The sequence below is a fragment of the Collinsella aerofaciens genome (assembly GCF_005845035.1).
Taxonomy (GTDB): Bacteria; Actinomycetota; Coriobacteriia; order Coriobacteriales; family Coriobacteriaceae; genus Collinsella; species Collinsella aerofaciens_I.
The window spans coordinates 57,672-113,440 of record NZ_SPFO01000003.1 but is presented as its reverse complement, the minus strand read 5'-3'; the positions used below and the strand labels follow the sequence as shown (position 1 = coordinate 113,440).

General features: G+C 59.5%; 58 protein-coding genes and 1 riboswitch (2 of these 59 cut by a window edge). Of the genes, 35 read left to right on the top strand and 23 right to left on the bottom strand.

What is annotated here, in order from left to right; all coding sequences use genetic code 11:
* The 3 genes in view from folE to folB are tightly spaced (at most 42 nt apart) and all read left to right on the top strand, a layout consistent with a single transcriptional unit that may run on beyond the window.
* On the top strand, positions 1-386 hold the 3' portion of the coding sequence (gene folE / locus FGQ67_RS02470) for a GTP cyclohydrolase I FolE (RefSeq protein ID WP_117583879.1). 172 nt of this gene lie to the left of the window's left edge; only the last 386 of its 558 coding nucleotides appear in the window; its start codon lies beyond the left edge, outside the window; it ends in the stop codon at positions 384-386.
* A gap of 1 nt (position 387) precedes the next feature.
* Entirely contained in the window at positions 388-969 is a 582-nt protein-coding gene (locus FGQ67_RS02465) for an HD domain-containing protein (RefSeq protein ID WP_171025149.1), read from the top strand.
* A gap of 42 nt (positions 970-1,011) precedes the next feature.
* Complete coding sequence (folB, locus tag FGQ67_RS02460; RefSeq protein ID WP_138339828.1) at positions 1,012-1,497, top strand: dihydroneopterin aldolase; 486 nt, start codon at positions 1,012-1,014, stop codon at positions 1,495-1,497.
* A 6-nt stretch (positions 1,498-1,503) separates the two neighbouring features.
* On the opposite strand, the gene FGQ67_RS02455 is transcribed toward folB, so the two are convergent.
* Positions 1,504-2,280 (bottom strand): M48 family metallopeptidase, encoded by a 777-nt coding sequence (locus FGQ67_RS02455; protein ID WP_171025148.1) that lies wholly within the window; start codon positions 2,278-2,280, stop codon positions 1,504-1,506.
* Positions 2,281-2,354: 74 nt separating this feature from the next.
* Positions 2,355-3,368, bottom strand: coding sequence for a dipeptidase (locus FGQ67_RS02450; RefSeq protein ID WP_138339826.1), 1,014 nt, complete (start codon positions 3,366-3,368; stop codon positions 2,355-2,357).
* A gap of 120 nt (positions 3,369-3,488) precedes the next feature.
* Between FGQ67_RS02450 and FGQ67_RS02445 the strand changes: the two genes are divergently transcribed.
* The 3 genes from FGQ67_RS02445 (at position 3,489) to FGQ67_RS02435 (ending at position 5,380) form a co-directional block, all read left to right on the top strand.
* The gene (locus FGQ67_RS02445; RefSeq protein ID WP_055286916.1) at positions 3,489-3,917 is read left to right on the top strand and encodes an FKBP-type peptidyl-prolyl cis-trans isomerase; all 429 of its coding nucleotides are present in this window, start codon (positions 3,489-3,491) and stop codon (positions 3,915-3,917) included.
* A gap of 3 nt (positions 3,918-3,920) precedes the next feature.
* Positions 3,921-4,499: an urease accessory protein UreE gene (locus tag FGQ67_RS02440; RefSeq protein WP_138339825.1), complete on the top strand. Its 579-nt coding sequence runs from the start codon at positions 3,921-3,923 to the stop codon at positions 4,497-4,499.
* An 83-nt stretch (positions 4,500-4,582) separates the two neighbouring features.
* Complete coding sequence (locus FGQ67_RS02435; protein ID WP_171025147.1) at positions 4,583-5,380, top strand: HAD-IIB family hydrolase; 798 nt, start codon at positions 4,583-4,585, stop codon at positions 5,378-5,380.
* A 76-nt stretch (positions 5,381-5,456) separates the two neighbouring features.
* Here the strand turns inward: FGQ67_RS02435 and FGQ67_RS02430 are convergent, their stop codons facing one another.
* From FGQ67_RS02430 to FGQ67_RS02410, 5 genes are all read right to left on the bottom strand, one after another.
* The gene (locus FGQ67_RS02430; RefSeq protein ID WP_171025146.1) at positions 5,457-5,837 is read right to left on the bottom strand and encodes a Fur family transcriptional regulator; all 381 of its coding nucleotides are present in this window, start codon (positions 5,835-5,837) and stop codon (positions 5,457-5,459) included.
* 61 nt (positions 5,838-5,898) lie between these two features.
* Positions 5,899-6,309 (bottom strand): acylphosphatase, encoded by a 411-nt coding sequence (locus FGQ67_RS02425; RefSeq protein WP_138339823.1) that lies wholly within the window; start codon positions 6,307-6,309, stop codon positions 5,899-5,901.
* Between the two features lie 2 nt (positions 6,310-6,311).
* Entirely contained in the window at positions 6,312-7,418 is a 1,107-nt protein-coding gene (locus FGQ67_RS02420; RefSeq protein WP_138339822.1) for a Gfo/Idh/MocA family protein, read from the bottom strand.
* 75 nt (positions 7,419-7,493) lie between these two features.
* A complete protein-coding gene (rnhA, locus tag FGQ67_RS02415; RefSeq protein WP_117637459.1) occupies positions 7,494-8,030 on the bottom strand; it encodes a ribonuclease HI in 537 nt (178 codons plus the stop codon).
* A 48-nt stretch (positions 8,031-8,078) separates the two neighbouring features.
* Complete coding sequence (locus FGQ67_RS02410) at positions 8,079-8,981, bottom strand: LysR family transcriptional regulator (protein WP_138339821.1); 903 nt, start codon at positions 8,979-8,981, stop codon at positions 8,079-8,081.
* 273 nt (positions 8,982-9,254) lie between these two features.
* On the opposite strand from FGQ67_RS02410, the gene FGQ67_RS02405 reads away from it, so the two are divergent.
* The 3 genes from FGQ67_RS02405 to FGQ67_RS02395 all read left to right on the top strand — a co-directional run bounded on the left by FGQ67_RS02405 (position 9,255) and on the right by FGQ67_RS02395 (position 12,052).
* Positions 9,255-10,565 (top strand): O-acetylhomoserine aminocarboxypropyltransferase/cysteine synthase family protein, encoded by a 1,311-nt coding sequence (locus FGQ67_RS02405; RefSeq protein ID WP_138339820.1) that lies wholly within the window; start codon positions 9,255-9,257, stop codon positions 10,563-10,565.
* A 312-nt stretch (positions 10,566-10,877) separates the two neighbouring features.
* On the top strand, positions 10,878-11,654 hold the full coding sequence (locus FGQ67_RS02400) for a hypothetical protein (RefSeq protein ID WP_138339819.1): 777 nt from the start codon (positions 10,878-10,880) through the stop codon (positions 11,652-11,654).
* Positions 11,655-11,845: 191 nt separating this feature from the next.
* Positions 11,846-12,052, top strand: coding sequence for a hypothetical protein (locus FGQ67_RS02395; protein WP_138339818.1), 207 nt, complete (start codon positions 11,846-11,848; stop codon positions 12,050-12,052).
* A 109-nt stretch (positions 12,053-12,161) separates the two neighbouring features.
* Here the strand turns inward: FGQ67_RS02395 and FGQ67_RS02390 are convergent, their stop codons facing one another.
* Together FGQ67_RS02390 and FGQ67_RS02385 are read right to left on the bottom strand one after the other, a co-directional pair.
* Positions 12,162-13,076, bottom strand: a complete 915-nt coding sequence (locus tag FGQ67_RS02390; RefSeq protein WP_249934363.1) for a ketopantoate reductase family protein — start codon at positions 13,074-13,076, stop codon at positions 12,162-12,164.
* Between the two features lie 116 nt (positions 13,077-13,192).
* Positions 13,193-13,375, bottom strand: coding sequence for a cyclase family protein (locus FGQ67_RS02385; RefSeq protein WP_138339816.1), 183 nt, complete (start codon positions 13,373-13,375; stop codon positions 13,193-13,195).
* Between the two features lie 162 nt (positions 13,376-13,537).
* Between FGQ67_RS02385 and FGQ67_RS02380 the strand changes: the two genes are divergently transcribed.
* The 6 genes from FGQ67_RS02380 to FGQ67_RS02355 all read left to right on the top strand — a co-directional run bounded on the left by FGQ67_RS02380 (position 13,538) and on the right by FGQ67_RS02355 (position 20,112).
* Positions 13,538-14,728: an aldo/keto reductase gene (locus tag FGQ67_RS02380; protein ID WP_138339815.1), complete on the top strand. Its 1,191-nt coding sequence runs from the start codon at positions 13,538-13,540 to the stop codon at positions 14,726-14,728.
* Positions 14,729-14,819: 91 nt separating this feature from the next.
* A complete protein-coding gene (locus FGQ67_RS02375; RefSeq protein ID WP_138339814.1) occupies positions 14,820-15,839 on the top strand; it encodes a Gfo/Idh/MocA family protein in 1,020 nt (339 codons plus the stop codon).
* Between the two features lie 153 nt (positions 15,840-15,992).
* Positions 15,993-16,859, top strand: coding sequence for a deoxyribonuclease IV (locus tag FGQ67_RS02370; RefSeq protein WP_138339813.1), 867 nt, complete (start codon positions 15,993-15,995; stop codon positions 16,857-16,859).
* 147 nt (positions 16,860-17,006) lie between these two features.
* Entirely contained in the window at positions 17,007-17,867 is an 861-nt protein-coding gene (locus tag FGQ67_RS02365) for an ABC transporter substrate-binding protein (protein WP_138339812.1), read from the top strand.
* A 118-nt stretch (positions 17,868-17,985) separates the two neighbouring features.
* The gene (locus tag FGQ67_RS02360; RefSeq protein WP_249934362.1) at positions 17,986-19,347 is read left to right on the top strand and encodes an ABC transporter permease subunit; all 1,362 of its coding nucleotides are present in this window, start codon (positions 17,986-17,988) and stop codon (positions 19,345-19,347) included.
* 12 nt (positions 19,348-19,359) lie between these two features.
* Entirely contained in the window at positions 19,360-20,112 is a 753-nt protein-coding gene (locus tag FGQ67_RS02355; protein WP_055286888.1) for an amino acid ABC transporter ATP-binding protein, read from the top strand.
* Positions 20,113-20,229: 117 nt separating this feature from the next.
* Here FGQ67_RS02355 and FGQ67_RS02350 read toward each other — a convergent pair whose 3' ends face one another.
* Entirely contained in the window at positions 20,230-20,649 is a 420-nt protein-coding gene (locus tag FGQ67_RS02350; protein WP_055251430.1) for a flavodoxin, read from the bottom strand.
* Between the two features lie 46 nt (positions 20,650-20,695).
* Complete coding sequence (locus tag FGQ67_RS02345) at positions 20,696-21,400, bottom strand: DUF3793 family protein (protein WP_161144863.1); 705 nt, start codon at positions 21,398-21,400, stop codon at positions 20,696-20,698.
* A gap of 175 nt (positions 21,401-21,575) precedes the next feature.
* Between FGQ67_RS02345 and FGQ67_RS02340 the strand changes: the two genes are divergently transcribed.
* Positions 21,576-21,959, top strand: a complete 384-nt coding sequence (locus FGQ67_RS02340) for a heavy-metal-associated domain-containing protein (protein WP_138339809.1) — start codon at positions 21,576-21,578, stop codon at positions 21,957-21,959.
* A 26-nt stretch (positions 21,960-21,985) separates the two neighbouring features.
* Here the strand turns inward: FGQ67_RS02340 and FGQ67_RS02335 are convergent, their stop codons facing one another.
* A complete protein-coding gene (locus FGQ67_RS02335) occupies positions 21,986-22,411 on the bottom strand; it encodes a hypothetical protein (RefSeq protein WP_249934361.1) in 426 nt (141 codons plus the stop codon).
* Positions 22,404-23,930: a Y-family DNA polymerase gene (locus FGQ67_RS02330; RefSeq protein ID WP_371740567.1), complete on the bottom strand. Its 1,527-nt coding sequence runs from the start codon at positions 23,928-23,930 to the stop codon at positions 22,404-22,406. The genes FGQ67_RS02335 and FGQ67_RS02330 overlap by 8 nt, the downstream gene beginning before the upstream one ends.
* A gap of 200 nt (positions 23,931-24,130) precedes the next feature.
* Here FGQ67_RS02330 and FGQ67_RS02325 point away from each other — a divergent pair, with 200 nt between their 5' ends.
* Both FGQ67_RS02325 and pgi read left to right on the top strand, forming a co-directional pair.
* Complete coding sequence (locus FGQ67_RS02325; protein ID WP_171025145.1) at positions 24,131-24,655, top strand: iron-containing alcohol dehydrogenase; 525 nt, start codon at positions 24,131-24,133, stop codon at positions 24,653-24,655.
* Positions 24,656-24,854: 199 nt separating this feature from the next.
* Entirely contained in the window at positions 24,855-26,549 is a 1,695-nt protein-coding gene (gene pgi / locus FGQ67_RS02320) for a glucose-6-phosphate isomerase (RefSeq protein WP_138339807.1), read from the top strand.
* 141 nt (positions 26,550-26,690) lie between these two features.
* Here pgi and FGQ67_RS02315 read toward each other — a convergent pair whose 3' ends face one another.
* The 3 genes from FGQ67_RS02315 to FGQ67_RS02305 all read right to left on the bottom strand — a co-directional run bounded on the left by FGQ67_RS02315 (position 26,691) and on the right by FGQ67_RS02305 (position 29,715).
* On the bottom strand, positions 26,691-27,995 hold the full coding sequence (locus tag FGQ67_RS02315) for a VirD4-like conjugal transfer protein, CD1115 family (RefSeq protein WP_138339806.1): 1,305 nt from the start codon (positions 27,993-27,995) through the stop codon (positions 26,691-26,693).
* Entirely contained in the window at positions 27,988-28,605 is a 618-nt protein-coding gene (locus FGQ67_RS02310) for an ATP-dependent Clp protease proteolytic subunit (RefSeq protein ID WP_022094432.1), read from the bottom strand. The genes FGQ67_RS02315 and FGQ67_RS02310 overlap by 8 nt, the downstream gene beginning before the upstream one ends.
* 63 nt (positions 28,606-28,668) lie before the next feature.
* The gene (locus tag FGQ67_RS02305) at positions 28,669-29,715 is read right to left on the bottom strand and encodes a hypothetical protein (protein WP_138339805.1); all 1,047 of its coding nucleotides are present in this window, start codon (positions 29,713-29,715) and stop codon (positions 28,669-28,671) included.
* A 617-nt stretch (positions 29,716-30,332) separates the two neighbouring features.
* On the opposite strand from FGQ67_RS02305, the gene deoC reads away from it, so the two are divergent.
* The 4 genes from deoC to FGQ67_RS02285 all read left to right on the top strand — a co-directional run bounded on the left by deoC (position 30,333) and on the right by FGQ67_RS02285 (position 33,647).
* A complete protein-coding gene (gene deoC, locus FGQ67_RS02300) occupies positions 30,333-31,007 on the top strand; it encodes a deoxyribose-phosphate aldolase (protein ID WP_138339804.1) in 675 nt (224 codons plus the stop codon).
* A gap of 149 nt (positions 31,008-31,156) precedes the next feature.
* Complete coding sequence (locus FGQ67_RS02295) at positions 31,157-31,999, top strand: Cof-type HAD-IIB family hydrolase (protein ID WP_171025144.1); 843 nt, start codon at positions 31,157-31,159, stop codon at positions 31,997-31,999.
* 64 nt (positions 32,000-32,063) lie between these two features.
* Positions 32,064-32,723: an HAD family hydrolase gene (locus tag FGQ67_RS02290; protein WP_334202475.1), complete on the top strand. Its 660-nt coding sequence runs from the start codon at positions 32,064-32,066 to the stop codon at positions 32,721-32,723.
* A 60-nt stretch (positions 32,724-32,783) separates the two neighbouring features.
* Positions 32,784-33,647 (top strand): PfkB family carbohydrate kinase, encoded by an 864-nt coding sequence (locus FGQ67_RS02285; RefSeq protein ID WP_138339802.1) that lies wholly within the window; start codon positions 32,784-32,786, stop codon positions 33,645-33,647.
* Between the two features lie 279 nt (positions 33,648-33,926).
* On the opposite strand, the gene FGQ67_RS02280 is transcribed toward FGQ67_RS02285, so the two are convergent.
* Both FGQ67_RS02280 and FGQ67_RS02275 read right to left on the bottom strand, forming a co-directional pair.
* Positions 33,927-34,709 (bottom strand): TatD family hydrolase, encoded by a 783-nt coding sequence (locus FGQ67_RS02280; protein WP_138339801.1) that lies wholly within the window; start codon positions 34,707-34,709, stop codon positions 33,927-33,929.
* Positions 34,710-34,723: 14 nt separating this feature from the next.
* Positions 34,724-35,521 (bottom strand): tRNA threonylcarbamoyladenosine dehydratase, encoded by a 798-nt coding sequence (locus FGQ67_RS02275; RefSeq protein ID WP_138339800.1) that lies wholly within the window; start codon positions 35,519-35,521, stop codon positions 34,724-34,726.
* 179 nt (positions 35,522-35,700) lie between these two features.
* Here FGQ67_RS02275 and FGQ67_RS02270 point away from each other — a divergent pair, with 179 nt between their 5' ends.
* The 3 genes from FGQ67_RS02270 (at position 35,701) to ettA (ending at position 38,540) form a co-directional block, all read left to right on the top strand.
* A complete protein-coding gene (locus FGQ67_RS02270) occupies positions 35,701-35,979 on the top strand; it encodes an autorepressor SdpR family transcription factor (RefSeq protein ID WP_022094448.1) in 279 nt (92 codons plus the stop codon).
* A complete protein-coding gene (locus FGQ67_RS02265) occupies positions 35,972-36,676 on the top strand; it encodes an SdpI family protein (protein WP_138339799.1) in 705 nt (234 codons plus the stop codon). The genes FGQ67_RS02270 and FGQ67_RS02265 overlap by 8 nt, the downstream gene beginning before the upstream one ends.
* 184 nt (positions 36,677-36,860) lie before the next feature.
* Complete coding sequence (gene ettA, locus FGQ67_RS02260; RefSeq protein WP_055251458.1) at positions 36,861-38,540, top strand: energy-dependent translational throttle protein EttA; 1,680 nt, start codon at positions 36,861-36,863, stop codon at positions 38,538-38,540.
* Positions 38,541-38,754: 214 nt separating this feature from the next.
* On the opposite strand, the gene FGQ67_RS10325 is transcribed toward ettA, so the two are convergent.
* Both FGQ67_RS10325 and FGQ67_RS02250 read right to left on the bottom strand, forming a co-directional pair.
* Positions 38,755-40,056, bottom strand: a complete 1,302-nt coding sequence (locus tag FGQ67_RS10325) for a hypothetical protein (RefSeq protein ID WP_138339798.1) — start codon at positions 40,054-40,056, stop codon at positions 38,755-38,757.
* A 138-nt stretch (positions 40,057-40,194) separates the two neighbouring features.
* Complete coding sequence (locus FGQ67_RS02250; RefSeq protein WP_138339797.1) at positions 40,195-41,148, bottom strand: hypothetical protein; 954 nt, start codon at positions 41,146-41,148, stop codon at positions 40,195-40,197.
* A 203-nt stretch (positions 41,149-41,351) separates the two neighbouring features.
* On the opposite strand from FGQ67_RS02250, the gene FGQ67_RS02245 reads away from it, so the two are divergent.
* The 5 genes from FGQ67_RS02245 (at position 41,352) to FGQ67_RS02225 (ending at position 48,169) form a co-directional block, all read left to right on the top strand.
* Positions 41,352-43,331: an NAD(+) synthase gene (locus FGQ67_RS02245; protein ID WP_249934360.1), complete on the top strand. Its 1,980-nt coding sequence runs from the start codon at positions 41,352-41,354 to the stop codon at positions 43,329-43,331.
* 118 nt (positions 43,332-43,449) lie between these two features.
* Entirely contained in the window at positions 43,450-44,613 is a 1,164-nt protein-coding gene (locus FGQ67_RS02240; RefSeq protein WP_138339795.1) for a pyridoxal phosphate-dependent aminotransferase, read from the top strand.
* A 201-nt stretch (positions 44,614-44,814) separates the two neighbouring features.
* Positions 44,815-45,765, top strand: a complete 951-nt coding sequence (locus tag FGQ67_RS02235; RefSeq protein WP_022094138.1) for an L-lactate dehydrogenase — start codon at positions 44,815-44,817, stop codon at positions 45,763-45,765.
* Between the two features lie 127 nt (positions 45,766-45,892).
* The gene (locus FGQ67_RS02230) at positions 45,893-47,053 is read left to right on the top strand and encodes an Mbeg1-like protein (protein WP_138339794.1); all 1,161 of its coding nucleotides are present in this window, start codon (positions 45,893-45,895) and stop codon (positions 47,051-47,053) included.
* 111 nt (positions 47,054-47,164) lie between these two features.
* Positions 47,165-48,169, top strand: a complete 1,005-nt coding sequence (locus tag FGQ67_RS02225) for a nucleoid-associated protein (protein WP_022094136.1) — start codon at positions 47,165-47,167, stop codon at positions 48,167-48,169.
* A 142-nt stretch (positions 48,170-48,311) separates the two neighbouring features.
* On the opposite strand, the gene dapD is transcribed toward FGQ67_RS02225, so the two are convergent.
* From dapD to dapA, 3 genes are read right to left on the bottom strand one after another with little or no spacing between them, the layout of a single operon-like run.
* Positions 48,312-49,031 carry a 2,3,4,5-tetrahydropyridine-2,6-dicarboxylate N-acetyltransferase gene (dapD, locus tag FGQ67_RS02220; protein ID WP_138339793.1) on the bottom strand — a complete coding sequence of 240 codons (720 nt, stop codon included), beginning with the start codon at positions 49,029-49,031 and terminating at the stop codon, positions 48,312-48,314.
* Positions 49,032-49,070: 39 nt separating this feature from the next.
* Complete coding sequence (gene dapB / locus FGQ67_RS02215) at positions 49,071-49,811, bottom strand: 4-hydroxy-tetrahydrodipicolinate reductase (RefSeq protein WP_171025143.1); 741 nt, start codon at positions 49,809-49,811, stop codon at positions 49,071-49,073.
* Entirely contained in the window at positions 49,804-52,113 is a 2,310-nt protein-coding gene (dapA, locus tag FGQ67_RS10240; protein WP_138339792.1) for a 4-hydroxy-tetrahydrodipicolinate synthase, read from the bottom strand. Before dapA ends, dapB begins: the two co-directional genes overlap by 8 nt.
* 65 nt (positions 52,114-52,178) lie before the next feature.
* Positions 52,179-52,347: riboswitch (Lysine riboswitch) on the bottom strand.
* A gap of 144 nt (positions 52,348-52,491) precedes the next feature.
* On the opposite strand from dapA, the gene FGQ67_RS02205 reads away from it, so the two are divergent.
* The 5 genes from FGQ67_RS02205 to FGQ67_RS02185 all read left to right on the top strand — a co-directional run.
* Positions 52,492-53,679 (top strand): N-acetyldiaminopimelate deacetylase, encoded by a 1,188-nt coding sequence (locus tag FGQ67_RS02205; protein WP_249934359.1) that lies wholly within the window; start codon positions 52,492-52,494, stop codon positions 53,677-53,679.
* Positions 53,680-53,771: 92 nt separating this feature from the next.
* Positions 53,772-54,005: a hypothetical protein gene (locus FGQ67_RS02200; RefSeq protein WP_171025142.1), complete on the top strand. Its 234-nt coding sequence runs from the start codon at positions 53,772-53,774 to the stop codon at positions 54,003-54,005.
* A gap of 161 nt (positions 54,006-54,166) precedes the next feature.
* Positions 54,167-54,712 (top strand): DUF4352 domain-containing protein, encoded by a 546-nt coding sequence (locus FGQ67_RS02195; protein ID WP_138339789.1) that lies wholly within the window; start codon positions 54,167-54,169, stop codon positions 54,710-54,712.
* 39 nt (positions 54,713-54,751) lie between these two features.
* Positions 54,752-55,174, top strand: a complete 423-nt coding sequence (locus FGQ67_RS02190; protein WP_022094127.1) for a hypothetical protein — start codon at positions 54,752-54,754, stop codon at positions 55,172-55,174.
* A 98-nt stretch (positions 55,175-55,272) separates the two neighbouring features.
* Positions 55,273-55,769, top strand: the 5' portion of a protein-coding gene (locus FGQ67_RS02185) for a serine/threonine protein kinase (RefSeq protein WP_171025141.1). It continues 883 nt past the right edge of the window; 497 of the gene's 1,380 nt are visible here — the first part of the coding sequence; the start codon lies at positions 55,273-55,275; its stop codon lies off the right edge, out of view.

Below are 55,769 nucleotides of genomic sequence, written 5' to 3'. Positions count from 1 at the left end.
CCGTCGCTTCGAACGATTTGGTTATCGAGCGCGACATCACGTTTTACTCGCTGTGCGAGCATCATCTGCTGCCGTTTTATGGCAAGGCTGCGATCGGCTATATCCCTAACGGTCGCGTGGCGGGTCTGTCTAAGCTCGCTCGCACGGTTGAAGTCTATGCCCGTCGTCTGCAGCTGCAGGAGCAGCTGTGTGCGCAGGTTGCCGACGCCCTCATGGATTATCTCGCTCCCCAGGGAGCGATTGTGCTCATGGAGGCTGAGCATATGTGCATGACCATGCGCGGCGTGCAAAAGCCCGGCACCAAGACCGTGACGCTCGCTCGCCGCGGCGTCTTTGAGACCGATCCCGCGCTCGAGGAGCGGTTCTTTAGGATGCTGGGCCGTTAGCATGAGGGTCGTCAACGACTTTACATCGAAGACCGATGAGGGGACGTCGCGTCGCGGCTTTATGGCTTCGGGCCTGACTCCCTTTGGTGCCATGCCTCGCATTGATTACATTTGTGCCAACGGGCTGTTCCGTCGGCACCTGGGCAACATTGCACAGTTGGAATCGGGGCGCATCTTCTGCCGCCACGGTATTGACCATCTTCTCGATGTCGCTCGCATTATGTGGATCAAGAATCTCGAGGAACAGCTCGAATTTGACCGCGAGGTCATCTACGCCACGGCACTTCTTCACGATATCGGCAAAGATGAACAGTATGAATCGGGTATATCCCATGATGTTGCAAGCGAACGCGTCGCTGATGCGATCCTCGGCGGCATGTCCGATGATGTGGCGTTTGAGCCGGCCGATGCCGCAGCCATTAAGACGGCCATTCTGGGCCATCGAAAGCTGCGCGTGAACAGCCAACCGCTTGAGCGTCTGCTCTATGCAGCCGACAAAGCGTCGCGCGCCTGCTTTGCATGCCCCGCGCGCAATGCTTGCAACTGGAGCGATGATAAAAAGAACCTGTCGATTCGCGTGTAGTTAGTTGTGCGGTCGGGGTTCTAAACGAAGGAGACGATCGCGATGAGTAACAAGAAACTGCCCGAGAATGCAACCAAGACTGAAGGCGCCGAGCTCGCCCGCCGTGGAAGGGGCGAAATATCCACTGCAACGGCGGTGCCCCACGTGAGCTATGACGATCTTCGCCATGCCGATCGCATTACTATCGACGGTCTCGAGGTCTTTGCCAACCACGGCGTGTATCCCGAAGAGAACGCGCTGGGCCAGAAATTCATCGTGTCCTTGGTGCTCTATGCCGACTTGCGTGCAGCGGGAGAGCACGATGACTTGGACGCCTCGATTGACTATGGCTCGGTGTGCCACGATGTCGATGGCTATCTGCGCGAGCATACGTTTAAGCTCATCGAGGCTGCAGCCGAGGGTGTGGCCCAGATGCTGCTACGTCGTTACCCCCTGCTGCTTGGCGTGCGCGTTAAGCTCGATAAGCCTTGGGCGCCCGTCGGTCTTCCCCTGGCAAGCTGCGGTGTCGAGATCGAGCGCGTGCGCTAACCGGTTCTAATACATCTCTATGGGTGGCTGCTTGAGCCGTTGCGACAGCGCTCTATTGTTGGGGCAGTACGCGTCGAGCAGGGCGTGGAACCGATGATTGTGGCTTGGCTCGAGCAAGTGGACGAGCTCGTGGGCGACAACCATGTCGAGGCATTCGATGGGATAGGCGGCAAGTTCGCGTGCGATGCGAATGGCTCCGGTCTTGGGCGTGCATGATCCCCAGCGCGTTTTCATGCCGCGCACGGAAACGCGGGATACGGCGACACCCATTGCGATTTCGTATGCGTGCACCATATCACGCAGCGCCGATGTGACTTCGGACGTATAGAGCTGGTCGATATGGACTTGGAGTTCGTTAGGCGTTAGGCCGTCGAGGATTGCGCACCGCTTGGCCTGTGGGCCTTCGTCCGATTCGTCGGTACCCATAAAACTTGCGAAGGTAGCCTGCTTGGGCCGCGGCGCGGGGGGTTCAAAGTTGTGGTCGAGTGCATCCTGAACGGTGATGGGTTTGCCCCAAAGCGCAATGATGGACGAGGGACTGAGCGGCTCTCGCGTCGTCGCCTGACGTTGCTCGCGTTGGGCAAGTCGGCTGATAATCCAGGCGCTGTTGCGCTTTACAAACGCTTCGATACGCTCGCGGCTGGCGCCGAGCGGTGCGCTGGCGTGGACCTCGCCGCTCGATGTGACGCGTAGGTTGAAGTTCTTGACGCGCTTTTTGGTAACGACGACGGGGATGGGCGTCCCATCCGGTCGGGATACGGAAATCGTAAACTGCTGCGTCAAAAGCGGTCCTTCAGATTGGGGACGGGCCGGCATGTCGACCGTTCGGCATGCCGGCCCGCTCAAGGGATGTGAAATTAATAACGCTCGAAGAAGGCAAGCGCGTTGTCGCTGCAGAGCTTTTGCATCACGGTCTTGCCAAAATGCTTGGAAAGCATGTTCTGGAACTCGGGCATCTTGCTGGCATCGGAGAGGAAAGCGGGCACAGTGGCGCCGTCCCAGTCGCCGCCGAGCGCGATGACGTCCTCGCCGCCCAGGTCGAGCCAGTGCTCGATATGTGCCGCCAGCTGGTCGAAGGTGACGTCTGCGGCGGTCTTGTCGGTTGCGTCGTTGGAAAGGAACTCGCTGCAGTAGTTGAGGCCGACGATGCCACCCATGTCGCGAATGGTGCGGAACTGGTCGTCGGTAAGGTTGCGTTTGGCGCCGCAAACCGCACGGGAGTTGGAGTGGCTGGCGACGAAGGGACGCGTGGCGTGGGCGACAACCTCGTCAAAGCACTCATCGTTGAGGTGGGAGACGTCAAGTACCATGCCGGCGTGCTCCATCTGCGTAAGCGCCTCGATGCCGGCGGCGGTGAGGCCGGCGTGGGTGTCGTGGCCGCTCGCGAGCGGTCCCTGCGCGTTCCAGCTGAGTGACGACATAAGCACGCCCAAGCTCTTGAGCACCTCGATCAGTGCGGGGTCCTCGGCAAAGAACGTGGCGTTTTCGATGGTGTGGATGCAGGCGACCTTGCCGTCCTTGAGTGCGGGGCGAATGTCTGCGGCGCTGCGCACGTTGACCATACGGTCGTGGTTGAGCATTGCCTGGCCGCTCATGTGCGCCATGATCTGCGCCTGGAAGCGCGCGGCGTGGGCGGTGGGAATCTCATCGGGGACAAACGTGGCGAAGCACTGTGCCCACGGCGTGTTGCCGATCTTTGCGAGCGAGATGGCGCAGGCGTTGCCCTCGATGAGGTCGAAATCTTGCGGATGCGTTTCGTCGCCGGGGAAATAACCGTCGGTGCCGGCGGTAAAGCGCAGGTCGAGATCGAGCGTGGCCCAGCCGATGCGGTCGGCGGTGTCGCAGTGTAGGTCAAATACGGGATATGCCATGGTTCCTCCGGTTGCAGCGTTTCTTTGCAAACTGTCTTTGAATTGTATGACTAGGGTATAGTTAGCGCCATATGTTCACGGCGGCCCGCGTTGTGCGCCGCCCTTATCACGGAGGTTGCCATGTCCAACCAGGGCAAGAAGGTCAAGACTCATTATCGCGGCACGCTCGACGACGGCACGCAGTTCGATAGCTCCTACGATCGCGGCGAGCCGCTGGAGTTCACGTGCGGCGCCGGTCAGATGATCAAGGGCTTCGACGCCGCTGTTGTCGACATGCAGGTGGGCGAGAAGAAGACCGTGCACATTCCTGCTGCCGATGCCTACGGCGAGCACAACCCCGAGATGGTTATTACCTTCCCGGCCGAACAGGTTCCCAACATCGAGCAGATCGAGAAGGGCATGAAGCTTTTCCTGTCCACGCCGAGCGGCATGCCCGTCCCCGCCGTGGTCATCGACGTAACGCCTGAGGCCGTGACGCTCGACGCCAACCACGAGCTGGCCGGCAAGGACCTCAACTTTGATATCGAGCTCGTTGAGGTCGAGGGTTAGAGTATGCCTGAACGCTTGGTTTCGACGACATGCTTGGGAAATCTCAACGATCCGTCCTATGAACTCCTGCTCCGCCGGAATTTGGGCGGCGTCTTTGAAGTTGACGAGCTACTGCTCGATTGGGACCAGGCTGATACGCGCGCGTTTGTGGGCGTGACGGAGCTGGGGCGCACGATCGATGTTCGGCTGGATACTGCCGACGGCGGTCGTCTTGCCGACGGCGACGTGCTCGCCATCGACCGCTCGGGCATGGTGCCCGTGGCGGTTGTCGTGCGCCTGCGCAGCGCCGAGGTTTATTTGGTCGAAGTTGACCGAATGGATCCGATTGCGCTCGCGCATGCGTGCTGGGAAATCGGCAATATGCACGCGCCGCTTTTCCGAGGCGATTCGGACGAGCATACCGTGCGCATGTATACGCCGGTGCAGCCTGTTTTGGGCCGCATGCTCCGGGGCGTCGAGGGCGTACGGCTCTCGGTGGTTACCCGTGAACTCGATGCGGACCGGCGCTTTGCGTCGAGTGCGGCGGATGCCGTTGTGAGTATGGCTCCAGACTTTACGATCGTAAAGAAGGCGCGCGGTTAACGTGCGTATGAGTAAGACGGACTTTGAGAGGCAGCTATTCAAAGTCCGTCTTTCTGTTGATGAGATGCTGTGGGGGAAAGCATATGGGTCTTGAAGGAATCAAGCTGATTGCATGCGATTTGGACGGCACGTTGCTGCATCCGGGGGAGCACGAGCCGCGTTCCGAGGCCTTTGAGCTCATCGATGAGCTGCATCGTCGCGGTATCGTGTTTATGCCGGCGAGCGGTCGCCAATATGCGAGCTTGCGTTACCTCTTTGCGCCGGTGGCAGACGAGCTCGCCTATGTATGCGAAAACGGTGCCCTGGTCATGAGCGAGGGTCGCGCCGTCGTCAAGCGCTCCATGGAGCGTAGTCTTGCTATGGATATCGCGAATGCCGTGGTTGCGTATCCCCATGCCGACGTGACCCTTTCGTGTGAGGGACACCTCTACACCATGAGCGGCAACGATGCGTTCGTCGATCATTTGCGCTATGAGGTCCACTGCGATGTGGCGGTGGTCGACCGCCCCGAGGACATCGACGAGGACGTCATTAAGATCGCCTTCCAGACGCCCGAGGTGGATCAGCCGGCGGCCCTGGAGTATTTCGAGCGCCTCTTTAGCGACCGTGTTGACGTGATGACGTCGGGAACCGAATGGACGGACTTTATCGGTTTCGGTTCGGGCAAGGGCTCCGCGCTTGCCGATTATGGTCGTGCCCTGGGTATTTCGCCCGATGAGATGATGGCGTTTGGCGATAACGAAAACGACCGCGACATGCTCAACGTAGTGGGCCATCCTTATCTAATGGAGAGCTGCAATCCCTCTATGCGTGGCATCAACGACCACGTCCGTTACGTGCGCACGGTCGAAGAAGAACTGCGCCGTCTGCTCGCCGAGTAGGTTTTCGCGACATGCCTAGAAATGTACTGTTTGCTGTAGCGGATGGGCAAGTAGATTTGCGGGCACGCCTCAAAGACTACCGGCAGTCGGGGCAGAGACCCTCGAAGATGGTGTAGTGCGACGTGACGTGCCAGCCGATTTGCTCGGACGCTTTGGCGTCGAGCTGGGCATCGAAGGGGAGCGGTACGTCGATGACGCGGCTGCATGAGGTGCAGATGATATGCGCATGCGGCTCGATCGTGCGATCGAAGCGGCTGCCGCCCGGCGTCTTGATGGAGAGAATCTCGCCGGCGTCGGCCAAGAGATTGAGATTGCGGTAGACCGTGCCGCGGCTGATCTTGTCATCCTGTTCGCGCACGGCGTTGTAGATTTCGTCGGCGGTGGGATGGTTATAGCTTTGGCGCACGGCGTCAAGAACCAGCTTTCGCTGCCTGGTATTCCTTCTTTGCACCGCCATGCGCCTCGCCTCTTTTCTATCAACGGTCGTAGGTAAATGATACCGTATTTAGCACACAATACTAATAACGAGGCGTGAAACCGTCTTCATTGGTAAGTGGGGTTCGGGCCTGGGCGTCTACGAGGCGAAAACGCGTTCCCATGCGCTCGTAGGAGGCATGAAGCGCCTCGAGATGAGATAGGATATTTGCCGGAGCTCCCTGTATCTCCATCTCGACTGAGCCGTCTTCCATGTTGCGCACCCAGCCGGTGAGTGCACGTGCCTGCGCGAGGTTGGTGTTGGTAAAGCGAAAACCAACGCCTTGGACTTGCCCCGTCCAGTGCAGGAAATAGCGCAGGGGAGTGTCTTGAGTGGCCTCGTCGCTTGCGAGTACGGTAAGCCTGCGGCGCAGCTCGAGCTCGACGTTTGATGGTTTTTGAGGCTCTCGACTGCCGCCGGTGACGCTGGAGAAGAACGTATCGAAGAGGCCCATCGCTATGCCTGCTTGCCTGCGTCGGCCGGGAAGGTAATGCCGGCCTGCTGGCGCACGGCATCCATGATGCGCAGTGAGACGAGCGTGACATCGCGGTAGTGGCCAAGCTCGTGGCGTCCTGCCGGGGTCTCCCAAATCTCTTCCTTAATGTTATCGATGCCGCCGATGGCGGTGATAAAGTCTGTGAGTTCGTATTCCATAGTGTTGCTCGATTTGGGCAGGTCGAGCACGCGGCCGTTGTCTCCCTGTTCGCGCGGTGCCTCGGTCGCCGAGCCGCGTACGACGTCGCCGCGATAGTCGATGCGGACGTTGCGGGGCGTGGACAGATGGTCGATCTGGATAGTGCCACGCTCGCCTTCGATCTGCGAGGGCAGCAGGTCATTCGTAATTTTGGAGTGCGCGAGCTCGACGGAGATCCGGCCACCGCCGTAGCTGGCGAGGATGGAACCGCAGCCGTCGATGGGGCCGTGCGTGAGCTGTCGCGTGGTGGGGTCGAGCAGAGTAGTCATGCTCGTAAGGCCGGAGGGCATGCCGAAAATCTCGACCATGGGCTCGACGGCGTAGACGCCAATGTCCATGAGGGAACCCGATGCCATATTGCAGTCGAAGATATTGGTGGCGCGTCCCGCGAGAATCTCGTTGTAGCGCGAGGAATACTTGCCAAAGCGCAATGAGGCGCGGCGGATGGGGGCGATCTCGCCCAGGGCGTCCTCGATGGCGTGGAAGGCGGGGTCGTGGAGGGGACGCATGGCCTCGAGGGCCACGACACCTGCTGCCTCGGCAGCGCGGAAGACTTCCAGCGCCTGCGCTTCGGTGGCGCAGAAGGGTTTCTCGACGATGACGTGCTTGCCACCGGCGATGCAGGCAAGGGCCTGCTCGTAGTGGAGCGCATTGGGGCTGCCGATGTAGACGGCGTCGACGTCGTCGGCGGACGCAAGCTCGTCAAGTGCGGTGAAGTTACGCTCGCCGCCGTGTTCGGCGGTAAAGGCGGCGCCGCGCTCGGCATCGCGCGAGAGCGTGCCCACAAACGCGGCTTGGTCGTTGGCGTTGACGACCTGGATAAAGTCGTCGGTAATCATGGATGTGCCGATGGTCGCTATACGCAGCATGTATCCCCCTCGTGCCGTTCGGTTTACAGGATGAGTGTAGCGCGAGGGGGCAGGAAATAGCGTGCGAAAACGCCGTTACAGGTCGCTCTCGTTAAAGCCGGTGTCGATATCGAGGTTACTGCCGTCGGCCGCCGTGGTGGCGAGCTCATCGCAGCGCTCATTGAGCTCGTGACCGGCGTGACCCTTAACCCAGATGAACTCAACCTTGTGCTTGCTTTTGGCGGTGAGTAGGCGCTCCCACAGGTCGCGGTTCTTGACGGGCTGCTTGTTGGCGGTTTTCCATCCGCGCTTTTTCCAGCCGTCGATCCAGTGCTTGTTAAAGGCGTTGACGACGTACTGCGAATCGGAATGGACCTCGACCTCGCAGGGGCGGTTAAGTGCCTCGAGCGCCACGATGACCGCCATGAGCTCCATGCGGTTGTTGGTGGTCTTGGCGTAACCGCGCGAAAGCTCGGAGGTGAAGGTCTTGCCGGCGGGGTTGGTGTATTTGAGCACGGCGCCGTAGCCGCCGCGTCCCGGATTTGATCGGGCCGAGCCGTCGGTATAGATGATGACCTTCACGGGCTTCCTTTCGTTGGGTACGTTTCGTGTGAGTGACCATTGTAGCGCCATGCCCGCCGGGGGCTAGCATTCTACGATTTCTACCCCGTCTTCCGACAGTTAGTTGGCATGGATGATGCGGTTGAGCTCGTCGAGGTATTGCTGCAGGAGGGGAGAGGGCTTGCGCTCGTCGTGCATGATATAGCCTACGTGCATCGTTGGGGCGTCTGCTAACGGGATCGATGCCATACCCCATTGCATTTCATTGGAGAGGACACCGGTCGACAGGGTGTAGCCGTTCGACGTGATAAGTAAGTTAGTAAGTGTTCCGCGGTCCGAGATTCGTATGTTGCGGTCGCAAGGGATATAGCTAAAAGGTTCCTCGGCGTAATAGAAGGAGTTTGAGGTTCCCTGCTCAAAGCTATAACGCGTATAGGGTGTGAGGTCGGCAAGGGACAGCTGCGGGCGGCGGGCAAGCGGGTGGCGCTCGCTAACGAAGACGTGGACCGTCGCGTCGAATAGGGGATGGAAGCTCGCGCGCGCATCGGCAAAAGCCTTCTGCAGAACGCGGGCGTTAAAGTCGTCCAGATAGAGGATGCCGATGTCGCTGCGAAACGCGCGGACGTCATCGATGATCTGCGATGTGGTGGTCTCGCGCATGACGAACTCGAACTTGCTGTCGCGGCAGCGCTCGACCACGTTGACAAAGGCCTCGACCGAAAAGGCGTAGTGCTGGGCGGAAATGGCGAGGCGGGCTTGCGGGGTGCCGCCGTCCTCGTAGCGCGCCTCGAGCATGTCGGCCTGCTCTACGACCTGGCGCGCATAGCCCAAAAGCTCGGTGCCGTCGTTGGTGAGTGCAACACCACGGCTAGAGCGCGTAAAGATTTCGATATGAAGTTCCTGTTCCAGGCTTTTGACGGCGTTTGAGATGTTGGACTGAGCGGTATAGAGGCGCTGAGCTGCGGCGTTGATTGAGCCGGACTCTGCCACGGCGATCAGAAAACGAAGCTGCTGAAGGGTCATCGGTGCCCGTCCTTTCGATAGCTATCTAAAAAACCGATAACAGGTTAGCGCTTTTAAGTGATTGACCGAGCGAAACAATGCTCGTACTATTCAAAACACACAAAGGCGGTAGGTAATTAAGCCGACCACGGAACCGGGATGCGAAAGGAGGCCCGCATATGAATTGCTTACCAAGACGAATGCCGGGCTCCTGTTTGCGTCCGTCGGCGTGATCAGGAGACAGCGACTTACTTCTCTTACTCTTATTACTTTTATTCGATCAAGGAGATCATCATGAGCCAGTTCATCAACAACCCCGAGCACACCTTTGGTTTCGATACCCTGCAGCTTCACGTTGGCCAGGAGAGCGCCGATCCCGCATCCGACTCCCGCGCCGTGCCTATCTACCAGACCACGAGCTATGTGTTCCGCAATTCCCAGCACGCCGCCGACCGCTTTGGTCTTGCCGACGCCGGCAACATCTACGGCCGTCTGACCAACTCCACCCAGGGCGTCTTCGAGGACCGTATCGCCGCACTCGAGGGTGGCGTGGCAGGTCTTGCCGTCGCCTCCGGTGCCGCTGCCATCACCTATACCCTGCAGGCTCTCGCCCAGGCCGGTGACCACGTGGTCGCCCAGAAGACCATCTACGGCGGTTCCTACAACCTGCTGGAGCATACGCTCTCCCAGTTTGGCGTCGAGACCACGTTTGTCGATGCCCATAACCTGGAAGAGGTTGAGGGTGCCATCAGGGACAACACCACGGTCATCTATCTCGAGACGCTCGGCAACCCCAACTCCGACATCCCCAACATCGACGCCATCTCCGAGATCGCTAAGAAGCACGGTCTGCCGGTTGTCGTCGACAACACCTTCGGCACCCCGTATCTGTTCCGTCCGCTGGAGCATGGTGCCAACATCGTCGTTCACTCCGCAACCAAGTTCATCGGCGGCCACGGCACCTCGCTGGGCGGTGTGATCGTCGACGGCGGTAACTTTGATTGGAAGGCGAGCGGCAAGTATGCGCAGATCGCCGAGCCCAACCCCTCCTACCATGGCGTCTCGTTTGCCGAGGCTGCCGGTCCCGCCGCCTTCGCAACCTATGTCCGCGCTATCTTGCTGCGTGACGAGGGCGCCTGCATCAGCCCGTTCAACGCCTGGATCCTGCTCCAGGGCACCGAGACTCTGTCGCTGCGCGTTGACCGTCATGTCGAGAACACCAAGAAGGTCGTTGAGTTCCTGGTTGGTGACAGCCATGTCGCCAAGGTGAACCACCCGAGCCTGTCTGAGCACCCCGATCACGAGCTCTATCAGAAGTACTTCCCCCGTGGCGGTGCCTCGATCTTTACCTTTGAGATTAAGGGTGGCCAGGAGGCAGCTTGGAAGTTCATCGATCATCTGCAGGTCTTCTCGCTGCTCGCCAACGTGGCCGACGTCAAGTCGCTCGTCGTGCACCCGGCTACCACCACGCACTCCCAGCTCTCTGCCGAGGAGCTCGCCGAGCAGAACATCACGCCCTCCACGATCCGTCTTTCCATCGGTACCGAGAACGCCGAGGATATCATTTGGGATCTGAAGCAGGCCTTCGCCGCGCTGGACGAGTAAGGCGACTTGTGCAAGGACCCCATGCGACTCGATAGGTATAACTGCATAAAATGCCTGCTCAAGGCGCCTATGCGAACAATGGTTGCACAGGTGCCTTTTTTGCATAGAGCGGGTGCAAAAACAGGGTTTTTGACACGCTTTATGCATTCGAGTTGTGGAAAACTCCTGTTGAGAGGATGTGAGTTTTACGCAATTGACGTGCACCTTTTAAGTAAAACCGCAGGTCGCGATGTGCTCGGGGTACTATGCAGCGCGATCGAATCACACGCAGCTCAAACGCAGCAAAAACGCACTACGGAGGTTTCCAGCTACATGAGGATCGATTCACGAAAACCGAAAGCCGCCGCCCTTTCCGCCGCTCTGACCGTGGCACTTTTGGCGGGCGCCGGTGCAACTGATGCCCACGCCGCAACACTGTCCGATACGGTTGGATCTACGCCGTCCGAGACGACGCTGGTACAGCCCGTTGACTATCGCGGCGACGGTTATGGTTCCATGCAGGAGTGGAACGCCTCGATGGAGGCCAAGCGCGATTCCCTGGAGATGCGCGCTCAGATCATCATGAACATGTACGGTGACTATGCCACCGATGACGAGCGCGCTGTACTGCAGGGTTGTATCGACGGTGCGGGTAGCCTGTTGACGATGGGGGAGGTCGACGCGAAGTCGACCGAGCTCGATGAGCTGCGCACTGCGCTTGAGGATGCCAAGCGCGAAGCGCTCGAGGCTGCTGCCGCCGAGGCGGAGGCTGCCGAGGCCGCCCAGGCTTCGTACTACAACGCCGGTTACACTCCGTCCTACGCGTCTGCCGCGTCCTACGCGAACGGATCGGGCCTGACGCGCTCTGCGGGTGTCAATAACTACAACGGGCGCCGCGAGACCTATTACAGCAGCAATGTGCTTTATCACTATCGCACGGGCGAATGGACTCAGGATTCTGAGGGCTTCTGGCGCGATTCCGACGGCTATTACGTTGTTGCCGCGGGCGATATGGCCCAGGGCTCGACCTTTACGGGCTCCAAGGGTGATTGCAAGGTCTATGACTCCGGCTGCGCTGCCGGAACCACCGACTACTACACCGGTTGGTAATCTTCCATAAGCAAAATGGGCACATGATGGGCGGGCGTCTTTACTGAGCCTTTGGGCACAACGTAGAGGCGTCCGTTTTTTGTGCGTGCTTGAGTTAACAGAGCGCTTACCGTGGCAGTACGCCGCGCATATGGGCGCGGGGCACACTAGTTCATGAGAAATAAGGTCTTTCTCGTGGAGGAAGTGGTCTTGTGAACGCTCGAGATATCGCCGTTGCCGCCGTTGCATTGACGCTTGGTTGCCTTGGTCCTACGGCCGCGCTCGTCGCGGGTATGCAAGGGTCTTGTGGGGCTGCCTCTATCGTGGTCGGCGCGCTGATCGCGGCCGCACTGCTGGGAAGTGCGGGTGTAGTCCTTTGTCGCGACGATGAGGGCCAGGCGTCGGAGTCGCAGCTCTAACCGTTGTGAAGCTGATTTTTGGCCAAAGATGAAAAAGGAAGCCGCCGCGAGGGGAGTGCCCCTTGCGGCGGCTTTGCCATTGGATCTGTTGGCTGCAGTATGCCGAGCACTACCAGCTGCTTTCTATTTCGCGAATCCTCTGGTAGAGCCAATCGTTTTGCGGCACTTGGATATCGTGTTTGGCGGCCAGGCGGCAAATGGTGCCCGCGAACTCCTCGACTTCGGTTTTTCGTTGTGCGATGCGGTCCTGCGCCATCGAGGGCATACCGGTGGGGTCGATTCCCTCGATGAGGTGCACCATTTGCGTCAGGTCTGCCTCGGTCAGCTCAACGCCCTCGGCGTTGGCAACCGCAAGCGTCTCGCGCATGGCGGAGACAAAACAGCGGCGCTGCTCGGAGCCCGGCTCCGTGGCGCTTCCGTAGGTCCCGCCGTAGGCCATGCAGGTCTGGTTGATGCCGTCGTTGAGCATGAGTTTGGCCCACATGCGGTGCGCAATGTCGCTCTCGACGGTATGGGCGATGCCGCAGCGCGTATAGAGCTCGTCGATGGCGGTAACGGTTGCGGGCTTGGTGCCCGCTGCCGCGCCAAAGCGAATCTCGCCCGCATTGGTAAAGGTGAGCTCTCCGTTGAGGAACACGGCGTCCATGCCTTGGCAGATACCAAGAACGGTATGCTCCCAGCCAAAGCGTTCGGCAATCTTTTGCTCGCTCGTAATGCCGTTGCACAGCGAGGCGATGAGCGTGTTGGGTCCTACGGCGCGCTCCATAGTCTTGAGTGCTTGGTCGAGACCGGTGGTCTTGACCGTCAGGATGACCAGATCGGCGGGTGTCGCCTCGCTGGCACGGACGGACGTGAGATCGCAGGGTTCGCCGTTGACGGTGAGCGCGTCGTTCGCATGACGCTCAAAACGAGCGTCATCCATGACGTATTCGACGGCGTCATTGCCGAGGGCCTTGGCAATCATGCTGCCGTAGAGCAGGCCGACGCCGCCCTTGCCGACAAAGGTGACCTTGTTGATCTGCATGTGAATCATCTCCTCACAGAAAGGCGCCCGCGTGCGGGGCGCCTGATGGATTGTATGCCGCCGGAGCATGTAGCGTGCACCGGAGGCTGAATTTAGAAGAACAAACGCATGGGAACTTATGCCGCGGGGCAGATGGCAAAAACGCGTGCGGGATATCCAACGCCATCGCGCACCTTGGGGAAGGTGCAGAAGATGACGGCACCCGTGGCGGGAAGCTCGTCCAGATGGTCCATGACCTCGATCTGATAGCGGTCGACCGAGAGGATGTATTGCTCGCCGGGGTAGGGGTAGGCGGTCATGCCCGGCTCCTTTCATCGGGCTTTTTGCTGATGTTAAAGCGGTGCCGTGACGGCCTGATTTCTGCTGCGTTACGATACGTTCTCAATTGCGATTCCGATGTGTTTCGATGACGTGACGGGTTTGTTTCGCCTTGTCAGGGCTTCGATGGGAGGGGAGGGGCCGTGCAATATCGCGTTGACCCCAAAAGCGGCAACCGTATCTCGGCGTTGGGGCTGGGCTGCATGAGGTTTCCCGGTGCGCCGGGACGCCCGGATGCGAAGGCAGCCGACGCCATCATCTCCCGTGCGGTGGAGCAGGGGATTAACTACCTGGACACGGCCTATCTCTATCCCGGCAACGAGGCTTGTGTGGGCGCTTCGCTTGAGCGCCTAGGCCTACGCGACCAGGTTTTGCTCGCGACCAAGCTGCCACATGCTTCGTGCAAATGCGCGGAGGATTTCGACCGGTTCTTCGACGAGCAACTGCGCCGCCTGCAGACCGACCATATCGACTATTACCTCATGCACAACATTACCTCGCCCGCCCAGTGGGAACGTGTGGTGGCGTTGGGCATCGAGGACTGGATCGCGCATCAAAAGGCGGCGGGGCGCATTCGCCAGATTGGTTTTTCGTACCACGGCAGCGCGGCGGACTTCCTTACGATGCTTGACGCATATGACTGGGATTTTTGCCAGATCCAGTACAACTATGCCGGCGAGCATTACCAAGCGGGAACGGCGGGACTCATGGCCGCCGCCGAGCGAGGCCTCGCGGTGTTTGTGATGGAGCCGCTGCTGGGCGGGCGTTTAGCGGGCAAGCTGCCGCCACGGGCCCGCGCTGTGCTCGATAGTGCCCGTGACCCGCATTTGAGCACTCCTGCCGCCTGGGGTCTTTCGTGGGTGTGGAATCATCCTCAGGTGACGATGCTGCTTTCGGGTATGACCGATACCGCGCAGGTGGACGAGAATTCGTCACTGGCAGACCTCGTGTTGCCGAATTCGATGACTGCCAACCAGCTCGACACGATTGCGCGCGTGTTGATGGAGTTTGAGAAATCGAACCGTGTGCCCTGCACGGGATGCGGCTACTGCATGCCATGTCCCAAGGGTATCAACATTCCCGGCTGCTTTGCCGCCTACAACGCGAGTTATGCGCACAGCTGGTTTACGGGTCTATCGCAGTACTTTACGGCGAGCGCGGTGCGTACAAGCGAGGCCAAGCTGGTGAGCAATTGCGTCAAGTGCGGCAAATGCGCGCGCCACTGCCCACAGCATATCGATATCCCCGAGCGTCTCGATGACGTGCGCCGACGCTTCCAGCCGGGCCCCGTAACGGCCATGCTTAAAGTCTTCAGCAAAACTCGCTCCTCATGACCCTTTTATATCTTGTGATGGAATAGTTCCTGTTTGCGGCAGAATAGGGCGATAGCAGGAACTATTTTGCCGCAACTGATGGGAGGCTATCGTGGGTGACCGAGGTTTACGTAATGATTCGCGTGAGGTTCGTTGGGGCATTTTGGGCGCTGGGCACATTTCTCATCGATTTGCATCGTCGCTCAAGAAGGTCGACGGGGCACGGCTGGTGGCTGCGGCCGGTCGCACTCCTGCACATGTCGAGGAATTTTGCCGAGCGTTTTCGATCGATGCTGCGCATGGCCATGCCTCGGCCGACGATAGCGGCGATGCGGCTTATGACGCGCTGATTGCCGACCCCGATGTCGACGCAATCTACTTGGCTCTTCCGCATGGCATGCATACGCGTTGGGCCTGTCGCGCGCTGCGCGTCGGAAAGGCCGTGCTGTGCGAAAAGCCGGCCGTTTTGAGTGAGGAAGAGGCTCTCTCGATCGCCTCCACCTCTCGCGAGCGCGGCGTGCTGTTTATGGAGGCGATGAAGAATCGGTTTTGCCCGATGCGCACTCGCGTGAAAGACTTGCTTGCGTCGGGTGAGCTTGGCCGTATTGTCTCGATTGAAAGCGTGCAAAAGCTCGATTACGGCGAGTCTCCTTCGGGCTATCTGCTTGATCCGTTGCAGGGCGGCTGTCTATATGACATGGGCTGTTATGCGGTCGGTTGGTTTGAGGATTTGCTCGCGGGCGCGTGCGAGGTTTCGTCCCGTGAAGTTCGCTGGCGTGACGTATCGGGCGGTCGCGTCGATTGGGCCGACGAGATCCATATGAGCGTCGGCGGTACACCCATTCATATGGTGTGCGACGGCGAAGCAACATATGAAAGCCGCTTAACGATTGCCTGTGAGCGGGGCTCGTTGGAAATCGAGCGGCTCCATCGCCCCGAGCTCGCTCATGTGAAGTATTCCGACGGTCGAACGCTAGAAATAAATGCTCCGTTTGAGATCGATGATTTCTATGGCGAAATCCAGCATGCGACTCAGCTCATCCGGGCGGGGAAACTCGAGAGTCCCGTCATGCCCCTTGCCGCCACGCAGCGCTGCGCACGCATCATCGATGCGATTCGTTTGAAACTTTAGGGCGTGGGGGGCATGGCACCAGCGCTTGGAATGCCTGGAGGCCTTTGTCCCTGATGCCCCTTTTATAACTTGCGGTGGAATACGGTCTGTTTGCGCCAAAATAGGGCACCAATAGACCGTATTTCACCGCAACTGATGAGGAGGGAGCTGGAGATGCTGACGATCGGGTGTCATCTTTCGACGACGAAGGGCTATCGGGCAATGGGGGAGACGGCGTTGTCCATTGGCGCCAATACCTTTGCGTTCTTTACGCGCAACCCGCGCGGTGGCAAGGCAAAAGACCTTGACATGGATGACGTGGCGGCCCTGCGCGAGCTTATGGCGCAAAACGACTTTGGACCGCTCGTGGCTCATGCCCCGTATACCTATAACCCCTGCTCAACCAAAGAGCGGGCGCGCGAGTTTGCCCTGGAGGCCATGGCAGAGGACCTGCGGCGCATGGAGGCGCTGCCCGGCAACTACTACAACTTCCATCCCGGTGCGCATGTGGGGCAGGGCTCCGACGCCGGCATTCAGATGATTGTCGACACCCTGTGCCAGGTGATGTTTGAGGGCCAGCAGACGACGGTGTTGCTCGAGACCATGGCCGGCAAGGGTACCGAGGTGGGCCGCAGCTTTGAGGAACTGGCGTGCATTATCGAGGGCGTTGCCGCCAAGTGCCCAGAGCTGTCCGATAAGCTGGGCGTTTGTTTGGACACCTGCCATGTGAGCGATGCCGGCTACGACATCATCCATGATCTGGACGGCGTACTCGACGAGTTCGACCGCGTGGTGGGTATCGATCGCTTGCACGCCGTACACATCAACGATTCGAAGAACCCTTGTGGCGCCCATAAAGATCGTCACGAGTGCATCGGCAAGGGATACCTTGGCAGCGAGGAATTTGGTGGCGGTATGCAGGTTATGCAGAATATTGTATCGAATGGCCACTTGCGTTCGCTTCCGTTTATTTTGGAGACTCCGAACGAACTTGCAGGTTATGCAGCTGAAATTAGACTATTAAGGTCATTGCAGCAGTAATGACTGTCACAAAGTGGAGTATTCCATTCACGTTATGGGTTTGTTTCAATCAGTTTTCTCATTGCAGATTCGTAATTCCGGGTGCATAATAGCCAACAGTTTTTGCAGACCTCTGAATCAAACGAGGTCACCGGAAGGAGACTGATTATGAAGCTGAAGAAGCTTGGCGCATTTGCCGCCACGGGTGCTATGGCGCTCGCCCTTGCTCTGACGGGCTGCGGTTCGTCCAACGCCACCTCTGGTTCTGATGCCGGTTCCAGCAGCTCTGACGACGCTAAGGTCGAGAAGGTCGACGGCTCCAAGGAGTACGCGCTCGTCAAGGACGGCACGCTGACCGTCGGCACCTCTGCCGAGTACGCGCCGTTTGAGTATAAGGATGACAACGGCGACTACCAGGGCTTTGACCTTGAGCTCATCAAGGCTATCGGTGACAAGCTGGGTCTGGATGTCGAGTACGTCAACAACGACTTCGACACGCTGGTTCCGGGCGTCGCTTCGGGCGCCAAGTATGACGTCGCCATCGCGGCTATCACCGACACGCCCGAGCGTGAGAAGGAAGTCACTTTCTCTGATTCCTACTACATGGACGATCAGGCTATCGTGACCAAGGTCGATAACACCGACATCACGGCCGACAACTACAGCGAGAAGCTCAACAACGCCGACGCTACCATCATCGTCCAGTCTGGCTCAACCGCCGAGGCTTTTGCCCAGGAGAACTTCCCCAAGGCCAAGATCGTCCCCTACAAGGACGCCACCGAGTGCTTCAGCGCCCTGCAGTCCGATAAGGGCGACGCCGTAGTCACCAACCGCTCCGTTGCCAGCCAGCTGACCGCCGAGCAGTTCAACACCTGCCAGACCATCAAGCAGATCAGCACCGGCGAGGAGTACGCCATCGCCATCAACCAGGGCAACACCAAGCTCAAGGACGACGTCAACCATGCCATCAAGGACCTGACCGACGACGGTACCGTCGACGCCCTCATGGCTAAGTACAACATCAAGTAAAATAGCTACTTGATTGCGCGCGGGCCCTTTCCGTTTTGGCGGGAAGGGCCTTTGCGCTTCTCTTGACGGAGAGCGTTTCCGTCTCGTTTTGCCGGCAACTTCTACGATAGGAACCACCTTGTCTCGACTGAACAAAGGGGCCGCGGAGCAGCGTTTTCCACTGCCCTCGATGCTCCAAAAGCTGGCCTGTGCCCTGGCTGTGGCGCTCGCCCTGGTATGCGCGGGGGCCTGCGTGCCCACGACCGCCCAGGCGCTTGAGACCGCAAAGATTACCGCCCGACCCAATACCGGTTCGGGTAGCGATGTGGTCGGCGGCACCGAGACGCGCATCACTTGGGAAGTTCAGGCCGATGCCGACGAGGAGCTGAGCGGTCTTTCGCTGACATTTGCCGATGGCACGACCTTTGGCGCGGACGACACGCGCCTGACGATGCTTTCGGGCGATGACCTCATGGACCGTACGCCCATGAAGCCTACGTGTAAGGTCGACGGCCAGACGCTCAAGATCGACTTTGGCGAGACGGCGCCCGCTGGCGGCTATTTCCGCGTCGAGGTCTACGGCGTGACCTTCCCCGTCGAGGGCGGCGACGAGGCCTTTAGCGGTACCTATACGCTCGCTGACGGGTCGACCAAGAAGATCTCCAAGATTCCGCCGGTGGAGATCAAGGGCGTGACGGCCTTCGATAACTTCCTGGCCGACCTTAAAGAGCAGCCGTGGGTCGAGGCGTGGAACTCCAATATGTTCCTGCGCCTGTTCCTGAACCCGGTCATTTTGGTCCAGAGCCTGCCGATCGTCTTCAAGGGCTTCCTCATGTCGCTTTCGATCGTGCTTGTGGCGTTTCCGCTGGCAATTCCCTTCGGTTTCGCCCTGTCGCTCATGCGCATCTCCAAGTCGCGCATCCTGCGCTGCCTCGCCGGCATCTACGTGAATATCATTCGCGGTACGCCGGCGTTCCTGCAGATCTATATCGCGTTCTTCGGTCTGCCGCTCGCCGGCGTCAAGGTAGACGATTATGTCCTGGGCGTCATCGTCATGGCCATGAACTCGTCTGCCTACCTGTGTGAGATCTTCCGCGCCGGTATTCAGTCGATCCCCAAGGGCCAAAACGAGGCCGCTCGTTCTCTGGGCATGAACGCGTTCCAGACGCTGCTCTACGTTATGATTCCGCAGACGTTCCGTAATGTCCTGCCTACGTTGACCAGTGAGTTCATCCTGCTTTACAAGGATACGTCGCTGCTTGCGGCCGTGGGCGTGGTCGAGATCGTCATGAACGCCCGTACCATCGTGGCCACGACGGGCTCCATTACACCGTACGTGGTTGCCGCCCTGTTCTATCTGGTCATCACCCTGCCGCTCGCTCGCTTGGTGAGCGGTCTTGAGGCGAGGCTTTTGGGCACGACCGAGACCAAGAAGAAGCGTCCCGCCAAGAGCGCCGGACAGGTTGTCGCGACGCCTGCCGATCACATCGCCGGTCTGTAAGGAGGTCCTATCATGAGCGAAACCAATAACTCGAACGAGGTCGTCGTCAGTATCAAGAACCTCCAGAAGGCCTTTGGCGACAACGTGGTCCTGCGCGATATCGATCTGGATGTGCACAAGGGCGAGGTCGTCGTAGTTCTGGGTCCCTCGGGCTCGGGTAAGTCGACGATGCTTCGCTGCATTAATCGTCTGGAGCATCCCACGAGCGGCTCGATTATCGTTGAGGGCGTGGATGTGTGCGCCAAGGGTGTCGACCTCAACAAAGTGCGCACGCACCTGGGCATGGTTTTTCAGCAGTTCAACCTGTTCCCGCACCTGTCGGTCAAAAAGAACGTCATGCTTGCGCAGCAAAAGGTGCTCAAGCGCAGCAAGGAAGAGGCCGAGAAGATCGCCGTCGAGGAGCTCACCAAGGTCGGTCTGGCCGAGCGCATCGATTTTATGCCGAGTCAGCTTTCGGGCGGCCAGCAGCAGCGCGTTGCCATCGCCCGCGCCCTGTCGATGAACCCGCACGTCATGCTCTTTGACGAGGCCACGTCGGCGCTTGACCCCGAGCTTGTCCGCGACGTTCTGGGCGTCATGCGCGACCTGGCACGCGATGGCATGACCATGATCGTCGTGACGCACGAGATGGGCTTTGCCCGCGACGTCGCCGACCGCGTCGTCTTTATGGACGGTGGCGTTATCGTGGAAGAGGGCACGCCGAGCGAGGTCTTCGACCATCCCAAGAGCGAACGCACCAAGGCGTTCTTGGGCAATATCTCGTAGCCGGTTGATGTAACTGCCGTTACTAAAGAGCGGGGGCTGGACTTGAATCCAGCCCCCGCTCTTTTGTAGGGATGAGGATGCGCTTTGATGCAGGCTCTTTTGGAGGTCCTGGGTTCGTTACGCGAGCTCGGCTCCGAGGGCCTTGCAAGCGGTCTCGCCCTCATCATCGGGCGCATCGTAGCAAATGACGGAATCGACGACGTTGACGCCCGCCTCGTCGGCATCGGCCTTCCAGTTGTCCATCCACTCGCCCTCGGCCCACGAATAAGAGCCAAAGAGGACGACCTTCTTGTCGCCGAGGGTCTCCTTGACCTCGTCCCACATAGGCTGGAACTCGTCATACTCAAGCTCCTCGGAACCCATGGCGGGGCAGCCGAAGGCAATGGCGTCATAGCTGGCGGCCTTGTCTGCGGAGAAGTCGGCGCAGGAAATGACCTCTGCCTCGGCGCCGGCACCGGTTGCGCCCTCGGCAACGAAGTTTGCCATGGCCTCGGTGTTGCCTGTACCGCTCCAGTAGACGACGGCGATCTTGCTCATATGTTTTCCTTTCGGTTGTGCGGCGTGCGGCCGCGTCTTGTATGCTCTATCGGGTTGCCTGGACAAGTTGTCCCAGGGTGCAGCCCTGTTGATAGATGTAGGTAAGGTATTGCGTGCATGCGCGATAGGAATCGAAGGTCGTGAGCGCCTGCTCAACGTTTGTGTATACCTTCCATGCGCCAAAGACCTTATAGTTTTCGCCGTGCTGGACGATAAACTGATGGACATCTTCGTAGGGATAGCCCAAAAAATAGCCAATTTCGTGGGGGAACTCGCATATGCACCCCGTATCGCAGTGCCTATTTCGCGCGAGTGCGCAGACGCTGCCGTCATAGGCGCTTTCTGCGGCATTGCTGCTTGCCAACGTGATGCGCGCGGCGAGATGCACCAGGGATGCGGGCAGGTTGTGGACATCGTAACCTTCGGCGGCTAGCGCCGTCGTGGCACGGGGGTCGGAGAGGTATCGCATGAGGTCCGCAGGGCGATACACATAGATGAGCGCTCCGCAGGGGCGCCAGACCAAAACGCTCATATGGATTCCGAGTGGCTGGAGCTCGCGGTTGCATTGGGCTATGACGGCGAGCAGGCGAGAGCGTCGCTCTTCGATATGGGCGGCGCCGGGTTTTCCGTTTTGGTTGGCGTAAACGCCGGGATAGGTAAAGAGCGAAGCCGGCTTGATACCTGCGAGCGTAGGGGAGCAGTTGCGCACGACAGCCGTTTGGTATGTTGGGATGTCAATGGTTCGAGTCACGATGCTCCTTTCGGGTCCTCAGTTGTTAGCCTAGGAAAACTTATACACGAAAGTAAGCCATGGTCAACAAAAAAGTTTGAAGAGGGAAACTAATTGACCGAACGGACACGATTTTGGGTTAAGATGGGGACACCCCGTGGGGGTATCTAGATAGTGCTACTTGAAAGGGGAACGCATGAGCGACTTGCTCAACCCTGCGAATCTCATCGTGTTGGCCGTCATTGCCGTCGGCATGTTTTTTGGACTGCGTCGCATTGTCGCTTCGACACACGGAAAGAGCTGCTGCAGCGATGGCGCGAGCGGTAAGAAGGCCAAAAAGGTTGTTGTGGTGGATACCGATGCATCGCACTATCCCTATAGCGATGAGCTGCTCATCGGCGGCATGAGCTGTGACGGCTGCGCTCAGAACGTAGCCAATGCTCTCAATGCGCTGGATGGTGTGTGGGCTACGGTAACGTACGCGAACCACACAGCGCGCGTGCGCTCCAAGCGGCCGATCGATCGCGGTGTCCTTGAGACGGCCGTGAGAGATGCGGGTTACTACGTCATGACGCTGTAGACCTTGCCTTGGATGCGCGTCCTTGTCTAGGCTCGTCCGCGTAGCTCAATGTTTTGGATGTCGTCGAAGTCGATGGCGATGTCTCGGAGCTTGAGTAGCTTGAAGGCGGGGAGCACCTCGTCAAGGATACCGGTGCGGGAGCGATAGCCGTACGTATCGTAATAGGTGACGCGGACCAGGTCGCCGCGTTTGAGGCCCTCGAGCTTTTTCGAAAGTTCGAGGGCTTTTTCTTCTGTGAGTTCGCATTTTGGCTCGGCGGTGATCTCTTGTTTACGCACGAGCTCGTAGTATCCCGTGAGGGCGGCAAAGGGCATAAACTGCGCGGCACGGCCGGCACGGACGGTGCCGTTGGCGGTGAGCTTTGGGTCGGCGGAGCGACGTCTTCCCTCGGGGTCCGCTAGGCGTTCAAAAGGTGTCGGTGGCCGCATCGGCTGTTGTCGGGACTTAGGCACGATGTCCTCCTACCTGATCGTTGCGTTCGCGCGCGGTGGCGCCGGCGGTAAAGCTCAGCCCCTTAACCAGCGCGTTCTTGCCGTATTTGCCTTTCACGGCCAGCACGGCGCGTGCCAGGTCGCGCTCGCGCTCATCGGCCTCGATATCGCTGAACAGATCGATGGTGGCAAATTCCTCGGGCATGAGGTTGCCAAATCCCAGATTGATGCGCTTGACCGGTCGTTTGGGATCGACAGTCTGCGCCCAGAGCTCATCGAAATAGCCCATGATCTTCTTGAACGAATTGGTACGCTCGGGCAGCTTTCGCGAGGCGTTGGAGTGCGCAAAGAGTGCGGCATAGCCACCGCGCGGTTTGCCGCCATGCTCTCCCACAAAGATGCCGTCGATTGCCTGCGCTTCGCGCACCAGGCGACGCCGTTCATCATCGCGCTGGACGGGCTTGGGCGCACGGGGCGCGAGCTCGGGACCGGCGGTTGCGGTGGGTTCGATACTCGACGTGCTCGAGCGCAGGTGTCCGCATCCGTCCACATATTGTGCTGTACCGCTGGCGTCGAGGCGGCGTATGTCGGCGCGTTCGCTTGCATAGCCCACAAAGAGCGAGATGCTGTCGCACACCACGTGTTTGTCGATCAAATCCAGCACGGCGGCATCGACCATCTCGCGCAAGACGGTGTAGGCCTGTTCGTAGGCATAGCCCTTCGAGAGCACCTGTCCTGTGGTAGTTGAGGTTGCTTGCGGGCGATAGGCTTGGATATCGGCGATGGTTGTTGGCTCGCGCCCGAAGGCGTGGTCGATAAGATATTCGGCATTGACGCCGAGCTCGTCGTAAAGCAGGTTTTCATCGAGCGCGGCGACGCCCATCAGGTCGTAGACGCCGTACTTTTCGAGGCGGGCCGCCACGCCGGGACCGATACCCCAGATATCGGTGATGGGACGATGGGGCCAGATCTCCTCGTGAAAGGTCTCGTCGTCGAGTATGCCGATGCGGCTGGGTACGTGCTTGGCGGTGATATCGAGCGCTACCTTGGCCTGGAATAGGTTGGGGCCGATGCCGACCGTCGCCGTGATGCCGGTGCGCGCGAGGACCTCGTCGCGCAACATGCAGGCGAAGCCTTCCGCATCGGTGTGATAGAGGTCCAGATAGGGTGTCACGTCGATAAAGCACTCGTCAATTGAGTAGACGTGAACGTCTTGCGGACTCACGTATTCCAGATAGATACCGTAGATTTGCGCCGACACCTCCATGTAGTGCTGCATGCGCGGTACGGCCTTGATGTAGTCGATGCCGTCGGGAATTTCGAACAGACGGCAGCGATTGCGTATCCCGAGGTCCTTCATGGCCTGTGTGATGGCGAGGCAGATGGTCGTGCGTCCGCGCGATTCGTCGGCAACGACCAGGCACGTAGTGAGTGGGTCGAGTCCGCGGTCGACGCACTCGACGCTGGCGTAAAACGTCTTAAGGTCGATGCAGATATAGGTGTGACGCTCGTGCCCCACGCGTCCTCCCATCAAACACATGTTCTTATCGAATACATGTTCGATAATAGCCGCTCATCCGGACATCGTCAAAACCTGTCCCTTTTTAGCAGGTATGGTCGTGCGGCTGCATCGTGTTTTAACGCAGCTCTAAAGAGCGCGAAACAGCTCGGAAAACCTCGCTTCGTAGCATGAGCCTAACGATTGATACCGCCTATACGCACGGAAGGGTTGTGGGAAAGATGGTCAATTATGGGTTTGGTATGCCGACGCGCCTTGTTGCGGATGGAGACGTGGCTCGCTGGTGTGGACGATTGGTCGCTCACTACGGCGGCACCAAGGCGCTGGTCGTGCTGGGCGGTGACAGGCATACGCGTGATGAGCTCGTCTCGGCGGCGCTCGGCTCGCTTGATCGAGCTCTGCTCGAGCGCGTGCTTTTTCGCCGCGGCTCGGTTGAGGGCGACGGGGGAGACGAGCTGATCGACGAAGCCGTGGCCCTGGCGACCGACGAAGGCGTGGACTTTGTCCTTGCGATCGGCGATGCCGATACTGCCGGCTTTGCACGCGAACTCGCGCGTCGCATGGCGGCGCTCGATGCCGGCGAAGACGGTTTTGTCCCTTATGGATGTATTGTCTCGGCGGGCAAGGTGCCTGCCGTCGTGGGAGCCGGCGAAGTTCCCGTTTTTGCCATTATCGCTCCTGAACTGCTTGAGGGCATTGGGTCTCCTCTGCGCGAGTTGCTCGGCAGCGTGTGCGCCGCGGCCTAATATCTGCCATAAATGGATGGGTTATTTTTGGTAGGTAAAGCGTTTGACCTGCCAAAATAAACCTGTCCCTTTTTGGTCGGTCGCCGTTTGGGGGCGGATTGGCAACGCTCGCTGATTACGGTCTTGACCTGCGCTAGAATAGGATTATCTGATTATCCGGGCGCATGGAGGTATGCGCCCGTATGTTGAGGAGGACTTTATGGCAACTGTTGCCGCACCTATCGACGCTACGTCGACCGCCGCTTGGAAGGCGCTCGAGGCCCATCAGGAGAAGCTCGAGGCCGAGGGTATCGACCTTAAGGCATGGTTCGCTGCCGATGCGGAGCGCGTGAACAAGCTGAGCTTTGACGCCGGTGACCTGCACTTCGACCTGTCCAAGAACCTGGTGACCGATGAGACCGTCAAGCTGCTGTGCGATCTTGCCCGCGAGGTGAAGCTCGAGGAGCGCCGCGACGCCATGTTCTCCGGCGAGCACATCAACACCACCGAGGACCGCGCCGTCCTGCACACCGCGCTGCGCCGCCCGGCAAGCGAGAAGGGCCAGCTCATCGTCGACGGCCAGGATGTCGTCGCCGACGTGCACGAGGTCCTCGACCGCATGTACGCCTTTGCCGAGCGCGTGCGCTCCGGTGAGTGGAAGGGCGTTACCGGCAAAAAGATCGAGCACCTGGTGTCCATCGGCATTGGCGGCTCCGACCTGGGCCCGGTCATGGCTTACGAGGCCCTGCGCCCCTATGCCGACGCCGGTATCGATTGCCGCTATATCTCCAACATCGACCCCAACGACCAGGCCGAGAAGCTCAAGGGTTTGGATCCCGAGACCACGCTCGTGATCATCGTCTCCAAGACCTTCACCACGCTCGAGACCCTCACCAACGCTCGTGAGGTCAAGACCTGGATGCTCGAGCAGCTCAAGGCTCAGGGCGCCATCGACGGCTCCGATGAGCAGAACGCCGAGGCCGTGGCCAAGCACTTCGTCGCTGTCTCCACCGCACTCGAGAAGGTCGAGGCCTTTGGCATTGACCCCGCTAACGCTTTTGGTTTCTGGAACTGGGTCGGCGGCCGCTACTCCGTCGACTCCGCCGTGGGCTTGTCGCTGATCGTCGTGCTCGGCCCCGAGCGCTTCCAGCAGTTCCTCGAGGGCTTCCACGCCATCGACGAGTACTTCTGCAATACCCCGCTCGAGAACAACGCCGTCGCGCTGATGGGCCTGCTCAACGTCTGGTACGTCAACTTCTTCGGTTCCAAGAGCCACGCCGTGCTGCCGTATTGCCAGTACCTGCACCGTTTCCCGGCCTACCTGCAGCAGCTCACCATGGAGTCCAACGGCAAGCATGTCCGCTGGGACGGTAGCGCTGTGACCTCCGACACCGGTGAGATCTTCTGGGGCGAGCCCGGCACCAACGGTCAGCACGCCTTCTACCAGCTGCTGCACCAGGGCACCGTGGTGGTCCCGGCCGACTTTATCGCTTTCGCCAACACTGCCAACCCCGCAACCGACAGCGGCCAGGATGTCCACGAGCTGTTCCTGGGCAACTTCCTGGCCCAGACCAAGGCGCTCGCCTTTGGCAAGACGGCCGATGAGGTGCGCGCCGAGGGCACGCTCGAGCAGATCGTCCCGGCTCGTTGCTTTGAGGGCAACCGTCCGACGACCTCGATTTTCGGCGACACGCTGACCCCGTTTGCCCTTGGTGAGCTCATTGCCCTGTACGAGCACATCACGTTTGTCGAGGGTACGGTCTGGGGCATCGATTCCTACGACCAGTGGGGCGTCGAGCTGGGCAAGCAGCTTGCCAAGCAGATTACCCCTGCCTTCCACGACGACGCCGCCAAGGCCGAGCAGGACGCTTCGACCCAGGCGCTCATCGAGTTCTATCGCGCGCATCGCAAGTAGTCGCTGCTGTTAACGCATCGCGCCTTATAGTCAGGGGCCCGTATCCTATCGGATGCGGGCCCCTTTGCTTTGCCGTGGTCCCGGGGCGCACGGCCTTTGTGGAACATCGCCGGGGCGTCGCGCGCTGCGAGAACCCTGCGTCTAGATCTCGGCCTCCGCATGGCCTCGCTGCGCCTCGGGCAGCTCCCCGTAGAGCGGATGGTCTTCGAGCCTAAAGCGCTCGACCTGTTCGGGAGTGCGACCGCGTACAAAGAGCCACGAGCGATCAATCGGCGTCGCCATGAGCGTGCTGGGCAGCGCGTCGGCGCGGTCGGAAAACACCCGGGCGCTCTCGGGATCCTGGAACGCCAGCACCAGATGCGTGTCGCAGTTGCCCATGATGGAGCGTGCGCGTGCCTCGCCATAGAGCGCATCGAGCTGATTGGTCGACTGCAATAGCAGCGTTGCCCAGATGTTGCGGCTTCGGATAATCGAGAGCACGTTGTCGATCTGGGGGATCTGCAGATTTGCGAAGTCATCGAGCATAAAGCGCACGGGCACGGGCAGGCTGCCGTCGGGCTGCCTATCGGCCTCACGAATGAGGCCCATAAACGCCTGCGAAATAAAGAGGCCGGTCAGCGGATCGAGATTGCGGTCAATATCGCTTACGGTTACAAACAGGGCGCAGGGGGTGTGTCCCATGGAAGCGAAGTCCACCTGATGGCACTCACGATAGAGCTGTGCCGCACCGTCGAATCCCAGACACATGACCTTTTCGGCAAGGATGCCGACGATGCTCGCGTGCATGCGCTCGGCATTTTGCGTAATGGCGTAGCGCCGCCATAGCGAGAGGGCATAGCTTTGGGGGTCGGTCGTGATCAGATCGTCAAACAATCGGGCCGTGGCACCGTCCTGCAGGTGCTCGATCAGCTTGATGACCGAGCTGATCGTCTGCTCGTCGGCGGGTAGCTGTTCGGTGACGTAGGCGATAAGACACGACAGCAGGTTTGCCGCCGCATGATCCCAAAAAGGCTGGTTGTTGTCCTCGATGGGGCAGATGGCCTTTGCCACCGAGAGGATGTCCTGCTGGTTGGGCCTGCCGTCCGCCTTGCGGCGAATGTGCCTCAGGGGGTTGTAGCCGCAGCGCTCGATGCCGGGCGCAAGGGCCGGGACGGTGTTGAGGTCGGCGAAGTTGAGACATTGCACGCGGTAACCGTGGGCTGCCAGCACGGGCCCCACTTCGCGACAGAGCGTGCCTTTGGTGTCGAGCACGATGTAGCTTGCGTTCATTTGCAGCAGGTTGGGCTTGAGGACGTTTCGGGTCTTGCCGGCTCCCGAGGGGCCGATCACAAGTGCATTGTTGTTGAGTCCCGTTTGGCGGGTGTCGCAGGAAAGCGTTCGATCTTTGGCGAGGATGGTGGACGATGCGGACTCAGATGCGGCGAGGCGGCTGGCGAGGTTAGACATGGGCGACCTCCTTGGTGGTCGAGAGGATTTCGTGGGCAAAGCCGAGCTCGACGGCGCGCTCGGCCGAAAGGTAGGTGTCTTTTGCAGTGAGGGACTGGATGCGCTTGGGCGTGAGGCCGCTGCGGTCCGAGAGGATTTGCGTGAGGGTCTTGCGGGTCTGCATGAGACGCCGGCTGGTTTCCTGCAGCGCAAGTGCCGAGCCGCCTGCCCCCTGGGGGATCAGCGGGTCGTGAATCATGAGCTCTGCATGGGGCGCCATACGGCGATCGTCGCCGCCCATAAAGATCACGGCGCCCATGGATGCGGCGAATTCCAGGCAGACGGTGCGGATGGGGCACGATGCGAGGCGCATGGCGTCATAGATCGCAAGACCCGATCGCACGCTTCCGCCGGCGCTGGCGACAAATATGGTGATGGGACGGCTGGGGTCGGTGGCATCGAGCAGGCGGATCTGCTGGCATAGGTCGTGGGCCATCGGGGTTTCGATGTTTCCCATGACGGAGAGCTCGCGACGGGCGAGCATCTCATCGTAAATGCTGGTGAGCGTGATACCTCGGGCGGATTCACGCATGGTGAGGGGGCTGATGATGGGGGAATGATTGGTGTCCATGAGGACTCCTTTCTGTTGGTGGTGTTGTGGAATAGAGTCGCTGCCCGCGGAGGGGCTGGCGGGCTACAGGGTTCGTCCGAGCCTGAAATCGAGCTCGGTTGTGGGGCAGGCTGCCTGTTCGTGCGGCTCGCAAGCGCCAAGGGCTCCAAAGCGATGGAGCGTTGCGACGGGCGTGGTGTAGGCGAGCCGCAGCTGATGCTCGACAGGGGCACATCCGTCATTTTTGTAATGAGCCGCGTAGTACTGCGCGATGCTGGCGTTCATCTCGCTGCCATTGCGATGGCGCTCAAACTGGCGTCTGCAGGTTTCGATGATCTTTGCTACCGACTTGGGTGCCGTCGCGGGAACAAGGGCGAGATAGCCCTCAAATAGCTCGTTGATGCTCAGGAGGCACAGCAGGTCGATCAGCGTCCTTATGGCTACTCCCTCGGCAGAAAAGTGCGCGGTCATGCGGTTATATCGGTTGCGGTCGACGATGGCCGCATGGGGTCTTGGAGTTTTCTGCCCCGTGGTCCCGGGCTTTTGCCGCGCCTGTGTATTGAGCTCGACGTTGCAGCGCTTGAGGCCGTCCAACGGAAGGAACAGTGCGGTGCGCAGGGTGTTCCGCTTGCTTTCGAGTTCATGACGCTCGTCGGGTTCCCATTCGAGCTTGAGTTTCGTGTCGAGCGCCGTAAGCATATGGGCTAGGCAGCCTACGGTAAGAACGTACGAATCGTTGTCGCGTTTTGGGGCATAGGGGTCTGTCAGCTTGCGAATGTCGGGGTCGCCCATGATCTTTGTGCAGCGCTTCAGCAGTTGAGGGTGGTCGGCCAAGATCGTCGCGAGCGGTAGCGACGCGTAGTTCTTGATGGTCGCGGCGGCAAAGGCGGCGTCATATTCGTTTGCATATGCTCGCTCAATGCGGGCATCCAGAATGCTTTTCTTATCGCCGTCTTCAGCGTGGTGGTTTGTCATAGCTTCTCCAATCGGTTGATGTTCGTGCTGTTTGTTGATGTGTTGGTTGTCGTGAGTGATGTGCTTGCCGTGGGTGATGTGCTGACGTTGGGGTGCTATGCGGTTTTCAATGAGCCCGTGAGGCAGTTGCTGCAGGGGCGGGATGGAACGGCCCATGCAAGGCGGAAGGCATCGTGCTCAAAATCGAGACAGCAATGCCCTGGGTGCCTCACATGTGGCAGTTACCTCATTAAGTTGTCATTGCGTTTGGGGTTGTACTTTGCCGATCTTCCTTCTCTTACACGCTAAAACTCAAACTTCATATGCTCGATCTACTTAAAACCGCAACGGCGGTCTTTTATCAACTTATATGTCGGAACGCGTCTTTGCAAGTACTTTTTTTCCTTTGTTTCAAATGGAGTGGTTTTGCAACCGTCACGCGCCACGCTATGCGAACGTGCCCCGGCTCGGATAAGATGGTGCGATCGAGTTCTACCGCGCTCACCGCAAGTAGCCTTTGTTGCTGAGATGGGTCATGGCCGAAAGGGGCCCGTATCCCAACAGATACGGGCCCCTTGCTATTTAAATGGGCATGAGGGTGTATTGAGGGGGGGATGTCTTGCTGTCGGCATCCGCGTGCGGTGCCATTCGCTGTCCGTAAATATACGTTTACGGCTAATTTCATACCACTTGTCGGAATGCGGACGCTGTCCTTGCATGTCGGGCGTACATTGAACGTGGTTTTTCGCGTGAACCCACGGATTGGTTGTCGGTCCTGAACAAGGAGGCCCAGCATGACGTTTGCCAAACCCATCAGTAAATACATCGACTATATCGATGCCCCCGAGGACACGTTTGAGCAGTATGTCGAGAAGGCGTTAAGGTACAACTTCCGCTGCGTATTTGCGAACCTGCAGGAGTACGAGACGGGTCGCGCCATGCTCGAGGACTCTGACATCATCCTTGCCGGCGCTATCGACTTTCCCCAGGGCACTATGACGCTTGAGGAGAAGCTTGCGAGGTTTGAGGAATACGCTGCGCGCGGCTTTACCGAGATTGACTACGTTTTGAATCAGGAGTCGGTCGAGAACCGCGATTTTGTTGCCATCGAGCGCGAGATGACTGCCGTCGCTGATTTTTGTCGCGCACATGGCATCACTGACAAGGTGATCGTCGAGATGTGCAAGCTGGACGGCGACGATGTCGCCAAGCGTCGCGTCTGTGAGATTGCGCTGGAGGCTAAGCCGGGATTCCTTAAGACATCGACCGGCAGAAGCTATGGCGGTGCTAAGCTCGAGGACGTGCGGCTGATGCACGAGGTGCTCGGCGATGCCGTGGCAATCAAGGCTGCGGGCGGTATCCATAATTATGAAGAGGCTTGCGCATTCATCGAGGCCGGCGCCAGCGCGTTGGGTGCATCGGCGGGCATCGCGATCGTCGAGGGCGCACCGACGGATGAGCGTCGCTAGCAGACGTATTTGACCTGAGCGATAAAGCTTCACGACCACGCGCCGTTCATGTTCGGGACAATATGACATTTTTCCCGTTGCAAACAGCGCCGCCGCGGGTGTTCTGTATGATGGCTCAGACAAGGCTGTTCAATGACAGGGAGGCATATATGGCAATCAAAGCCATCGCAATGGATATCGACGGTACGCTTACCAACGACCAAAAGGTCATCAGCCCGCGTACGCGCGAGAAGCTGCTCGCGGCACAGGAATCGGGCATCAAGCTCATTCTGGCTTCGGGCCGTCCTGCATGGGGCCTTCGCGCCCTTGGTCAGGAGCTCGACCTACACAATCATGATGGCCTGCTCGTGGCCTTTAACGGTGCACACGTAGTCGATGCCCAGACCGACGAGGTACTGTTTGACCAGGCCATGCCGGTCGACGAATTGCATCGTCTGCTCGATCACCTGCGCAACTTTGACGTGATTCCCATGATCTCGCTCGGTCGGGACCTGCACGTCGTGGACTCGTATCGCTGCATGATCACACTGCCGGACGGTTCGCAGAAGAATATCGTCAAATACGAGCGCGATGCGTGCGACCTTAAGATCCGTGAGGTCGAGAGCCTCCATGAGGTTGTAGATGCCTATCCGGTGGACAAATTGCTCACCGCGGGAGACCCGGCCTATCTGCAAGCGCATCACGAGGAGATGTACGCGCCCTTTACTCAGACGCTTTCGGGTATGTTTACGGCCGACTGGTACTTTGAGTTTACGGCGCCCGGCATCGATAAGGCTCGCGCGCTCGAGGGCTCCCTGTCCAAGTTGGGTATCGATGCCAGCGAGGTCGTATCGTTTGGTGACGGCCAGAACGACAAGTCCATGATTGAGTGGGCCGGCACTGGTGTTGCCATGGGCAACGCGGTCGACGAGGTTAAGGCCGTGGCCCAGATGGTGACCGCCAATAACAACGAAGACGGCATTGCGGTGGCGCTGGATAAGCTGCTGGGTTAGAATCGCCGATTAATGCATGGTTCGGGCGCCTGCTCGCGGGCGTCCTTTTGTTAGGGAGGGTGCCGTGTCCGCATTTCCGTTTGACGCCGTTATCTTTGACATGGACGGCGTTTTGGTCGACACCGAGTTTTACTATCAAAAGGAACTCGAGAAGTTTATCGATTACCTGCAGATTTCTGTGACGCGCGACGAGCTTAATGCGATTGTTGGTTCATCGCACCGTGATTTTCAGCAGGTGCTCGTCGATTGGCATGAGCGTGCGGGTTTGGGCAAGCTCAGCGTCGAGGCTGCCGAGGCACGCTATGAGGTATGGGCGAGCGCGTATTCCTGCGACTATAGAAAACTGCTCAACCCCGGCGTTGCCGAGACGCTGGCGGGGCTGAAAGAACGTGGGGTTCGCGTTGCGCTGGCATCGTCGTCTCCTCTCAACAATATCGAAGAGGTGCTGGGTACCTGCGGCATTCGTGATTACTTTGAGTTTTTGGTCTCGGGCGAGCAGTTCAAGCGCAGCAAGCCCGATCCTGATATCTATCTGCATGCTATAGATCGTTTGGGATTGCCCGCGGATCGCTGTTGCTGTGTGGAGGACTCTCTGTATGGCATTACCGCAGGTAAGCGTGCCGGTCTGACGGTAATCGCCAAGCGCGAGGAGCGCTTTGGCTTTAGCCAGGATGCCGCGGACAAGATCATCGATCGGCTGCCGGACCTGCTGGAACTCGCGTAGATCCTGGGCGGTACCGTTGTCACAACAATGGTTCCGTTGGCACAAGAGAGGGGCGGTGCTATGACATTCAACGTTAATGCTCTTGGGTTTGGCGACAACGTCGTCGACCGCTACGAGCATATTCACACGATGTATCCGGGTGGCAATGCGGTGAACTTTGCCGTGTATGCCAAGAAATGCGGAGCCGCGCGCTCCGCGTATATGGGCATCTTTGGTAATGATGCTGCTGCCGAGCATGTGATTGCGAGTCTTGAGGATGAGGACGTTGAACTAGCCAAATGCAAGCAGCTCATCGGTGAGAATGGTGCTGCGCGCGTGACCGTCGTTAACGGCGACCGTGTTTTCCTTGGCTCCAATGAGGGCGGCATCCGTGGTGATGCGCGCTATGTGCTCGATCGTTTTGATTTGGCGTATATGAAACAGTTTGATGTGGTCCATTCGGGTAACTACTGCTTTACCGAGCGCGAGCTGCCTAAGCTGAAGGCAGCGGGTATTACCGTTTCGTTTGACTTCTCGGACGATTCGACCGACGAGTACTACGAGCAGATTGCTCCCTACGTTGACTTCGCATTCTTTAGCGCGGCAGACGCCGCGAGCGAGGATGAGATTCGCGAGCGCCTGGCATGGGTGAAGAGCCTGGGTCCGCGTTTTGTATCGGCCACGGCTGGCGCTGAGGGCTGTATTGCCTATGACGGCGAGCGTTACTATCGGCAGCATGCCAAACCCGTGGCAGACATGAAGGACACCATGGGTGCGGGTGACTCGTTCCTTACCTCGTTCCTGATGTGCTATCTCGATTCCGCCAAGCGTGGCGAGGATGGTGCCGAGGCCATCGAGCGCGCACTCGACTTTGCGGCGGGGTTTGCCTCGACCGTATGCGGCATGGAAGGCTCTTGGGGCCATGGAGCGCCGATTTGCGAATAGCCGAGCGGGCTCAGGGAGCTGCATTAGCGCCTCCCTGTGACTCGGTGGTCAAAAAATGCCAAATATGAGTACTGTGACTAATTTAGTCGCAGCATAATTAACCCCTTCAGACGTGATTTAAGCGTTTGGAGGGGTTTAAACTTGCGAAAATGCAGGAGGAATGACTGTAAAAGTGTTAGTTAATGGACAATCGTAGATTATTCTGGTGGTCGTAAAGCTCAAAGTAATGTATCCATTTCGCTAGCAGTACTCATATTTGACATTTTTTGACCACAGGGGTCAGCGAAGGCTAAAAACAGAGCGTGAATTTGCCAAAACTGCCGACTCGATGTGCTTTGCGCCACAGTTTTTGAGTGAGGCGATGCGTTCTGAGGTCCATGCGAGCGATCTGATGAGCGACTGTGCGCTTGTTTCTGTGTTTGGTTCGGCTGGTGAATCGGTCTCGAGCAGTAGGCGGTCGAGTGGGATCTGTCGTGCGTATTCGCGACCGCGCTTGGTCGCGAGCATGCGTTCGTTGACGGAAAAATAGCAGCCTGCATCGCGCGCGCGGACGAGTTCGTCCGAAGTACCGCTAAACCAGTGGAAGATGATAACGGGGGAGTCGGGGTTTGGGATGAGTAGTCCATGCGATTCGAGGACGTCCAGTACGGCTCCTGCCGAACGAACGGCATGAATTGATATCACGCGTCCGGTAAGAGGATGCTGCACGAGCGTATCGCAGAGCCGGTCAAGTGCCTGTATTTGCAGCGGCTCGCTTCCAGCAAAACGAGTGGAAAAGTCGAGTCCCACCTCGCCGATGTAGCGCCCTTGGGCAGCAACTTCGCAAAGCAGATTGACTTCGGCAGGACCGCAGCGGCCGTCGGCGAGCCACCAGGGATGGAGGCCGACGCCCGCGATAATGTTTGGGTAACGGCTGGCCCGCTTTTTTGCTGCCTCGAAGTCGCATGGGTCGATGCCACAGTCAAAGAGCCCCAGACCCAATGCCGCCGACTCATTGGCCGTAGCATCGGGGCTGAGCATCAAATCAAGGTGACAATGCGTGTCAAAGAATCGCGGTTCCATCGCAGGGCATCCTGCTAGTCCAGGCGCTGGCCATCGGCGCGCACGCGCTCGGTGCCGCGCCCACTGATCTGGCGGATAACCTCGCCGGCAATCATCTGACCCATGATGGGCGGCATAAAGCTGGCGGTTCCCAGCTCGGTACGCTCGTGGATATTGGAAGGGTCGCGGGGCTGTGTCTTAACCGATTCCTCACAGCTAAACAGTACATGCAGGCTCTTGATTCCGCGTTTCTTGCATTCTTTGCGCATAATGCGGCTCATGGGGTCACGCACTGTATCGAAGATGTCGGCAAAGCGGAGGCACTCGGGATGGAGCTTGTTGGCCCCGCCCATGGAGCTAACCAAACGAATGTCGTGGTCCTGAGCATATTTGGCAATGGTGAGCTTGGCCGAGATGGTGTCGATGGCGTCGACGACGTAGTCGAGCTTGCCGTCCGTCTGCTCCAAAACGCTCGCGAAGAAATCATCGATGTTGTCGCTCAGCAAGTATTCAGTTCGCTTGATGACGGCAGCGGCGGGATTGATGTCGTGGATCATGGCTTCCATCACGTCAACCTTGCGCTTTCCGATGGTGCTGTGAAAGGCGATGGCCTGGCGATTGATATTGCTGGGCGCGATGACGTCCTTATCCAGAATGACGAAATGTCCGATGCCGCCGCGGGCGAGTGCCTCGCAGCAGTTGGAGCCCACGCCTCCGCAGCCGAGCACCAGCACCGTAGCATCGGCGAGCTTATCGAGTGCCTCGCGGCCCATGATGATCTCGAGCTTGGTGTCGCGTGTCTCGATGGCGGCTGCGGCAGCGGTTTCGGTCATAAATATCCTCCGATGGGGAAGCAGGTCGTGTTTTAGCTATCGCCATTATAGGTAATCGCCCATAGGTTGCGATGGCGTTTGCTTTGATGTGGTTTGAAGCAATGCGGTTAGATAGTTAGACAAACATCTAAATATTGAGTATAGTGTGCACGTCATGAGAGATGATGAAAGGAGGTCTTATGCCGGGAGAGGGTTTTAAGGCGCTTGCCGATCCAACGCGACGGCGCATTTTGGAGTTGCTGCGCGAGGGCAATTGCACGGCGGGGGAGCTTGCCGAGCATTTCGATATCAGTAAGCCGTCGCTGAGCCATCACTTGGCGACGCTCAAAAACGCCGGGTTGGTGACCGACGAGCGCCATGGCCAAAACATCGTATACAGCTTAAACACCACCGTCATGCAGGACTTGATCGGTTGGTTTATGGGCTTTACAAACACGGAAGGTGATAAGGATGAATAACGAAAACAAGGGCATTCACGCCACGGGGGTATCGCGGCGTGTGTGGATTGTGCTGATCGCTCTGTGCGTCGCCAATGTCGTAGCGCACCTCATGGTGATGCCGAGCTTGCCTGCGCAGATTCCCACGCATTGGGGCGCGAACGGCGCCGTCGACGGTTGGGGTCCTAGCTGGATGGCCTCTGCGCTCGGTGTGCTGCCTCTGGCGCTTCTCGCAATGTTCTGCGTGGTGCCGCGCATCGACCCCAAAGGTGAGGCATATCGAACCTCGGGCAAGTTCTACCAGGGCTTCGTAATCGCCTTCACCTTGTTCATGTGCGCCATAAGCTGGCTGGGAGAGCTTACGGTCTGGGGCGTGGTGCCGGCGGTCGGTTCGGTTAACGTGCTGATTTCCGGTGTTGTCGGTTTGCTATTCATCGGCGTAGGCAACTACTTGCCGCGTGTGAAGCAGAACTATACGCTCGGTATCAAGACGCCTTGGGCGCTTGCCGATCCCGAGAACTGGCGCCGTACTCAGCGTTTTGGCGGCGCCTGCTTTATGGTGCTGGGTATTGGCCTGATTGTGATGGGCGTGGCAGGCAGCGTGCTTTCGAGTGAAGTCGTCGCCGCGGTGATTGCGGTTCTGGCGTTTGGTTCGGTTGGAGCCGTCTACGTCTACTCGTATCTGTTGTGGCGCAAATCGCAGCGAGCCGCTCGTTAAGGTTGCGGAAAACTAGCGTACGCAGTTCATAGTGTGTTAAGGGGGACTTTTCCCAGGTAGTATTAGGGGGTGTGGGCAACCATGCCCCTTTTTCGTTAAGTTTCAGAGCTGGTTTTCTCATTTCGTTTCCACTAAAGCGAAACAAGAATAGGGAAACAGCAGGTAGAAAGGATAAAACAGGCAAATGGCAGAGTTTATCTACCAGATGTATCAGGCTCGTAAAGCCCATGGCGACAAGGTGATCCTTGACGACGTGACCCTGAGCTTCTACCCCGGTGCCAAGATCGGCGTCGTGGGCCCCAACGGTATGGGCAAGTCGACCCTGCTCAAGATCATGGCCGGCATCGAGGAGGTCTCCAACGGCGATGCCAGGCTCACCCCCGGCTACACTGTGGGCATCCTGCAGCAGGAGCCGCCGCTCGACGACGACAAGACCGTCATCGAGAACGTGCGCATGGCGTTTGGCGATATGATCGCCAAGGTCGATCGCTTCAATAAGATCGGCGAGGAGATGTGCGACCCGGATTGCGACATGGACGCCCTCATGGCCGAGATGGGCAAGCTTCAGGACGAGATCGACGCCGCCGACGGCTGGGATATCGATTCCAAGCTCGGCCAGGCCATGGACGCACTGCAGCTGCCCGATTCCGACATGCCAGTCAACGTGCTTTCCGGCGGCGAGCGCCGCCGCGTGGCCCTGTGCAAGCTGCTGCTCGAGGCTCCCGACCTGCTGCTGCTCGACGAGCCCACGAACCACCTGGATGCCGAGTCGATCCTGTGGCTCGAGCACTTCCTGCACAACTACCAGGGCGCGGTGCTTGCCGTCACACACGATCGCTACTTCCTGGATAACGTCGCCGAGTGGATCTGCGAGGTCGACCGCGGTCACCTTTATCCCTACAAGGGCAACTACTCCACGTATCTGGAGACCAAGGCCGCCCGTATCGAGGCGCAGGGCAACCGCGACGCCAAGCTCGCCAAGCGCATGGAGGCCGAGCTCGAGTGGGTACGCAGCTCGCCCAAGGCTCGCCAGGCCAAGAACAAGGCTCGTCTGGCTCGCTACGAGGAGATGGAGGCCGAGGCCCGCGCAAGCCAGAAGCTCGACTGGACCGACATCCGCATCCCTGTGGGCCCGCGTCTGGGCAACAAGGTTCTCGAGGCCCATCACCTGCACAAGGAGTTCGATGGCCGTGTGCTCATCGACGACCTTTCTTTCACCCTGCCGCGTAACGGCATCGTGGGCGTCATCGGCCCCAACGGTGTGGGCAAGACTACGCTCTTCAAGACCATCGTGGGCCTGGAGCCGCTGACTTCGGGCGAGCTCGAGGTGGGCGAGACCGTCAAGATCTCCTACGTCGACCAGAACCGTTCTGGCATCGACCCCGACAAGAACCTGTGGGAGGTCGTCTCGGATGGCCTGGACCACATGATGGTGGGCGAGACCGAGGTCCCCAGCCGCGCGTACGTGGCGAGCTTTGGCTTTAAGGGCCAGGACCAGCAGAAGCGCGCTGGCGTGCTCTCCGGTGGCGAGCGCAACCGTCTGAACCTGGCGCTCACGCTCAAGCAGGGCGGCAACCTGCTGCTCCTTGACGAGCCCACGAACGACCTCGACGTCGAGACGCTGTCCTCGCTCGAAGCGGCGCTGCTCGAGTTCCCGGGCTGCTCGGTGGTCATTAGCCACGACCGTATGTTCCTGGACCGTGTCGCCACGCACATTCTGGCGTGGGAGGGCACCGATGAGAACCCGGGCAACTGGTATTGGTTCGAGGGCAACTTCGAGGCCTATCAGGCCAACCGCATCGAGCGCCTGGGCGAGGATGCAGCCCAGCCGCATCGTATTCACCGCAAGCTGACGCGCGACTAGATCGTTACGCGGTTTTCCAAACCGCGTAACTGCTCGACGCTGCGCGGGTCGCAAGCACCCCATCTTGCCGTTCAGGCCGTCGCTCGCGTACCGAAGTACGCGTCGCTCCTCTTTCACGGCAACCTGGGGCACTTGCGGCCCGCTCGCTGTTGGTTACGCAACATCAACAAATAAAAACGGCTCAAATCCTGATTTGGATTTGAGCCGTTTGTCGTTACTGCTCGGGTTCTTCGACTTTATCGATGGCCCAGGTGGATCCGAGGCCACCGGTGGTGTTGCGGCGGATGCGCACGGTAACCTCGCGGCGCTCGCCGGCCTGCGTGTAGCGCAGGGGGAAGTCTGCGCGGTTTCGCGCGGCCTCGATGGTACCGCGCTCGCGGGCGATCCAGTAGTACTCGCCGACGATGCCGAGGGTATCGGCGCCGTAGGGGAGATAGGTCGACAACTGGTGCAGAAGCGGGCCGGGGCAGAAGACCTCGGTTGCGAAATCGACGGGGAAGTCCTCGGGGATGGCGGGCGCTGCAGGTGCGGGGGTTGGGGCCGCTGCGGGTGCCGGAGCCGGTGCCGGTGCGGGAATTTGGTCGCAAGCAGAGGTGGGCACGGATTCGATGACGGGTGCGGGCTCCGGCGTCGCTTCCGGCTTGATTGTGGAATCTGCGGGCTTCACGGTGACGGGCGCGTCTGCAGCTGCAGTTTCAATCTCAACCTGCGTTGCGTTCTCGTTCTCGATGCTCGGCTTTGTCTCGACCGGCGTGGAAGCCATGGTGGTGATGCCGGCGTTGGCGTTCTCGGGGTCATAGACGACCGTGAGCGAGATGGCGGGCTGCGGCGTCTCGGGCTCCGGCGCCGACTCGGTAACGCCTTGATCGGCGGGCTCGTCGGACTGGTCGTCCTCGGCCTCGTTGCCAAAGACATCGCTGTTTTGGAACGCAGACGTCTCGGGTTGGTCAGCAGCTTCTTCGGTTGTCGACTTGGGAGCCTCGTTGAGCTCCGCAGTGGCGTCCTGCTCGGATATGACTTCGGAATCGGTCGTGGCGGCGATTTCGGTTCCTGCTGTTACCTCAATAGCGACTTCGATCTCTGTCTCGGGCTCGGGTTCCGGCGCGGCTTCAACCATGGCTTCTGGCTCGGGACGCTTAACGTGCTTGGGGCGCACGGCCTTGAGGTCCTTCTCACCGCGTTTCTTCTTTTTGTAGGACTGCTTAGCGCCCTTGACTGCCTTGGGCTTGTCATCGCCCTTGGCAAGGGCGGCATCCCAGGCATCGTTGGCGATGACGGTGGCATACAGGCGACCGCCCTTAAAGACGGTCAGCTTAATGCAGTCGTCGAGCTCCTCGAGCAGCTCACGCGTGGACTCAAAGCCTAGGTCGTAAGCGGTCATGTCGCCGGCGGCGAGTGCCTCCTCGACCTGCGTCATAAACGTTTGCTTGCCACACCCAATCGCGTCGCGCAGCAGGCGATATAGATAGATGTGGTTGCCCAGCGAAAGCGTGGGCGTAACTATTGTCTTGCTCATGGCAAATCTCCTCTTTACACACCAAAGCATCTTACCATCGCACGGGGCGTGCCACCTCGGCGTCCAAGGCAAACGGGCGCGACCGTTGCCGGTTCGCGCCCGTTATACAGGTCGGTTATCTATGAGAGGCAAACGTGCTTAGTTGCCTGATGCCGTGCCTTGGCTCGAGTTGTCAGATGCCGTGCCGGAAGCGGTTCCGCTCGGGCTGTTGGTGTTGCTACTGTCTGCTGAGCCCGTTCCCGACGTGGTGTCGCTCGTCTGGCCTCCCGTGTTCGGCTGTGAACCGTCAGTCGTTTGGCTTGAGTCGGTCGTGCCGGACGGCGTGCCACTGTTGGCCGTAGAGGAATCGGTGCCCTGCGATTGGTTTTGGGTGTTCGAGGACGAATCGGTAGAGGTAGAACTGTCTTGCGTGCCGTCCGCCTGTGCCTGCTGATCTTGCGACTGGGTGTCGCCATTTACATCGCTCTCGGTCGTGCGCGACGAAAGGATTGGCTCGGGGCGCTCGCCCAGACCCTCACCGGCGGTGGTTATAAGGATGGCGCCGGTACAGGCGATGACCGCGACGATGGCGATGGCGATCGAGAAGATGATTACCTTCTTTTGCGTCTGGCTGCGCTCTGCCGCCGCCTTGGCACGCAAGCTGTTGGGGGCAACGCGCGCCGTGGTCGCGCGCCCAGCAACCTGGCGCATCTCCTGCGTAGTCGCGGCGCCACCCAGGTGCTCCTCGGCATTAAGCTCAACGGGCTCATAGGCGCCGGCGGGGTAGTCGACGTCGGCGTGCGTACCTTTGAGGGCTTTGGCGCTGGCAGAGATAAAGTGGCGGTAGACCTGCGAGGACACAACGGTGATGACCGAGCTCACGGCGGCGCCGATCACCGATCCGGCGATACCGATCTTGGAGGCAAGCGCGACGCTCGTGGCGGCGGCTGCGGCGCCGGCAATGATCTGAGGAATGGAAATGTCATCGAACAGGCCCTTTTTGGGCGCGATGGCCATGGTCTGTCCGATGGAATGGTTTTCGTGAACGCCGTTGTTGAGCGATGCCGGTGTCATGACGCGCGTGCGCGGCGCGTCGGTGTACTTGGTTGTCATACGGGGTCCTCCCGGTGTAAATCTGCTTCGTTTCATGCAGCCATCAGGGTACCCACCAGATGTGAATCGTACGTGACATTTAACAGATATCATCAACTCATCAATAGCTCACCAAGTTGGTGGGATGCGGTTACACCCGGCGGTTGAACTACAATAGGGCTTGCTAATTGTTGTGAATGGCGTCTACGCACGGGAGCATTCTTATGAATCTTCACCTTTCTCAGTCTGATGGCTTTTTGCGTGTGGCGGCGGCGTCGCCACGGATTCGCGTGGCCGATGTCGAGGGCAATGCCGAGGTTGCGCTGGCGGCTGTTCGCGAGGCTGCCGAGCGCGGCGTTCGCGCGCTGGTGCTGCCCGAGCTTAACTTGTGCGGCTATACCGCGGCCGACCTGTTCCATAATCGCACGCTGCTGCATGCCTGCGAGGCTGCTCTGGTGCATATCCTCGACGAGACTCGTGAGCTGCCGATTGTCTTTACCATCGGTCTTCCCGTTGCAGTTGCCGAGAATATCTACAACTGCGCCGCCGTGTGCTGCGCGGGCGAGCTTTTGGGCCTCACGGCCAAGAAGTATCTGCCCAACTATGGCGAGTTCTACGAGTGCCGCTGGTTTGCTCCGGCGCCCGCAGATCCTGTGTGGGTCGAGTTTGCCGGTCAGGGTCCGGTTCCGCTGGGTTCGGGGCTTGTCTACCGCTGCTGTGATGAAGATGCCGAGGATATGGTGCTGGGCGTTGAGGTCTGCGAGGACCTGTGGGTGCCAGCGCCCCCTTCGACCGAGATGGCGCTTGCCGGTGCGACGGTGATCCTCAATCCGTCGGCTTCGGACGAGATTATCGGTAAGGCGGATTACCGCCGCAGCCTCATTTCCAACCAGAGCGCGCGCCTGTACTGCGCCTATGCCTACGCGGACGCGAGCGAGGGCGAGTCCACGACCGACATGGTCTTTGCGGGCGAGAACCTCGTCTACGAAAACGGCTCCAAGCTCGCCGCGACCAAACTGCTTACCTGCGATATGGCCATCGCCGACGTTGACCTTGACCGCCTGGTTGCCGAGCGCCGTCGCTCGACGACGTGGGCGCGCACCGACGATGCGCCGGAGGCCACGACCGTTGAGTTTTCGTTTGAGGGCGTACTGGCCGAAGAACCTGTCCTGCGCGATGCCTGCGATATCGACCGCGTTTTCCCGCGCGCGCCCTTTGTGCCGGCCGACCACGGCGACTTGGCCGAGCGCTGCGAGACGATCCTCGACCTGCAGACCGCCGGCCTCAAGACCCGCCTTGCCCATACGGGCACCAAGGCGGCCGTCATCGGCCTTTCGGGCGGCTTGGACTCCACGCTGGCACTGCTTGTGACCGTGCGTGCCTTCGATGCGCTGGGGCTGCCGCGTACGGGTATCACGGCGGTCTCCATGCCCGGCTTTGGCACGACGCACCGCACCAAGTCGAATGCCGAGTCGCTCGCTCGTGACTTGGGTGTGAGTTTCCGCGAGGTCTCAATCCATGCTGCCGTGGAGCAGCACTTTAAGGATATCGAGCATGATCCGACCGTGCAGGACGTGACCTACGAGAACAGCCAGGCGCGCGAGCGCACGCAGATTCTCATGGATTTGGCCAACCAAGCCGGCGGCTTTGTCATCGGCACGGGCGACCTCAGTGAGCTGGCGCTCGGCTGGGCTACCTATAACGGCGACCACATGAGCATGTACGCCGTCAACGCGAGCGTGCCCAAGACGCTTGTGCGCCATCTGGTGCGTTATGCGGCTGATGTCTTTGGCGGGCGTATTGCCGAGGTTTTGCTCGATATCCTCGATACGCCGGTGTCCCCCGAGCTTCTGCCGCCCACGGGCGACGGCGAGATTGCGCAGAAGACCGAGGATTTGGTGGGCCCGTACGAGTTGCACGACTACTTCCTCTACTACCTGCTGCGTTTTGGCTTTGAGCCGGGCAAGATCTACCGCATGGCGCTCAAGAGTTTCGAGGGTGTCTACGACGCCAAGACCGTCCACACGTGGTTGCGTACGTTCTACCGTCGCTTCTTTGCCCAGCAGTTTAAGCGCAGCTGCCTGCCCGATGGCCCCAAGGTGGGCTCGGTGACGCTCAGCCCGCGTGGCGATTGGCGTCTGCCGAGTGACGCCAGCTCACGTCTGTGGCTCGCACAGATCGACGCGCTCAATGCAATTGACTAAGGTTGGCTAAATTGAACCAATACGGGGGTTGCAAGCGTTACACTTTTGCAATCTGATGGCCCGTATCGCGCGGCGCTCTTGTCGGAGCGCCGCGTTTTTTATATCGAAAGGTGGCACCATGCAGGCATCGCAGCGTCTCGACCGCTTTGGCGCGGAGGTTTTCGCCTCGCTCAACAACAAACTGCTCGCGCTGAAGGCCCAGGGCAAGACCATTTATAACATGAGCGTGGGCACGCCCGACTTTAAGCCGTACAACCACGTGGTCGAGGCGCTCACGCAGGCAGCTCAAGATCCCGAGATGTGGAAGTATGCCCTGCGCGACCTGCCCGAACTCAAGCAGGCCGTGTGCGATTACTATGAGCGCCGCTTTGGCGTTTCGGGCATTACGCCGTCCATGGTGCAGTCGTGCAACGGCACGCAGGAGGGCGTGGGTCATTTGGGCCTGGCCCTGCTCGATCCGGGCGACACCATTCTGGTTCCCGATCCGTGCTACCCGGTCTTTGAGGCGGGTGCCAAGATCGCCGATGCCAAGCTCGAATACTATCCGCTGGTTGCCGAGCACAATTACCTGCCCTATGTGGCGGGTATCGATCCCGAGGTGGCCGATCGTGCCAAGTATATGATCGTGTCGCTGCCCGCGAACCCGGTCGGCTCGGTGGGCACGCCCGAGGTCTACGAGGAGATCATCGCTTTCGCCCGCGAGCACGACCTGCTCATCGTCCATGACAACGCATACTCCGACATCGTGTTCGACGGCGAGCCGGGCGGCAGCTTCTTGCAGTATCCCGGCGCGCTCGAGGTGGGCGTTGAGTTCTTCTCGCTCTCCAAGTCGTTTAACGTCACCGGTGCGCGTATCGGCTTTTTGGTCGGCCGCGAGGACGTGGTCTCTGCCTTTGCCAAGCTGCGCAGCCAGATCGACTTTGGTATGTTCTTCCCGATCCAGAAGGCCGCCATCGCGTGCCTTAATGGCCCGCGCGATGAGGTCGAGGCGCAGCGTCTGAAGTACCAGGAGCGCCGCGATGCCCTGTGCGACGGTCTTGAGGGCCTGGGCTGGGAGCGTCCCAACGCACATGGCTCTATGTTTGTGTGGGCCAAGCTTCCCGGTGGTCGCACCGATTCCATGGCGTTTTGCGAGGAGCTCATGGAGAAGGCCGGCGTTGTGGTGACGCCGGGCGCGAGCTTTGGTCCTTCGGGCGAGGGACACGTGCGCATGGCGCTGGTCCTGCCGCCCGATCAGATCGCTTTGGCTGTCGAGGCCATTCGCGAGGCGGGCCTGTATTAGAAAGTTATTTCGACTCGTCAATAGCTCGAAATCGATTTCGTGCAGTTATTTTACGAATACTGCAAACAATTTCGGTAAACGGTCGATTTTTGGCTGCGAATAGGGGCATAATCAAAGTCCCGATTGGATGTATTGGGATTACGGCAAGCCGCTCGGGTCGTTCCCGGGCGGCTTGTTTGTGGAGAGAGATGGGAGTTTCTAATGGTTAACGAGAAGAAGGTCGCTATTGTCGGCTGCGGTTTCGTCGGTTCGTCTTCGGCGTTCGCACTGATGCAGAGTGGTCTGTTCTCCGAGATGGTCCTCATCGACGTGGACAAGAACCGTGCCGAGGGTGAGGCCCTGGATATCGCGCACGGCATGACGTTTGCCGAGCCGATGAAGATCTACGCCGGCGATTATTCCGATGTCGCCGACGCCGCCATGATCGTCGTCACTGCTGGCGCTGCCCAGAAGCCCGGTGAGACCCGCCTGGACCTGGTCAACAAGAACGTCAGCATCTTCAAGTCCATTATTCCCGAGATTAAGAAGTCCGGCTTCGACGGCATTCTGTTAATCGTCTCCAACCCGGTCGATGTTCTGACCTACGCCGCCATCAAGATGTCCGGCCTGCCCGAGGGCCACGTCATCGGTTCCGGTACCGTGCTCGACACCGGCCGCCTGCAGCAGATGCTTGGTGCCCACGTCGAGGTTGACCCGCGCGATGTCCAGGCCTATGTCATGGGCGAGCACGGCGACTCCGAGTTTGTCGCTTGGTCCAGCGCTCAGGTTGCCGGCGTTCCGCTGAACACTTTCTGTGAGCTTCACGGCCACTTGGAGCATGAGGCTGCCGAGAAGCGCATCGCCGAGGACGTCAAGAACTCCGCCTACACCATCATCGAGAAGAAGCACGCCACCTACTATGGCGTCGCCATGGCCGTCAAGCGCATCTGCACCGCCGTCATGCGCGATGAGCAGACCGTTCTGCCCGTCTCTTCGCTCATGGTGGGCGAGTATGGCCTGTCCGATCTTGCCATCTCCATGCCGACCGTCGTTGGCCGCGACGGCGTTGTCTGCCGCGTCCCCGTGCCGCTGAACGACGACGAGCAGCATGAGCTCACCGTCTCCGCCAAGGCCCTCAAGGACATCATCGACAGCGTCGATTTCTCCTGCTAAATCAAGCTCGCTAGAGCGAAAAGCTACAATGAAGGCGTCCGGGCCCACACGGTCCGGGCGCCTTTTTGGTGCAAAGTAACCTGACCCCAATGCACCATCCCAATGCACCATAGTTGATGGGAGGGCCATGTCGGATTCGCCTAATTTTTTGACCTATGCTCAGACGGCGTTTGATCCGTTTGAGGAGCGGCCGTTCTGCGCGGTGGACAGCCTGGTCTTTGCGTGGTTGTCCTATTTGCGTTTGCCGGGTGATATGGCGGAGCTGACGAACTGGCAGGGCCTAGACGTACGCGAGCTGCTGCGTGCCGAGTGCTATCGGGACATGATTGACGACTTGTGGGATCCAGAGGGGAGCAGGGCCTTGTTGGAGGCCGTGGCAGCAAATCCCAGATACCGCGGCGTGCACGTTTGCGGCTATCGTGCCGTGAGCGATGTGGTGGCGACGGAGCAGTTTGCAGCCATGGCGTTCCGGTTTCCGGCGGGGTTTAGCTATCTTTCCTTCCGGGGGACCGACAGCACGATTGTGGGCTGGAAAGAGGATTTTAACATGGCGTTCCGGTGTCCTGTGCCGGCCCAGGAATCCGCGGCGCGTTATGTGGACGAGGCGGCGGATGCGATTGACGGGCCGCTTTTGTGCGGAGGTCATTCCAAGGGCGGAAACCTTGCGGTGTACGGTGCGGCGATGTGCTCCGATGTCGCCCGTGAGCGAATCGAACGGGCGTATTCCCATGATGGTCCGGGCTTCGTCGAGGAGTTTCTGAACGGCAACGCCTTTGCCGATCTTTCCGGTCGAATCGACAAGACGCTACCTCGATCGTCGATCTTTGGCATGATGCTCGAGACACAGGAGGACTATGCCATCGTTGAGAGCACCGAGTTCAGCCTGCTGCAGCACAATCCCTTTAGCTGGGTGGTTGATGGTCACGACTTCGTGTACTGTGAGCGCCTGTCCGCCGGTGCTCGATACGTTGATGGTTCCATTCGCGAGATGCTGCTTGCAGTGTCGCCTAGCGAACGCGAGCGTTTTGTAGATGCGTTGTTCTCCGTGTTTGAGGCTACGGGTGCTGAGCGGTTTGCGGATATCGCTGGGAATCTGCGCGAGAGCCTGCCCGTGATGCTCCAGGCTGCGCAAGGCTTTGACAAGGATACACGACGCTTTGTCTCGCAGACCATCGTGGCAATCCTTAAATGCGCACTGTTGCCCAAACGACCCCAGATCGACGTGCCCGCTGCCGGCAAGAGTTTGGCAGAACAGCTCGAGGCTTGGCAGTCCGAGCTCCTGCGCTAGCCATTGATACAAAGCAACCTGTCCCCGATGCGCCAATCTTCGATGCGCCTGGGGCGGGCTCGACCGCTATACTGATTCGTGCCGAAATCAATCTAGAACGGAATGCCGTATATGAAAATCAATCACGCGATTCTGCATATCCTGGACTTTGACTCTGCCGTCAACGTCATGAGCCAACGCGAGCTCGATATCGAGAGCCGTACCGTGCGCAACTTCGTGACCACGCATCTGCGCCGCGCACGTACCTCGGCCGACAATAAACGCGCCACGTTTGCCGAGAACTCTGCGTTTGGCGGCGAGCTCAAGGGCTATTTCTTTGGCGAGCGCGAGTTCGTGGACCTGTCGCAGCAGATTGCGGAGTTTATCTCTTCCGAACTCACTAAGGCTGAGAAAGCCGAGTCCACCGACGTGCTTGTGGCGGACTTTGACGACGATGAGGATGCCCGCTGGTTTGCCGTGATGCTGCTGGGCTCCAAGCAGGCATTCATGCACGAGGTGGGTCGCGAAGAGGGCGAGGTGCGTAACGACATCGCGCGCCACTATGCCATTCTGCCGAACCCTTCGCAAAAGGTGCCGAGCTATGCAATCGTGCGTGCAAGCACCATGGAGATCGGCTATGTGGACAAGAAACGCAAGATCGCCGGCGAGGACCGTATGCTTATCCCCGATGGCCTGCTGCAGTGCGACACGGGCGTATCGGGCAAGGAGGTCATCGACACCGTGACGCGTGTGGTCGAGGAAGTCGCCGAGGAGCACGGTGCCAATACGGCCGTAGCGCTCGCCAAGGTTAAGGCTGCTGTTGCCGAGAAGGTCGAGGATGACGAGGAGCTGCCGCCTTGGGATATCGTCGACGAGGTCTTTGAGGACGAACCGGTCATCAAGGAGAGCGTGCGCGCGGCACTGACCGAGGAGAAGGTGCCTGAGCGTGTGCCCGTGGAGCGCAAGCAGGTCGAACGCGCGGCGGTGCGCAATCACAAGATTCGTACCGACACGGGTATCGAGATCAGCTTCCCGGCAGAGATGGGTTCGAATTCCGAGTACATTGAGTTCGTCAATGAGCCCAACGGCCTCATCTCTATCGAGCTCAAGAACATCGGAAGTATTGAGAATCGATAAGCTGCGCTTGGACGTTGCAGAAAAACAAAGGCCGAAGCCCTTCGGGACTTCGGTCTTTTTTGTTTTCGGCTTGGTTGCTGACATTGCGCCGCAGGTTGAGCATACGTCAGCGAAAACGCGGTTTGTCAAAACCGCGTAACTATTAAAGTTGACGTAAGCCCTCTTCCAGACCGGTCTTGCTGTCGGTCTTCTCGTCGCGCATCTTGATGACGCGGGCGGGGACACCGGCCACGACGGCGCCGGCGGGGACGTCCTCGACGCACACGGCGCCGGCGGCAACGACAGCACCCTTGCCCACGTGCACGCCCTCCAGGACCACAGCATTGGCGCCGATCATGACATCGTCCTCGATGATGACGGGCGTGGCGCTGGCGGGCTCCACGACGCCTGCCAGCACGGTGCCAGCGCCGATGTGGCAGTTCTTACCCACGGTGGCGCGGCCGCCCAGCACGGCGCCCATGTCGATCATGGAGCCTTCGCCAATGACGGAGCCGATGTTGATGATGGCACCCATCATGATGACGGCGCGATCGCCGATCTCGACGCGGTCACGGATGATCGCGCCCGGCTCGATGCGGGCGTTGATGCCCTTGAGGTCGAGCATGGGCACGGCGGAGTTGCGGCAGTCGTTCTCGACGTCGTAGTAGTCGATGGAGTCGGCGTTGGCGCCGAGGATTGCCTTGAGCTCATCCCAGTCACCAAAGACGGTCTTGCCACGACGACCGCCGTAGACGTGTGCATTGCCCCAGGCAACCTTCATGCCGGGCTTCTCGCGCACGTATAGCTTGACAGGTGTCTTTTTGGGCGCGGTGGCGATGTAGTTGATAATCTCCTGGGCATCCATCTCGGCTGCATTGCTCATTTGCTGTCTCTCCTTTGGGTGGATTCGGTTGATACCTGGTTAGGCAAACATGACCTGGTCGAAGGTGTAGAAGCCGGGTTCGCGGGCGACGAGCTTCTGCGCGGCTGCCAGGGCGCCGTTGACGAAGATCTGACGGCTCGTGGCGCGATGCGTGAGCGTGACTTCCTCGTCCTGGCCAAAGAATCTCACTTCGTGCACGCCGGCGACAGTGCCACCGCGCAGCGAGTGCATGCCGATTTCCTTGGGGTCGCGCGCTCCGCACATGCCCTCGCGGCCATAGACGGGGTGGTAGCCTGCCTCGGGCTCGGCTTCGACGACGGCATCGAGCAACAACTTGGCAGTGCCGCTGGGGGCATCGACCTTTTGGTTATGGTGCGTCTCGACGATTTCGCAGTCAAAGCCGGGCAACTCGCGCGTGGCCTGGGCCACTAGATGACGCAGGGCTGCGATGCCGATGGAGTAATTGCCCGAGTGCATAACGCGGGTGTTCTGGCTCAGCTCACGCAGACGGTCCATCTGCTCGGGGGTGTAGCCTGTGGTGCCCGAGACCAACGCCGCGCCCGTGCGCTCGACATAGGCGACGACGGCATCGAAGGTCACGACGTTCGAGAAGTCGATAATCACATCGGCAGCCGGTGCGTTCTCGAGCTTGCTCAAATCGAAGCCAATCTGGGCCACGATATCAAAAACGGGTTGACCGGCGGCGTCGACAACGCCCTCGGCGGTGGTGCGGATGAGCGAGCCCATGCGGCCCGTTCCCATAATGACGGTCTTAATCAAGCAGACCAGCCCCCTTCAGAGCATCGGTAAGTGCAGAGCGCGTGTCGTCTGCCATGGGGCACAGCGGCATGCGGTAGTTTGCCTCGATCATACCCATCTGGGCGAGCGCCTCTTTGACGGGGATGGGGCTGACCTCACTAAAGAGGGCATTGATGAGCGGCTGGCCGGCAATTTGGATATCGCGGGCACGCGCCACGTCACCGTCCAAATAGGCGCGGCACATGTCATGCACGAGCTGCGGCTGCACGTCTGCCCACACGCTGATGGTGCCCGAGGCGCCCAGGCTCATGAGCGGCACGGTAAGCGCGTCCTCGCCCGAGTACATGCGGAAGTCGTCTGACAGCAGGTGGGCGATCTTGGCCGCGTAGGCGACGTTGCCCGAGGCCTCCTTAATACCCATGATGTTGGGGTGCGCGGCCAGGCGCTCTACGTTGCGCTCGCTGATACCGCAGCCGCAGCGGCCGGGGATGTTGTACAGGATGCAGGGGATGTCCACGGCATCGGCGACGGTCTTAAAGTGCTGATAGATACCCTCTTCGTTGGACTTGTTGTAGTAGGGGGTAATGAGCAGCAGGCCGTCGGCTCCCAAGCCCTGGTAAGTAAGCGACTTGGTGAGCATGGTCTGCGTGGAGTTGGAGCCCGAGCCGGCAATGACGGGGACGCGTCCTGCAACATGCTTGACCACGGCGGCGACGACGGAGTTGTCCTCGTCGTCGGTCATCGTGGCGCTCTCGCCGGTGGTGCCCAGGGTGAGGATGGCGTCGGTGCCGTTTTGCAGGTGGAAATCGATAAGGCGCTCGAGTGCGTCAAAGTCGACACTGCCATCCTTTTTAAACGGCGTGACGAGGGCGACGATTGAGCCCTCGAGATTGCGGATGTCCATGTTCTTCTCCTTCGCGTCCGCGATCTGGATGCGTTTGTTCCATTGGGCGGCGACTGCCAGGCGCTCGTCTTGGGCGCGACGGCGGGCACTTTCGGCGCGCGACTTGGCCAGCAGCTCTCGGCCGCTCGGCAGCACGTCGAGCGTGGCAAAGTAATCGCCCGGGCGCTCGGCGCGGCGGATGAGGTCGGCCGAGCCATCGGGGCGCAACAGGACCTCGGCGGAGCGCAGGCGTCCATTGTAGTTGTAGCCCATGGAGTAGCCATGCGCGCCGGTATCGTGGATCACAAGCAGGTCGCCCATGTCGATATGCGGCAGCTCGCGATCGATGGCGAACTTGTCGTTGTTCTCGCACAGATTGCCCGTGATGTCGTAGGTGTCCGTGACGGGCGCTGTGGTCTTGTCGTCGCCACCCAGCTGGCCCATCACCGTAATGTGGTGGTAAGCGCCATACATGGCAGGACGAATCAGATCGACGGCACTGGCGTCCACGCCGATATAGTCCTTGTAGATCTGCTTCTCGTGGATGGCCTTGGTGACCAGGCATCCGTAGGGGCCCATCATAAAGCGACCCATCTCGGTGCAGATCGCCACATCGCCCATGCCGGCGGGGACCAGAATCTCGTCGTAGGCTGCGTGTACGCCCTCACCGATGGCGTGAATGTCGTTAGCCTGCTGCTCGGGCAGGTAGGGGATACCCACACCGCCGGACAGATTGATAAAGGCGACATGTGCGCCGGTCTCGCGCTCCAGGCGCACGGCAAGTTTAAAGAGGATGCGTGCGAGCTTGGGATAGTAGTCGTTAGTGACGGTGTTACTGGCAAGGAAGGCATGGATGCCATAATTCTCGGCGCCCTTGGCCTTGAGCATGCGGAAGGCCTCAAAGAGCTGCTCGGTGGTCATGCCATATTTGGAGTCGCCCGGGTTGTCCATGATGCCGTTGGAGAGCTGGAACAGACCGCCTGGATTAAAGCGGCAGCTGACCGTCTTGGGGATGGGCCCCGCAACGCGCTCAAAGAACTCGATGTGGCTGATGTCGTCAAAGTTGACGATGGCACCCAGCTTGTCGGCGAGCTCAAAGTCGGCAGCCGGCGTGTCGTTGGACGAGAACATGATGTCGTGTCCCGTGATACCCAGTGAGCGGGCGATCATAAGCTCGGTATAGCTCGAGCAATCGCAGCCGCAGCCGTATTCGTTGAGAATGGAGATGAGCGCCGGGTTGGGATTGGCCTTGACGGCAAAGTATTCCTTAAAGCCCGGGTTCCATGCGAAGGCGCCGCGCACTTCTTGCATGTTGCGGCGGATGCCTGCCTCGTCGTATAGATGAAACGGCGTGGGGAACTGCTCGACGATATGCTCGAGTGTCTCCTTGTCCACAAACGGCTGCTTGGCCGCATATGCCTCGTTGGGGGTCAATGCCATGTCCCGTAAACCTCGCTATCCAGACGGCGCCATCTGCGCATCGAATCCGCATAGCGTGGACCCAATGTCCGGATAGCGCTCCCGCATTGCTGCAGACAGTCCTGTGGGTGTTTCCCACAGGCCCACCAGGTTGTTCGTGCCCGAAAAACCCAGTTCGGCGGGTTTCGCCTCCCCACGGGGTCAAAGCCTGCCGGCTCGCCCGCGGTTCTTCGTGCCCGCGCCTCTATCAAGTGGTAAAGACCCTATCACGTTGCACTTTACCAAACAAGAGTATTTGTATATAACGTTTAAAAAATGCAGCAATATGCTGGAAACATGTGTGCCACAATCCTGTATCACAATAAGTTGCAACAGATGTGCCTTACGAAGGGATTCTCTATGACCGAGCTCCAAGAACTCCGTCGCTATCGCCGCGATCTCCATCGCATTCCGGAGCTCGATTTCGATCTTCCGCAAACCATTGCCTATATCGAGGGCGTGTTGGCACCGCTCGCTTGCGAGGTGACCCATCCGTGCCCCAGCTGCGTCTGCGCTTTCTTCGACGCCGGCGTTGGTGCCGCGCATGCCACAGCGATTCGCGCCGATATGGATGCGCTGCCCATCGCGGAGGCGACGGGAGCGGCCTTTGCCTCGACCCATCCCGGCAAGATGCACGCTTGCGGACATGATGGACACATGGCCATGGCACTTGCCGCCGCGACGTATGTCGACCGTACGATTCGCGAGCAGCCGGGCGTCATTAGGCGCAACGTTCTCTTTGTGTTCCAGCCGGCCGAGGAAACGACCGGTGGTGCTAAGACGGTATGTGAGAGCGGTGTGTTCGAATGCTACGGGGTCGACCGCATTTTTGGCTTCCATGTGTGGCCCGATCTGCCCGCCGGCACGTTGGCGAGCTGTTCCGGCCCGCTGCTGGCGCGTTCGAGTGAGACACACATTCATATTCACGGGACGAGCATCCATATCGCTAAGACCTATGGCGTTCCGGTCGAGGAGTCGCACGATGCGGCGCTGGCGGCTGCCAAGTTCTTGGTTGCCGAGCGCGAACTGATGGACGAGCTGGGCACCGACGAGCCCTGTATCGGCAAGTTTGGTCTGCTGCAGGCCGGTACCGTCTGCAATGCGGTGGCGGGGGAGGCCCATGTTGCCGGCAGCCTGCGTGTGTTTACGGACGACATGTTCGACCGGGCGCGCGAAGGCGTGCGCCGCGTGCTGGACGATGCCTGTGCCGCAACAGGCTGTACGTACGATCTCGACTTTGCCGAGGGCTATCCGCCAGTCGATAACGACCCCGAGCTGTTTGCCTGCATTGCGCTTGCCTTGTCCGAACTACAGCTTGTAGATGAGCCTTTGCTGATCGCCGAGGATTTCGCGTTCTATCAACGCCATCTGCCGGGCGTGTTCTTCTTGCTGGGCACGGGCGTGCCAGAAGGACAAGAAAACCCGATCGACGCTGATGACTGCCCAGCCTATGCGATGAGCGCTCTGCATACCGATAGCATGCTCTTCGACGAGGAAATCCTACTCAAAGGCCTCGATGTCTACAAACGATTGCTTGGCTTGGAGTGACGATGGAACGACGCCGACAGACTGCCGTTTATAGTCCCGGTGGGTGTGGATGTGGCTTGTTGTTGCTTCCGGTTATTGCTGTGAGCATTGGCGTGATGTTTGCGCTTGCTGGGCTGGCTGCGGCGGCACTCGTACTGTTTATCACTGCCATCGGCGTGACGATTTGGCTCTGCCGCAATCGCGAGCGACGCCGTGCCGGCGGTAAAACCAATGTCGGCTGGGTTGTATTCCTGGTCATTGCGTACCCGCTGAGTGTCAGCTACCTGGTGTTCTTTGTCCTGTTGATGGTCAGTGCCTTTACCGGGGAATCCGTCACGGTGGGTTGATGCACTGCCAGCAGACGGTTGCGCAAAGTGCGTTTGCTCGGCGTTTGGATAACTGCATTGGCCGTTTACCGCAGCCTTAGCTCTCAGCTAATGAATTCAAGTTTAATCCTTCCTACGATGTGCTGTGTGCCGGCACGGTAGCCGGATCGTAGGAAGGATGCATGATGAAAAAGCTTGAAAACGAAGTGCTGCTGAGCCGTCGCGCTGCACTGGGCGCATTCGCCACCGTCGCCTTGGGGACTGCCGGTCTTCTTACCGGTTGTGGTAGCGATAAGGCGACCGTCACCGAGGACGCTGGCGATGGCGACAAGAAGGAAGAGGCGAAGAAGGAAGAGCAGTCTACGACTGACCTGGCGGTTGGTGCGACGGTGACCACGGCTGCCGGTCTTTCCGTCGTTGTCGATTCCGTCCAGCCCGGCCTCACAAATTATGACGGTTCGACCATGACGGGCATTCACGTCACGTACGTCAACAATGGTGATGAGGGCGCAGATTACAACATCTACGACTGGAAGGGCGAGGACGCCAACGGCGCTCAGCAGAATCAGGGTTACTACAGCGAGGGCTCCGATGAGCTGCAGTCTGGTACCCTTGCCGCTGGTGGCTCTGTGGCGGGCAATATCTACTTTGATGGCGATATCAAGAAGGCACTGTATTTTGCCAACATGTTTGATAAGTCTGCCACTGCAAGCTGGGTGTTGGCCTAGCATGTCGCTACCGTTGCGCCGTATGGGAGGTGAAGTCGTATGCCCGATAAAAAGCTGACTGACGAGTTGCTCAATGAGCTTCTCGACGCGCCAAACATCGATGGCTATATCAAAGAACACGACTTTGCCGCCCCGTCGCTTTCGAACTACCTGAAGCAGCTACTGCAGGAAAAGGGCTTGGAGCGCTCGCGCGTGGTTCGTATGGCTGATCTCAATGAGACCTTTGGCTATCAGATCTTTACCGGTGCGCGGCATCCGAGCCGCAATAAGGTGCTGCAGATTGCCTTTGCGATGGCGCTGACGCTCAAAGAAACCAACCGTGCGCTGACGGCTGCCGGGGTAAGCGTCCTTAACTGCAAGGACCGCCGCGATGCGATTATCATTTTTTGCATCGATCGCGGGTGCAGCCTCCAAAAGGTCAACGAGGAGCTGTATCGCTTTGGCGAGGAGACGGTGAGTTAGCGGCTGATATCTGAGCCGGCGGAGCTGCCGAACAACGATGCAAACGAACGGGGCGCAGATGCCATGGGGTGTCTGCGCCCTGCGCTATGATGGAGGCTATGGATACTCAGAGCCCAACATATTCCGATGACGAGCTGACCGCAGCGCTTGCCGAGCACCTGGCGTCGCTCGATCGCGACGACAGCTATCGCGTGGAGCGTGTACTTAAGCGCTCGTCCGTTGAAACAACCGAGCTCGTGTACTTTGAAGGAACCGGCGGTGGTTCGCTCGGCCCCTTTGTCCGTAAACGTATCGATGCTTCGGCTCAAATCGGCGGGGCATACGAGCGCCTGTTTGCCGCTCAGCGGGCAGGCAGGCGTTTTGAGCACCTGCCCAGAATCGTCGATTGTCGTCGTGTGGGCGACGAGCTCAACGTGGTTATGGAATACATCGAAGGGGAGACGCTCGGGGCGCTGGTGGACCGTCTGGGAGCCACCCCCGATTATGCACGTGAATTGTATCCTGTCCTTTGCGACGCCGTGGGCGAGCTCCATGCCGGTTTTGCAATGGCGGGGGAGGCTTCGGCGCCAGTGATCCATCGCGACCTCAAGCCGTC

Coding starts and splice junctions, on each gene's coding strand:
- FGQ67_RS02465 (WP_171025149.1), top strand. CDS start 388: ATGAGGGTCGTCAACGACTTTACATCGAAGACCGATGAGGGGACGTCG.
- folB (WP_138339828.1), top strand. CDS start 1,012: ATGAGTAACAAGAAACTGCCCGAGAATGCAACCAAGACTGAAGGCGCC.
- FGQ67_RS02450 (WP_138339826.1), bottom strand. CDS start 3,368: ATGGCATATCCCGTATTTGACCTACACTGCGACACCGCCGACCGCATC.
- FGQ67_RS02445 (WP_055286916.1), top strand. CDS start 3,489: ATGTCCAACCAGGGCAAGAAGGTCAAGACTCATTATCGCGGCACGCTC.
- FGQ67_RS02440 (WP_138339825.1), top strand. CDS start 3,921: ATGCCTGAACGCTTGGTTTCGACGACATGCTTGGGAAATCTCAACGAT.
- FGQ67_RS02435 (WP_171025147.1), top strand. CDS start 4,583: ATGGGTCTTGAAGGAATCAAGCTGATTGCATGCGATTTGGACGGCACG.
- FGQ67_RS02430 (WP_171025146.1), bottom strand. CDS start 5,837: ATGGCGGTGCAAAGAAGGAATACCAGGCAGCGAAAGCTGGTTCTTGAC.
- FGQ67_RS02425 (WP_138339823.1), bottom strand. CDS start 6,309: ATGGGCCTCTTCGATACGTTCTTCTCCAGCGTCACCGGCGGCAGTCGA.
- FGQ67_RS02420 (WP_138339822.1), bottom strand. CDS start 7,418: ATGCTGCGTATAGCGACCATCGGCACATCCATGATTACCGACGACTTT.
- rnhA (WP_117637459.1), bottom strand. CDS start 8,030: ATGGCGCTACAATGGTCACTCACACGAAACGTACCCAACGAAAGGAAG.
- FGQ67_RS02410 (WP_138339821.1), bottom strand. CDS start 8,981: ATGACCCTTCAGCAGCTTCGTTTTCTGATCGCCGTGGCAGAGTCCGGC.
- FGQ67_RS02405 (WP_138339820.1), top strand. CDS start 9,255: ATGAGCCAGTTCATCAACAACCCCGAGCACACCTTTGGTTTCGATACC.
- FGQ67_RS02400 (WP_138339819.1), top strand. CDS start 10,878: ATGAGGATCGATTCACGAAAACCGAAAGCCGCCGCCCTTTCCGCCGCT.
- FGQ67_RS02390 (WP_249934363.1), bottom strand. CDS start 13,076: ATGCAGATCAACAAGGTCACCTTTGTCGGCAAGGGCGGCGTCGGCCTG.
- FGQ67_RS02385 (WP_138339816.1), bottom strand. CDS start 13,375: ATGACCGCCTACCCCTACCCCGGCGAGCAATACATCCTCTCGGTCGAC.
- FGQ67_RS02370 (WP_138339813.1), top strand. CDS start 15,993: ATGCTGACGATCGGGTGTCATCTTTCGACGACGAAGGGCTATCGGGCA.
- FGQ67_RS02365 (WP_138339812.1), top strand. CDS start 17,007: ATGAAGCTGAAGAAGCTTGGCGCATTTGCCGCCACGGGTGCTATGGCG.
- FGQ67_RS02355 (WP_055286888.1), top strand. CDS start 19,360: ATGAGCGAAACCAATAACTCGAACGAGGTCGTCGTCAGTATCAAGAAC.
- FGQ67_RS02350 (WP_055251430.1), bottom strand. CDS start 20,649: ATGAGCAAGATCGCCGTCGTCTACTGGAGCGGTACAGGCAACACCGAG.
- FGQ67_RS02340 (WP_138339809.1), top strand. CDS start 21,576: ATGAGCGACTTGCTCAACCCTGCGAATCTCATCGTGTTGGCCGTCATT.
- FGQ67_RS02330 (WP_371740567.1), bottom strand. CDS start 23,930: ATGTGTTTGATGGGAGGACGCGTGGGGCACGAGCGTCACACCTATATC.
- FGQ67_RS02325 (WP_171025145.1), top strand. CDS start 24,131: ATGGTCAATTATGGGTTTGGTATGCCGACGCGCCTTGTTGCGGATGGA.
- pgi (WP_138339807.1), top strand. CDS start 24,855: ATGGCAACTGTTGCCGCACCTATCGACGCTACGTCGACCGCCGCTTGG.
- FGQ67_RS02315 (WP_138339806.1), bottom strand. CDS start 27,995: ATGTCTAACCTCGCCAGCCGCCTCGCCGCATCTGAGTCCGCATCGTCC.
- FGQ67_RS02310 (WP_022094432.1), bottom strand. CDS start 28,605: ATGGACACCAATCATTCCCCCATCATCAGCCCCCTCACCATGCGTGAA.
- FGQ67_RS02305 (WP_138339805.1), bottom strand. CDS start 29,715: ATGGGCCGTTCCATCCCGCCCCTGCAGCAACTGCCTCACGGGCTCATT.
- deoC (WP_138339804.1), top strand. CDS start 30,333: ATGACGTTTGCCAAACCCATCAGTAAATACATCGACTATATCGATGCC.
- FGQ67_RS02295 (WP_171025144.1), top strand. CDS start 31,157: ATGGCAATCAAAGCCATCGCAATGGATATCGACGGTACGCTTACCAAC.
- FGQ67_RS02285 (WP_138339802.1), top strand. CDS start 32,784: ATGACATTCAACGTTAATGCTCTTGGGTTTGGCGACAACGTCGTCGAC.
- FGQ67_RS02280 (WP_138339801.1), bottom strand. CDS start 34,709: ATGGAACCGCGATTCTTTGACACGCATTGTCACCTTGATTTGATGCTC.
- FGQ67_RS02275 (WP_138339800.1), bottom strand. CDS start 35,521: ATGACCGAAACCGCTGCCGCAGCCGCCATCGAGACACGCGACACCAAG.
- FGQ67_RS02270 (WP_022094448.1), top strand. CDS start 35,701: ATGCCGGGAGAGGGTTTTAAGGCGCTTGCCGATCCAACGCGACGGCGC.
- FGQ67_RS02265 (WP_138339799.1), top strand. CDS start 35,972: ATGAATAACGAAAACAAGGGCATTCACGCCACGGGGGTATCGCGGCGT.
- ettA (WP_055251458.1), top strand. CDS start 36,861: ATGGCAGAGTTTATCTACCAGATGTATCAGGCTCGTAAAGCCCATGGC.
- FGQ67_RS10325 (WP_138339798.1), bottom strand. CDS start 40,056: ATGAGCAAGACAATAGTTACGCCCACGCTTTCGCTGGGCAACCACATC.
- FGQ67_RS02250 (WP_138339797.1), bottom strand. CDS start 41,148: ATGACAACCAAGTACACCGACGCGCCGCGCACGCGCGTCATGACACCG.
- FGQ67_RS02245 (WP_249934360.1), top strand. CDS start 41,352: ATGAATCTTCACCTTTCTCAGTCTGATGGCTTTTTGCGTGTGGCGGCG.
- FGQ67_RS02240 (WP_138339795.1), top strand. CDS start 43,450: ATGCAGGCATCGCAGCGTCTCGACCGCTTTGGCGCGGAGGTTTTCGCC.
- FGQ67_RS02235 (WP_022094138.1), top strand. CDS start 44,815: ATGGTTAACGAGAAGAAGGTCGCTATTGTCGGCTGCGGTTTCGTCGGT.
- FGQ67_RS02230 (WP_138339794.1), top strand. CDS start 45,893: ATGTCGGATTCGCCTAATTTTTTGACCTATGCTCAGACGGCGTTTGAT.
- FGQ67_RS02225 (WP_022094136.1), top strand. CDS start 47,165: ATGAAAATCAATCACGCGATTCTGCATATCCTGGACTTTGACTCTGCC.
- dapD (WP_138339793.1), bottom strand. CDS start 49,031: ATGAGCAATGCAGCCGAGATGGATGCCCAGGAGATTATCAACTACATC.
- dapA (WP_138339792.1), bottom strand. CDS start 52,113: ATGGCATTGACCCCCAACGAGGCATATGCGGCCAAGCAGCCGTTTGTG.
- FGQ67_RS02205 (WP_249934359.1), top strand. CDS start 52,492: ATGACCGAGCTCCAAGAACTCCGTCGCTATCGCCGCGATCTCCATCGC.
- FGQ67_RS02195 (WP_138339789.1), top strand. CDS start 54,167: ATGATGAAAAAGCTTGAAAACGAAGTGCTGCTGAGCCGTCGCGCTGCA.
- FGQ67_RS02190 (WP_022094127.1), top strand. CDS start 54,752: ATGCCCGATAAAAAGCTGACTGACGAGTTGCTCAATGAGCTTCTCGAC.